Source organism: Pseudomonas sp. 22526, from assembly GCF_052044735.1.
GTDB lineage: Bacteria > Pseudomonadota > Gammaproteobacteria > Pseudomonadales > Pseudomonadaceae > Aquipseudomonas > Aquipseudomonas piscium.
This window is the reverse complement of the sequence record NZ_JBQENK010000007.1, coordinates 277036-333464: the sequence shown is the minus strand read 5'-3', so window position 1 is coordinate 333464 and position 56429 is coordinate 277036. Positions and strand designations below refer to the sequence as shown.

The 56429-nt window shown below is 60.1% G+C and carries 49 protein-coding genes and 2 pseudogenes; 31 read left to right on the top strand and 20 right to left on the bottom strand.

The window, feature by feature from the left end; translation table 11 throughout:
• Nucleotides 1-352: 352 nt before the first annotated feature.
• From ACTJKT_RS13635 to ACTJKT_RS13625, 3 genes are read right to left on the bottom strand one after another with little or no spacing between them, the layout of a single operon-like run.
• Nucleotides 353-1771: an efflux transporter outer membrane subunit gene (locus tag ACTJKT_RS13635; protein ID WP_440787470.1), complete on the bottom strand. Its 1419-nt coding sequence runs from the start codon at nt 1769-1771 to the stop codon at nt 353-355.
• Complete coding sequence (locus tag ACTJKT_RS13630; protein WP_440787469.1) at nt 1755-2921, bottom strand: efflux RND transporter periplasmic adaptor subunit; 1167 nt, start codon at nt 2919-2921, stop codon at nt 1755-1757. The genes ACTJKT_RS13635 and ACTJKT_RS13630 overlap by 17 nt, the downstream gene beginning before the upstream one ends.
• Nucleotides 2911-6132, bottom strand: coding sequence for an efflux RND transporter permease subunit (locus ACTJKT_RS13625; RefSeq protein WP_440787468.1), 3222 nt, complete (start codon nt 6130-6132; stop codon nt 2911-2913). Before ACTJKT_RS13625 ends, ACTJKT_RS13630 begins: the two co-directional genes overlap by 11 nt.
• Nucleotides 6133-6355: 223 nt before the next feature.
• Between ACTJKT_RS13625 and ACTJKT_RS13620 the strand changes: the two genes are divergently transcribed.
• The 17 genes and pseudogenes from ACTJKT_RS13620 to ACTJKT_RS13540 all read left to right on the top strand — a co-directional run bounded on the left by ACTJKT_RS13620 (nt 6356) and on the right by ACTJKT_RS13540 (nt 25886).
• Nucleotides 6356-6766: a PA0061/PA0062 family lipoprotein gene (locus ACTJKT_RS13620; RefSeq protein ID WP_440787467.1), complete on the top strand. Its 411-nt coding sequence runs from the start codon at nt 6356-6358 to the stop codon at nt 6764-6766.
• 363 nt (nt 6767-7129) lie between these two features.
• Entirely contained in the window at nt 7130-9730 is a 2601-nt protein-coding gene (gene leuS / locus ACTJKT_RS13615) for a leucine--tRNA ligase (RefSeq protein ID WP_440787466.1), read from the top strand.
• 541 nt (nt 9731-10271) lie between these two features.
• Nucleotides 10272-10433 carry a hypothetical protein gene (locus ACTJKT_RS13610; RefSeq protein ID WP_007920763.1) on the top strand — a complete coding sequence of 54 codons (162 nt, stop codon included), beginning with the start codon at nt 10272-10274 and terminating at the stop codon, nt 10431-10433.
• 81 nt (nt 10434-10514) lie between these two features.
• Nucleotides 10515-11534 carry a hypothetical protein gene (locus tag ACTJKT_RS13605; protein WP_038579900.1) on the top strand — a complete coding sequence of 340 codons (1020 nt, stop codon included), beginning with the start codon at nt 10515-10517 and terminating at the stop codon, nt 11532-11534.
• Complete coding sequence (locus tag ACTJKT_RS13600) at nt 11524-12564, top strand: SagB/ThcOx family dehydrogenase (RefSeq protein ID WP_440787465.1); 1041 nt, start codon at nt 11524-11526, stop codon at nt 12562-12564. Before ACTJKT_RS13605 ends, ACTJKT_RS13600 begins: the two co-directional genes overlap by 11 nt.
• Nucleotides 12554-13780, top strand: coding sequence for a hypothetical protein (locus tag ACTJKT_RS13595; RefSeq protein WP_440787464.1), 1227 nt, complete (start codon nt 12554-12556; stop codon nt 13778-13780). The genes ACTJKT_RS13600 and ACTJKT_RS13595 overlap by 11 nt, the downstream gene beginning before the upstream one ends.
• 736 nt (nt 13781-14516) lie before the next feature.
• On the top strand, nt 14517-15083 hold the full coding sequence (locus tag ACTJKT_RS13590) for a hypothetical protein (protein WP_440787463.1): 567 nt from the start codon (nt 14517-14519) through the stop codon (nt 15081-15083).
• Nucleotides 15084-15094: 11 nt separating this feature from the next.
• Entirely contained in the window at nt 15095-15664 is a 570-nt protein-coding gene (locus ACTJKT_RS13585; protein ID WP_007920747.1) for a 2OG-Fe(II) oxygenase, read from the top strand.
• A gap of 38 nt (nt 15665-15702) precedes the next feature.
• A pseudogene (locus ACTJKT_RS13580) lies at nt 15703-16026 on the top strand (Fic family protein); the annotation flags it as partial.
• A 23-nt stretch (nt 16027-16049) separates the two neighbouring features.
• Nucleotides 16050-16610, top strand: a pseudogene (locus ACTJKT_RS13575) (PDDEXK nuclease domain-containing protein); the annotation flags it as partial.
• Between the two features lie 100 nt (nt 16611-16710).
• On the top strand, nt 16711-17151 hold the full coding sequence (locus ACTJKT_RS13570) for a carboxymuconolactone decarboxylase family protein (protein WP_103331037.1): 441 nt from the start codon (nt 16711-16713) through the stop codon (nt 17149-17151).
• Nucleotides 17152-17153: 2 nt separating this feature from the next.
• Nucleotides 17154-18041, top strand: coding sequence for an RNA polymerase sigma factor SigJ (sigJ, locus tag ACTJKT_RS13565; RefSeq protein WP_440787462.1), 888 nt, complete (start codon nt 17154-17156; stop codon nt 18039-18041).
• Nucleotides 18042-18456: 415 nt separating this feature from the next.
• Nucleotides 18457-21282 (top strand): Z1 domain-containing protein, encoded by a 2826-nt coding sequence (locus ACTJKT_RS13560; RefSeq protein ID WP_440787461.1) that lies wholly within the window; start codon nt 18457-18459, stop codon nt 21280-21282.
• Nucleotides 21283-21285: 3 nt separating this feature from the next.
• Nucleotides 21286-23331 carry a hypothetical protein gene (locus ACTJKT_RS13555; RefSeq protein ID WP_440787460.1) on the top strand — a complete coding sequence of 682 codons (2046 nt, stop codon included), beginning with the start codon at nt 21286-21288 and terminating at the stop codon, nt 23329-23331.
• The gene (locus ACTJKT_RS13550) at nt 23328-24284 is read left to right on the top strand and encodes a hypothetical protein (protein WP_440787459.1); all 957 of its coding nucleotides are present in this window, start codon (nt 23328-23330) and stop codon (nt 24282-24284) included. Before ACTJKT_RS13555 ends, ACTJKT_RS13550 begins: the two co-directional genes overlap by 4 nt.
• On the top strand, nt 24281-24979 hold the full coding sequence (locus ACTJKT_RS13545; RefSeq protein WP_440787458.1) for a hypothetical protein: 699 nt from the start codon (nt 24281-24283) through the stop codon (nt 24977-24979). Before ACTJKT_RS13550 ends, ACTJKT_RS13545 begins: the two co-directional genes overlap by 4 nt.
• On the top strand, nt 24972-25886 hold the full coding sequence (locus tag ACTJKT_RS13540) for a PD-(D/E)XK motif protein (RefSeq protein ID WP_440787457.1): 915 nt from the start codon (nt 24972-24974) through the stop codon (nt 25884-25886). Before ACTJKT_RS13545 ends, ACTJKT_RS13540 begins: the two co-directional genes overlap by 8 nt.
• Before the next feature lie 433 nt (nt 25887-26319).
• On the opposite strand, the gene ACTJKT_RS13535 is transcribed toward ACTJKT_RS13540, so the two are convergent.
• Nucleotides 26320-26799: a very short patch repair endonuclease gene (locus ACTJKT_RS13535; RefSeq protein ID WP_440787456.1), complete on the bottom strand. Its 480-nt coding sequence runs from the start codon at nt 26797-26799 to the stop codon at nt 26320-26322.
• A 337-nt stretch (nt 26800-27136) separates the two neighbouring features.
• Here ACTJKT_RS13535 and ACTJKT_RS13530 point away from each other — a divergent pair, with 337 nt between their 5' ends.
• Nucleotides 27137-28831 carry a DNA cytosine methyltransferase gene (locus tag ACTJKT_RS13530; RefSeq protein WP_440787455.1) on the top strand — a complete coding sequence of 565 codons (1695 nt, stop codon included), beginning with the start codon at nt 27137-27139 and terminating at the stop codon, nt 28829-28831.
• Between the two features lie 347 nt (nt 28832-29178).
• Here ACTJKT_RS13530 and ACTJKT_RS13525 read toward each other — a convergent pair whose 3' ends face one another.
• The gene (locus ACTJKT_RS13525; protein WP_440787454.1) at nt 29179-29460 is read right to left on the bottom strand and encodes a fructose-bisphosphate aldolase; all 282 of its coding nucleotides are present in this window, start codon (nt 29458-29460) and stop codon (nt 29179-29181) included.
• A gap of 594 nt (nt 29461-30054) precedes the next feature.
• On the opposite strand from ACTJKT_RS13525, the gene ACTJKT_RS13520 reads away from it, so the two are divergent.
• Together ACTJKT_RS13520 and ACTJKT_RS13515 are read left to right on the top strand one after the other, a co-directional pair.
• On the top strand, nt 30055-31032 hold the full coding sequence (locus ACTJKT_RS13520; protein WP_440787453.1) for a hypothetical protein: 978 nt from the start codon (nt 30055-30057) through the stop codon (nt 31030-31032).
• A complete protein-coding gene (locus ACTJKT_RS13515; RefSeq protein ID WP_440787452.1) occupies nt 31032-31718 on the top strand; it encodes a hypothetical protein in 687 nt (228 codons plus the stop codon). The genes ACTJKT_RS13520 and ACTJKT_RS13515 overlap by 1 nt, the downstream gene beginning before the upstream one ends.
• 108 nt (nt 31719-31826) lie before the next feature.
• On the opposite strand, the gene ACTJKT_RS13510 is transcribed toward ACTJKT_RS13515, so the two are convergent.
• From ACTJKT_RS13510 to ACTJKT_RS13470, 9 genes are all read right to left on the bottom strand, one after another.
• Complete coding sequence (locus tag ACTJKT_RS13510) at nt 31827-32288, bottom strand: GNAT family N-acetyltransferase (RefSeq protein WP_440787451.1); 462 nt, start codon at nt 32286-32288, stop codon at nt 31827-31829.
• A gap of 64 nt (nt 32289-32352) precedes the next feature.
• Nucleotides 32353-32772, bottom strand: a complete 420-nt coding sequence (locus ACTJKT_RS13505; RefSeq protein WP_440787477.1) for a DUF6691 family protein — start codon at nt 32770-32772, stop codon at nt 32353-32355.
• Between the two features lie 2 nt (nt 32773-32774).
• Entirely contained in the window at nt 32775-33209 is a 435-nt protein-coding gene (locus ACTJKT_RS13500; RefSeq protein WP_053260709.1) for a YeeE/YedE family protein, read from the bottom strand.
• 211 nt (nt 33210-33420) lie between these two features.
• A complete protein-coding gene (locus ACTJKT_RS13495) occupies nt 33421-34140 on the bottom strand; it encodes a DUF2931 family protein (RefSeq protein WP_440787450.1) in 720 nt (239 codons plus the stop codon).
• An 18-nt stretch (nt 34141-34158) separates the two neighbouring features.
• A complete protein-coding gene (locus ACTJKT_RS13490; RefSeq protein ID WP_440787449.1) occupies nt 34159-34815 on the bottom strand; it encodes a DUF2931 family protein in 657 nt (218 codons plus the stop codon).
• Nucleotides 34815-36389, bottom strand: a complete 1575-nt coding sequence (locus tag ACTJKT_RS13485; protein WP_440787448.1) for a phospholipase effector Tle1 domain-containing protein — start codon at nt 36387-36389, stop codon at nt 34815-34817. The genes ACTJKT_RS13490 and ACTJKT_RS13485 overlap by 1 nt, the downstream gene beginning before the upstream one ends.
• Before the next feature lie 206 nt (nt 36390-36595).
• Nucleotides 36596-37420, bottom strand: a complete 825-nt coding sequence (locus tag ACTJKT_RS13480; protein WP_025809465.1) for a sulfite exporter TauE/SafE family protein — start codon at nt 37418-37420, stop codon at nt 36596-36598.
• Nucleotides 37417-38694 (bottom strand): NAD(P)/FAD-dependent oxidoreductase, encoded by a 1278-nt coding sequence (locus tag ACTJKT_RS13475; protein ID WP_440787447.1) that lies wholly within the window; start codon nt 38692-38694, stop codon nt 37417-37419. The genes ACTJKT_RS13480 and ACTJKT_RS13475 overlap by 4 nt, the downstream gene beginning before the upstream one ends.
• Nucleotides 38695-38728: 34 nt before the next feature.
• Nucleotides 38729-39613, bottom strand: coding sequence for an MBL fold metallo-hydrolase (locus tag ACTJKT_RS13470; protein WP_053278647.1), 885 nt, complete (start codon nt 39611-39613; stop codon nt 38729-38731).
• 240 nt (nt 39614-39853) lie between these two features.
• Here ACTJKT_RS13470 and ACTJKT_RS13465 point away from each other — a divergent pair, with 240 nt between their 5' ends.
• From ACTJKT_RS13465 to ACTJKT_RS13450, 4 genes are all read left to right on the top strand, one after another.
• Entirely contained in the window at nt 39854-41176 is a 1323-nt protein-coding gene (locus ACTJKT_RS13465) for a sigma-54 interaction domain-containing protein (RefSeq protein WP_440787446.1), read from the top strand.
• 683 nt (nt 41177-41859) lie between these two features.
• Nucleotides 41860-43359 carry a PAS domain S-box protein gene (locus ACTJKT_RS13460; protein ID WP_440787445.1) on the top strand — a complete coding sequence of 500 codons (1500 nt, stop codon included), beginning with the start codon at nt 41860-41862 and terminating at the stop codon, nt 43357-43359.
• A 135-nt stretch (nt 43360-43494) separates the two neighbouring features.
• Entirely contained in the window at nt 43495-43746 is a 252-nt protein-coding gene (locus tag ACTJKT_RS13455) for a CsbD family protein (protein WP_440787444.1), read from the top strand.
• Between the two features lie 11 nt (nt 43747-43757).
• Nucleotides 43758-44006 carry a DUF1652 domain-containing protein gene (locus tag ACTJKT_RS13450; protein WP_440787443.1) on the top strand — a complete coding sequence of 83 codons (249 nt, stop codon included), beginning with the start codon at nt 43758-43760 and terminating at the stop codon, nt 44004-44006.
• Nucleotides 44007-44137: 131 nt separating this feature from the next.
• Here the strand turns inward: ACTJKT_RS13450 and ACTJKT_RS13445 are convergent, their stop codons facing one another.
• Nucleotides 44138-45532, bottom strand: a complete 1395-nt coding sequence (locus ACTJKT_RS13445; protein WP_440787442.1) for a sensor histidine kinase — start codon at nt 45530-45532, stop codon at nt 44138-44140.
• Nucleotides 45510-46193, bottom strand: a complete 684-nt coding sequence (locus ACTJKT_RS13440; protein ID WP_007930717.1) for a response regulator transcription factor — start codon at nt 46191-46193, stop codon at nt 45510-45512. Before ACTJKT_RS13440 ends, ACTJKT_RS13445 begins: the two co-directional genes overlap by 23 nt.
• Before the next feature lie 184 nt (nt 46194-46377).
• On the opposite strand from ACTJKT_RS13440, the gene ACTJKT_RS13435 reads away from it, so the two are divergent.
• The 5 genes from ACTJKT_RS13435 (at nt 46378) to hcnC (ending at nt 50523) form a co-directional block, all read left to right on the top strand.
• Entirely contained in the window at nt 46378-46716 is a 339-nt protein-coding gene (locus ACTJKT_RS13435) for a hypothetical protein (RefSeq protein ID WP_440787441.1), read from the top strand.
• A 90-nt stretch (nt 46717-46806) separates the two neighbouring features.
• Nucleotides 46807-47346, top strand: a complete 540-nt coding sequence (locus ACTJKT_RS13430) for a hypothetical protein (protein ID WP_440787440.1) — start codon at nt 46807-46809, stop codon at nt 47344-47346.
• A 204-nt stretch (nt 47347-47550) separates the two neighbouring features.
• A complete protein-coding gene (gene hcnA / locus ACTJKT_RS13425) occupies nt 47551-47868 on the top strand; it encodes a cyanide-forming glycine dehydrogenase subunit HcnA (protein ID WP_009048456.1) in 318 nt (105 codons plus the stop codon).
• The gene (gene hcnB / locus ACTJKT_RS13420) at nt 47865-49274 is read left to right on the top strand and encodes a cyanide-forming glycine dehydrogenase subunit HcnB (protein ID WP_440787439.1); all 1410 of its coding nucleotides are present in this window, start codon (nt 47865-47867) and stop codon (nt 49272-49274) included. Before hcnA ends, hcnB begins: the two co-directional genes overlap by 4 nt.
• Nucleotides 49267-50523 carry a cyanide-forming glycine dehydrogenase subunit HcnC gene (gene hcnC / locus ACTJKT_RS13415; protein WP_440787438.1) on the top strand — a complete coding sequence of 419 codons (1257 nt, stop codon included), beginning with the start codon at nt 49267-49269 and terminating at the stop codon, nt 50521-50523. Before hcnB ends, hcnC begins: the two co-directional genes overlap by 8 nt.
• A gap of 119 nt (nt 50524-50642) precedes the next feature.
• Here hcnC and ACTJKT_RS13410 read toward each other — a convergent pair whose 3' ends face one another.
• Together ACTJKT_RS13410 and ACTJKT_RS13405 are read right to left on the bottom strand one after the other, a co-directional pair.
• Nucleotides 50643-51248, bottom strand: coding sequence for a glutathione S-transferase (locus ACTJKT_RS13410; RefSeq protein ID WP_440787437.1), 606 nt, complete (start codon nt 51246-51248; stop codon nt 50643-50645).
• Nucleotides 51249-51631: 383 nt separating this feature from the next.
• Entirely contained in the window at nt 51632-52099 is a 468-nt protein-coding gene (locus ACTJKT_RS13405) for an NUDIX hydrolase (protein WP_097303020.1), read from the bottom strand.
• Between the two features lie 256 nt (nt 52100-52355).
• Here ACTJKT_RS13405 and ACTJKT_RS13400 point away from each other — a divergent pair, with 256 nt between their 5' ends.
• Nucleotides 52356-53222 (top strand): patatin-like phospholipase family protein, encoded by an 867-nt coding sequence (locus ACTJKT_RS13400; protein ID WP_440787436.1) that lies wholly within the window; start codon nt 52356-52358, stop codon nt 53220-53222.
• Nucleotides 53223-53225: 3 nt separating this feature from the next.
• Here ACTJKT_RS13400 and ACTJKT_RS13395 read toward each other — a convergent pair whose 3' ends face one another.
• On the bottom strand, nt 53226-54146 hold the full coding sequence (locus tag ACTJKT_RS13395; RefSeq protein WP_009048462.1) for a MurR/RpiR family transcriptional regulator: 921 nt from the start codon (nt 54144-54146) through the stop codon (nt 53226-53228).
• A gap of 86 nt (nt 54147-54232) precedes the next feature.
• Entirely contained in the window at nt 54233-54469 is a 237-nt protein-coding gene (locus tag ACTJKT_RS13390) for a hypothetical protein (RefSeq protein ID WP_440787435.1), read from the bottom strand.
• On the opposite strand from ACTJKT_RS13390, the gene ACTJKT_RS13385 reads away from it, so the two are divergent.
• Nucleotides 54468-56405 carry a bifunctional 5-dehydro-2-deoxygluconokinase/5-dehydro-2-deoxyphosphogluconate aldolase gene (locus ACTJKT_RS13385; RefSeq protein ID WP_440787434.1) on the top strand — a complete coding sequence of 646 codons (1938 nt, stop codon included), beginning with the start codon at nt 54468-54470 and terminating at the stop codon, nt 56403-56405. The genes ACTJKT_RS13390 and ACTJKT_RS13385 overlap by 2 nt on opposite strands.
• Nucleotides 56406-56429: the final 24 nt, after the last annotated feature.

The following is a 56429-nucleotide window of genomic DNA, read 5'->3' as shown; positions in this document are numbered from 1 at the left end:
TGCCCCATCGGGAGGCCGAGTGGAGGTTCTGCGCAGTGGGCAACTCGGCAGGGATGCCGAGTTAGCCGCCCCAGGCCATGGATGGCCTGTGGCGGCGGCCCACGGAGCAGGACCGGAGCGAGGGAATCCGAGCTTTAGCGAGGACCGGACGCCAGGGGCAGGGCCCTTTGGTTACTTTGGGGCCTTTCCAAAGTGACCCGCCGTAAGGGCGGAACCCTAAGTGGCCGTAACCGCAGCAACGGATATGTACTCAATATCCCAGTGCTTCGGAGGCCCCGAGATATTAGGTCTCTTCCGGTGGCTGCATAGTCGAGTTTGAGCGACAGTTGAGCGGATTCTGTACCCGCTCAAATCAAGTCCCACTTTTCCACCCCCCACCCAACGCCACCACCAACCCCACACTCGCCAACAACTCCCGCGTCTGCAGCGCCTGCAAACCCCGCTGCGCCTGCAACGCCACCGTCTGCGCCGTCACCACCTCCAGATAACTCACCGCCCCCGCCCGATAACTGTTCATCGCCAAAGTCTGCGCATGCTCGGCGGCATTCACCGCCGCCTGCTGGTCCAGCGCCTCCTGCCGCAAATCCCGCAACTGCCCCAGGTTGTCCTCCACCTCACGCACCGCCCGCAGCACCTGGCTGCGGTAATGGGCGGCGGCTTCCTCGAATTCGGCGTGGGCCTGGCGTTCGTTGGCGCTCAGGCGGCCGCCGTCGAAGATCGGCAGGTTGACCAGGGGCCCCAGCGCCCAGTAGCGATTGCCCGCCGCCAGCAGGTTGCCGCTGCCCTGGGTCTGCCCGCCGAGCAGGCCGCTGAGGCTGAAGTCCGGGTACCAGGCGGCCCGGGCCACGCCTATGCTGGCGTTGGCAGCGAACACCCGGCGTTCGGCGGCGGCGATGTCCGGGCGGCGTTGCAGCAGGGTGCTGGGCAGCTGTTGCGGCACGTCGGGCAGGGTCAGTGTCTGAGTGGCCGCGGGCAGTTGGAACTGGCTGGCCGGTTCGCCCACCAGTTCGCCTATCGCATGTTCGGTGAGGTTGCGTTGCCCGCGCACTTCGTCCAGTTCGGCCTCGGCGCTGGCCAGCTGGCTTTGCGCGCGGGTCAGGTCCAGCTCCGAGGCGATCTGCCCCTGGTAGCGGCTGCGGGTCAGTTGCAGGGCCTGGGCGTAATCGTCCAGGGACTGGCTGAGGATCGCGCGCTGTGCATCCAGGCCATTGAGCTGCACATAAAGCGCCGCCAACTGCTTTTGCAGGCTCAGGCGCGCCACTGCCAGATCGTCGGCCGAGGCTTCGGCCTGGGCATCGCCGGCGGCCACCTGGTTGCGAATCCGCCCCCACAGGTCCGGGTCGAAGCTCAAGGCCAAACCGGCGGTGTTGCTGTTGTACACCGAAGGCTGGCTGTCGCCGCGCAACGGCCGGTGGTCCGACTGGCGTTGGCGCAGCGACTGGCCGCTGGCGCTGATCTGCGGGAACAGCCCGGCATGCAGCTGGCTGGCATAGGCCTGGGCCGCGTCGAAGTGCGCCAGCGCCGCCGCCAGGTCCGGGTTGGCCTTGAGCAGGCGCTGTTGCAGGTCATCCAGGCGCGGGTCCTGGTACAGCAGCCACCACTGGCTGGCCAGCTGATCTGCCGGTTGTGCCGGATGCCAGGGGCCGTCGCTGGTCTGTTCGCGGTAGTGGGCCGGCAGCTCCACTGGCGGCACCTGGTAGCCGGGCGCCAGGGAGCAGCCTTGTAACGTAGCTAGCAGCAGCGCAATCAGCGGCTCAAGCCTTGGGCGCATGCTCACCTCCAGCGTCGGCCAGTTGCACCAGGTCGCCTTCGCGCAGAGCGTCGGGCGGGTTGTCGATCACCCGGTCGGCGGCTTGCAGGCCCTGGTCGATCACCAGCCGCGCGCCGAGGTCGAGGCCGATATGGATGTCCCGCAGGTGCACGTGATTGTGCTCGTCCAGCAGCGCCACCTGGGTGCCCTGGGCGCGGAAAATCAGGGCGCTGGCCGGAATGCTCACACCCCGGGTGTCGGCGGGCAAAGCCAGGGCGGCTTCGGCATAGTCGCCGGGCAGCAGCGCGCCGTCGGGGTTGTCGGCGACGAATTGGGCGAGCAGGGTGCCGGAGCGCTGGTCGATGGCGGTGGAGTCGCCGATCAGCTGCGCGCTGAAGTGCTGGCCGGGGTGTTCCGGCACTGTCAGCTCGGCGCTGAGGCCGGGGCGGATCACGCTGGCGTAGTTCTGTGGCACCGGCACGTAGAGCCGCAGCTTGTGGGTGTCGGCCAGGTCGAACAGCTGCGGGTCGCTGTCGTTGTCGGCCTTGATCAACTGGCCGATATCGGTGTGGCGCGCGGTGATGGTGCCGGCGAAGGGCGCGCGGATGGTCTTGTAGGCCTCCAGGGCCGAGAGCCGCGCATAGTCGGCAGCGGCCGCTTCGGCATTGGCCTTGGCGGCCGCGGCGTTGGAGGTTTTTTCATCGGCCTCTTGGCGCGACACCGAATGGCTGGCCACGAGGTTCTGCCAGCGCACGGCGGTAGTCTGCGCCAGGCGCGCGTTGGCCTGTTCCTGCACCAGCCGGGCATGGGCCTGGGCCAGCTGCTGGTCGAGGTCGGGGCTGTCGATTTCGGCGAGGACTTGCCCGGCCTGGACCTTGGCGCCTATGTCGCTGTTCCAGCTTTTCAGGTAGCCGCTGACCCGGGCGTGGATCGGCGCCTTGCTCCAGGCTTCCAGGTGCGCCGGCAGGCGCAGGGTGTCGCCCTGGCGGTTCTGCTGCGGCTGCAACACCAGCACCTGGGGCACGGCGGCGGTTTCGGTCCAGGCGGCCACCGCGCGTTCATGGCGGGCGCGCGCGGCCAGACCGTTGGCCACCAGCAGGGCGGCCAGGGTCAGGCCGCCGATGCCGAGCCACAGCAGGCGTTTGCGCGAGGGGGTGTGTTCAGGCGACATGGGTACTTTCTCCAGCGACAGCGCGAGTGGGGTGACGCCCGTGGACCAGGCTGAACACCACGGGAACGAAGAGCAGGGTGGCGGTGGTGGCGAGGATCAGGCCGCCGATCACGGCACGGCCCAGGGGCGCGTTCTGCTCCTCCGACAGGGCCAGCGGCAGCATGCCGATGATCATCGCCAGGGCGGTCATGCACACCGGGCGAAAGCGCGTATAGCCGGCCTCCAGCGCGGCCTTCAGGGCATCGCCGTGTTCCGCCAGGCGTTCGCGGCAGAAGCTCACCACCAGGATCGAGTTGGCCGTGGCCACGCCCATGCAGAGGATGGCCCCGGTCAGCGCCGGCACCGACAGCGAGGTGCCACTGAGGAACAGCATCCACACAATCCCGGCCAGGGCCGCCGGTAGCGCGGTGATGATCACGAACGGGTCGAGCCAGGACTGGAAGTTGACCACGATCAGCAGGTAGATCAGCACCACCGCGCCCAGCAGCCCCAGGCTCAGGCCGCTGAAGGCTTCATGCAGGGCGTCGATCTGCCCATGCAGGCTGATGGTCGCGCCCTTGGGCCGCAGCGCCTGGCTGTCGTCGAGGACTTTTTGGATATCCCGGGCCACGCCGCCCAGGTCGCGGCCCTGGACGTTGGCGTAGAGGTCCAGTGTGGGCTGGATGTTGTAGTGGCTGACCACCGCCGGGCTGTCCACCCGCGAGATGCTGGCCAGGCCGCCGAGGATCTGCGACTGGCCGTTGCTGCCGGTCACCGGCAGCGCTTCCAGGGACGGCAGGCTGTCCAGGCGGTATTGCGGGGTGGCCGCGACGATCGAGTAGGACACGCCGTTCTGCGGGTTGAGCCAGAAGGTCGGCGCCACCTGGGAACTGCCGGCCAGCGACGCCACCATGCTGTTGGTCACGTCGCGCTCGGTAATCCCCAAGCCATTGGCCCGCAGGCGGTCGACCTTGACCGCCAGCGAGGGGTAGCCGGTGGACTGCTGGATGCGCAGGTCGGCAATGCCCGGCACATGTTGCAGGCGCCGTTGCAGCGTCAGGGCATAGGCGCGGTTGGCGGCGCCGTCGGGCCCGGAGATTTTCACGTCCAGCGGCGCCGGCGCGCCGAAGTTGAGGATCTGGCTGCTGATGTCCGCCGGCAGAAAGGCGAACTGGCTGCCGGGGAAACTTTCCGGCAGGGCTTCGCGCAATTGCTTCACGTAGTCGGCGGTCGGCGCGTGGCCGGGCTTGAGGGTGACCTGGATGTCGCCGTCCTGCGGGCCGATGGTGCCGCTGCTGCTGTAGGCCATGTCGATGCCGCTCAGGGGGATGCCGATATTGTCGATCACGCTGTCCAGCTGCTCCGGCGGAATCACCTCGCGAATCCGCGCCTCGATGCGGTCGAAGGCCGCCGCGCTTTCCTCGATCCGCGTGCCCAGGGGCAGGCGCACATGCAGGGCCAGGGCGCCAGCGTCGGTGGCCGGGAAGAAGTCCTGGCCGAGGCTCGGCAGCAAGGCGAAGGAGGCCAGCACGCAGGCGAGGAAGCCCAGCAGGAAGCGCTTGCGGTTGGCCAGGGCCAGGGTCAGCAGGCCGTGATAAGTGTCACGGACATTGGAGAAGCGCCGCTCGAACCCCTGCTGGAACCCCAGCAGCCCGCGCACCAGGGCATGCCGTGGCGGGGCGTGCTGCTCGCCCTCGTGGTGGTTGATGAACGCATCTTCCGGGTGATGCCCCGGGCCTGCTTCCGGCACATGGGGCTTGAGCAGGTACATGGCCAGTGTGGGCACCAGGGTTCGTGAGAGGATGAACGAGCTGGCCATGGCGAAGATCACCGCCAGCGCCATGGGCCGGAACAGGTAGCCGGCGATGCCCTGCAACAGGAACATCGGCACGAAGACGATGCAGATGCACAACAGCGAGACGAAGGCCGGGCCGACGATCTGTTTGGCGCCGTCGAGGATCGCGGCCTTCACCGCCTTGCCCTGTTCCAGGTGCCAGTTGATGTTCTCGATGGTCACCGTGGCGTCGTCCACCAAAATCCCCACCGCCAGCGCCAGTCCACCGAGGGTCATGACATTCAGGGTCTGGCCGCTGGCGGCGAGCAGGGCGATGGCCGCGAGCACCGCCAGGGGGATCGAGGCGGCGATGATCAGGGTCGAGCGCCAACTGCCGAGGAACAGCAGGATCATCGCGCTGGTCAGCAGCGCGGCGATGATGCCTTCCCGGGCCACGCTGCCCACCGATTGCTTGACGAACACCGAGGCGTCGCCCAGCAGCGAAGTCTTCAGCGCCGACGGCAGGGTTTCGTCGATGCGCGGCAGCATCTGGCGAATGCCGTCGACGATCGACAGGGTGGAAATATTGCCGTTCTTCAGCGCCGGCATCAGCACCGCGCGGTGGCCGTCGACCCGCACGATATTGCTCTGCGGCGGCGAGCCGTCGCGCACATGGGCCACCTGGCCGATGGTGATCAGCGCGCCGTCGACGGTCTTGATCGGCAGGTCGTTGAGCTCGTCGATGGCGCTCGGGCTGTTGTTCAGCAGCACTGTGTACTCGCTGGCGCCGAGCTTGGCGGTGCCCACCGGGATGATCTGGTTCTGCGCCGCCAGGGCATTGCCCACGTCCTGCGCCGACAGGCCCTTGGCGGCCAGGGCCTGCGGGTCCAGGTCGAGGGTGATCTGCCGCTGCTTGCCGCCCATGGGCGTCGGCATCGCCAGCCCCGGCACGGAGCTCAGGGGCAGGCGGATATTGTTCTGCACCAGGTCGCGGATCCTGGCTTCCGACAGGGTCGGGCTGGAGAAGGCCATCTGCAGGATCGGCACGGTCGAGGCGCTGTAGTTGAGAATCAGCGGCGGGGTGATGCCCGGCGGCATCTGCTTGAGCACGGTTTGCGACACCGCCGTGACCTGGGCGTTGGCGGTGCGGATATCCACCCCCGGCTGGAAGAAAATCTTGACGATGCCCATGCCCGGCAGCGACTGCGACTCGATGTGCTCGATGTCGTTGACCGTGGTGCTCAGGGAGCGCTCATAGGTGTAGATCACCCGCCCGGCCATCGCGTCCGGCGACAGGCCGGTGTACTGCCAGACCACCGCCACCACCGGAATGCCGATATCGGGGAACACATCGGTGGGCGTGCGCAGGGCCGCCAGCGGCCCGATGATGCAGATAAAAATCGCCAGCACGATAAACGTGTAGGGCTTGAGCAGAGCGGTCTTGACCAGCCCGAGCATGCCTGGATCTCCGAGGGTGGGTTGCGAACCCCGGCAGTCTCCAGCGACCCACCTAACACGCGGCTTTCAGCCAGGTGAAGGAAGTTTTAGGTAAGGCCTGAATTTCCTTTCACGGGGATTCATTTGTCCTCTGTTCGGGGCCTCGACAAGCTGCATGGCAATCCGGCGCGACTGTTTTTTGGGGCCGCGCCGCGTGTTGATTGCCACTGCCGAGGTACCTGCCATGAATGCCAAACCCCTGCTGCTGATTCCCGCCCTGAGCCTGGTGCTGCTGTTGTCCGCCTGCGCCGGCCCCATGCCGCAGCCCGACCCCAAGGAAGCCTGGATCAGCCTGGAAGAAGAGGGCCCCAGCGACCTGATGGCCGAACGGGTCGACGGCAAGAACGTCGACGACGGCCGCTACTTCGAAGTCCAACCCGGCGCCCACCGCCTGGACGTGACCTTGTTCGAAGAAGTCGGCGGCGACTCCAACCAGGTCGATTGCCGCGGGCATGTGAGCTACCCGAACTTCCAGGCTGGCGAGCATTACAAGTTGGTGGAGTCGACCTTGGGGACGGAGGTGAGGGCGCGGTTGTTGGATGCTCAGGGGAAGCAGGTGGCGAGGGTGCGGGATTTTGAATGTATGCCGGGGTGATGTTGACGCGGCTGGGGATCTATCGCGGGAGAAGAAAGTGTCAGCACTGCTGACACTTTCTGAAGGCCTATTAATCCAGCCGGCAAAATCAGCGGGTCTGTCTCCGATTCAGGAGGCCCGTGCCAACGGCCTGCGCACATTGAGTTCGCGCTGGTCGATGTGGTCGCGCAAGTCACACTCATTACCGGGAGTCATGCACTGCACTGGTGAGTGTATTGTGGGCTGAAGATGCATAGCGTAGGAGCGCGACTAGAAAGCCTTTGGATTTGTATTGTATGGTAAGGCGTTAACGAAGTACGGGTTGGTTGACTAATGGAAGGTCATGAGATCTTTCTACTTATCGATAAGTAAAGAGAGAAATTTATGCAGGAACACTACAATCCGGCCGACGTCGAGGCAAGCGCTCAGGCTGATTGGGCTGCCAGAAAGACATTTGAAGTTTTCGAGGATCCTTCGCGACCCAAATATTATGCATGCTCCATGTTGCCGTACCCGTCGGGTAAATTGCATATGGGGCATGTTCGTAACTACACCATCAATGATGTACTGGCGCGGCAGAAGCGCATGAAAGGCTTCAACGTTCTGATGCCAATGGGCTGGGACGCCTTTGGATTGCCCGCAGAGAACGCCGCATTGGCTTCTAATCAGTCACCTTCCGCCTGGACACGGCAAAACATACAAGACATGAAGGCGCAGTTGAGTCCCCTTGGGCTGAGTATTGACTGGAGCCGTGAAGTTGCAACATGTGATCCTGATTACTACAAGTGGAACCAATGGTTCTTTCTGAAAATGCTTGAAAAGGGTATTGCTTACAAACATACCCAAATTGTTAATTGGGACCCTCTCGATAAGACCGTGCTGGCGAATGAACAGGTTATTAATGGTCGGGGCTGGAGGTCTGGCGCGCTGGTCGAAAAGAAAGAAGTTCCTGGTTATTACTTTGCTATCACTCAATATGCTGAAGAATTGTTGAGGGATATCGATAGCCTGGATGGGTGGCCGGAAATGGTCAAGACCATGCAGCGCAACTGGATTGGTAAAAGTGAAGGGGTGAGTTTCGGGTTCCCTCACCAGATAAAAGACAAGAATGGAACACTTATCGAGGACGGACGGCTGTCGGTGTTCACCACTCGCGCCGAAACCGTGATGGGTGTGACTTTCTGCGCGATTCCCCCGGAACATCCGATCGCCCTGCGGGCGGTAGAGCTCAATGCTGAATTGTCTCAGGTGATCGAACAATTCAAAGGTGGCGGTACCAGCGAAGCACAATTGTCTGGCATTGATCAGGACGGCGTATTCACCGGCTTCACGGTGGAGCATCCAATCAGCGGCGTTTCTATCCCGGTTTGGGTGGTGAATTACCTGGTTGCGGGGTACGGCACGGGTGCGGTCATGGGGGTGGCGGCGCACGATGAGCGTGACTTTTCGTTGGCCCGCAAAAAAGGCCTGCCGATCCGGCAGGTCATTCATATTGATGGGGTGGAGTACGACGACCGTTCATGGGATGCGTCATACGCTGCGAAGGATAAAGGCGTGCTGATCAATTCTGGCGAATTTGACGGTCTGGGACTCAAAGAGGCGAGCGAAGCTATTAGTGCCCGACTCGCCAGCCACGGTGGTGAGAAAAAAATAAACTGGCGACTCCGAGACTGGGGTATATCCCGCCAGCGTTACTGGGGCACGCCGATCCCGATGATTTATTGCGACAAGTGTGGCGATGTACCCGTGCCGCTCAAGGACCTGCCTGTCATTTTGCCTTTGGACTGCATACCAGACGGTTCCGGCAATCCTTTGCTTCAACAACCGGATTTCCTGCATGTCGATTGTCCGACCTGCGGTAGCCCCGCACGGCGCGAAACCGACACCATGGACACGTTTGTCGATTCCAGCTGGTATTTCATGCGCTACTGCGATCCGGGTAACCAGGACGCGATGGTCGCTGGGCCAGCGAAATACTGGATGCCGATGGATCACTATATCGGTGGCGTCGAACATGCCGTCCTGCATTTGCTTTACGCACGGTTCTGGACCAAGGCGATGCGCGACGAAGGCCTGATCGATCTCGATGAGCCCTTCAAGAATCTGTTCACTCAGGGCATGTTGCTGCGTGAGTGCTTCTACAGAGAAGCGCAGGACGGCGCCAAACGCTGGTTCTACCCGGCGGAAGTAGACGTCAGGCTCGGCGATGGTGGTCAGGCGATGGATGCGGTTGCCAAGGAAGATGGTTTGCCCGTGATCATGGGCGGCATCGAAAAAATGTCCAAGTCTAAAAATAACGTTGTCGAGCCACGGGAAATCATCGAGAGATTCGGTGCCGACACAGCCCGCCTGTTTACTATTTTCGCAGGGCCACCCACTCAAAGCATTGTCTGGAGCGACAGCGGCGTGGAGGGCGCCTATCGCTATCTGCGACGGTTATGGAGTTTCGCCTTCAAGCACCAAGACACCCTCATCACGGCAGCAGCGCAGCGAAGCACTCTGGACGAGCGTTCGGCACAACTTCAGTTCGAGATTCACAGCGTGCTGGAGAGCATCAACAGGGACTATGAAAAGCTGCACTACAACACGATCGTCTCCGGCGCGATGAAAATCCTCAACCTGCTTGAAAACGAGAAGGCCGCCTCAGGCAGTGTCATTCGAGAAGGGGTCGAGATCCTGTTGAAAGTCCTCTACCCGATCACGCCGCACATCGCGCATGTGCTCTGGACCGAGCTGGGGTTTGACAAGGACATTCTCGAATCGCAGTGGCCTGTGGCATCGCCTGAGGTTCTGACTCGCTCAGAGTTGAAGCTGGTGGTGCAGGTCAACGGTAAGTTGCGCGGGGAAATTGTGGTATCTGCGACGGCTGACCGAGCGGAAATAGAGGCCTGTGCACTTGGGGATGAAGCGGTAGCGCGCTTTATAGAGGGCACTCCGAAAAAAATCGTGATTGTGCCGGGTCGTCTGGTCAATATCGTGCTGTAACCATCTGAAGCAGGGGCGGTCGCTCCTTGCTCCATTACACCAGCGTCAGCCTTCAGGGATGGCGCTGGTGGCTAACGTCTTCCAACCCCATCCTTCGGCGGCGCAGCTTGAGCAGCGTCTGTCTCTTGGCCTCTCAGCGTCTGGAAACAGCTTGCGTAGAGGCCTCAGCGCTTCAAACAAATTAGAAATCGTCGTGGATTGCTGATTTTTTAGATACTTAAACGAAATAATATGATGGCTTTTGATTTCCTTTCGGGCTTAAAAGTCAGGCTCGTGTCTGTGCTCCTATTCTTTTAATGCGGATAATTATTAATTAGGTGGCCAGTTTTTTACAGAGTTACACCTAATGTATAGGGTGATTAGATCATCGGATTTTGGTCGGTAGTCGTCGTACGCTGATTCGTCAAATTTAAAAAAACAAGTTGACTCAGTTGGCGTTTTTAGGACGGAGGCTTGTGTGTTGACACTATTTTTTAGTCTGCCTAGATTCAACCCGTTCGTTATCCGCGGACGAAAAATAATCAACAGAGGAATGTGAACAATGTCTATTGAAAAAGCTTGCGTAGCATCTAACGAAACCTCGATCAAAGCGGCTGTAGATAACTCCCAGAAAATCAACGAGCAGTATGATGTTGCCGATTTTGTGGAAATTGAACGTAACGAAGCTTGCCTGCAACATGGCGATGGCGGCGTTAACCACTAAGTTAGCCCTGTTTTCGTCATAAGTTGTCTCGGAGCAGGGCAAGTAAAATTGCCCTGTTTCATTGTTCAGGAGCAAACAGGCATGGTTGCCAGTCTGTCGGTTAACCCCGATCTTAGAATTATTACGTTTGAACACTCTGCGCTGGCTTATCTGGTCGGTTCAAACAAGAAAATTCAAATTTCCTTTTCTGTGGTTGAATACCTTCTTGGATTTTCCGCCCGCCCGGCCGCGTCTCAAACAGACTCGACGGGAGAGGACGGTTTACTCGGGAAACTGATCAGCAGCGGATTTGTAAAGCTAAGCGCTGGCGCCTCACCATGCGACCGAAGGACCGCTGACCTGGAGCGCTACAACTGGAAGAGTGCTTCAGACTATTTGAACGTTACGCACAACTATCCGTTCTTTGAATACGACAAGGATGGTCGTAGCAAAGACAATAACCGGATGCAAGAGTATCTGGCTGTTGAGCAAGAAATTGAGCGTTCCAAAGTTTACGTTGATGCCCCAGTCGCGGCGCAGGGTGTCAACCCGCAGTGCAGTGCGGCACTCATTAGTGATGGCGGCACGCAGGGCGACCTGGAGAATATCCTCAGCGCATTGAGCCTGAGCCTGGGCGTACAAAGGGAAGCGCAACTCAATACGGGCGGTCGGGTATTAAAGAAGACAGTGCCCAGCGGCGGCGGGCGACATCCAGTTGAAGCCTATCTGGTGGACTTCGCCAACCAGACTGTCCATCACTTTAATGCTGTGACGTATAGCCTTGATACCGTCAAACGTGTCGAGTCCCCAGACCTGTATACCACGATATTTGGCGTTCGGGATTCGTATATAGATTTTGCTGTTAATTTTGCGGTGGTCTTTACCTGTATCTGGGAACGCAATATGTTCCGCTATCGCGAGCCGAGAACCTTCAGGTCCGTGCATTTGGATGCCGGGCACGCCTCGATGCAAGTTGAAACGGCACTGCTGAAGATGAAGTATAGAAATCAAGCTCAATATAATCTTCAGGTTATAAACTTCGAACGTCTGTTAGGGCTCGATCCGCTTGTGGAAGGGGTGATGAGTGCCGTCATGATCGGGGAACAGTCGAATGCAGCATGAAACCCTGAAAAACGCTTATATATCCTTCGCGAATAATCGTGACAATACTTTAGAATTCAGCGAGCTCAGCAGTGGTAGAAGTTTCAATATCGCACCGTCTTTTTTTATTCGTCCCGACTATGCTGAGCGGATGGCTGCGATACGCAATGAACGTCCCCCGGCAACCCACACCCTAATTAATCCGGCCAGTACAACGCATTGGGCCGAGAGAGGTTGGGAAGCCTGTATTCCTTTTTACTTGTTGTCCAGGACCATCAAGTACGTTGATGATGACAAGGATCGAGTGAAGATTCTTGATAATAAATACCGTGAATATGAGATGGCTTCAACGTGCCCGGCGCCGAAGGTTCCAGTATTTATCGAAAACGCTCAATCTGCTTTTGCCCTACGAAAAATTGCTTCGGCCAGTAACGACTGGATTCCGGGCTTTCCGAAAAAAGCACTTAAACGCAGGAGCCATCGAGAATTCAAAAGGCTCCCTCTTGAGGTGGCTGAGTTTCAGGAAATACTGTCGCACTCGGCATCCCGATTGCTGGAAACTCTGGACGTGTGCCAACGTCTGGATGGCAGTCGCTTAAGATACACCAAGAATTTCGGTGCGGCATTTTCCTCGTATATCGTGGTGTATGACATCGTTGGCCTGACGCCGGGTGTTTACTTTCTCAATTTGGAAGAACTGAGCTTCGGGCTGATAAAAGAGGGCGATTTCAGAGAGCCGATGTCTCGTATCATCTGGGGTATGGTGGCTCCCAAGACAGCCAACTATACCTTGGTGTTAACCGCCACACCCAGCTGTTATGCCTGGCGCTACCGGCACGATAAAGCTTTGAGAAACCTGTTTATCGAAGCCGGAAGAATCATGCACATGCACGTCAACGCTTGTAGCGAATTCAATGTGCAAGGCGTTACAACGCCAGCGACAAGGGATGATGAACTTCGAGCCCTTCTGCATATCGATTTGGCGAGCGACGAGATTCCCATGTACACGGCAACGATGGGGAAAGTGGGGAACAGAAATCTTGAAGAGTAACGACGCCCTCAGCGATATCTTTTTTGTCATCACCGGCGGCGTGGATGTTATCAAGGGTATCAGCATACTGATGTTGATGAGCGTCGCTTTTCCTCATCAATTCAGTGTGTTGAGCGTGAACATCGACGTGATGTCCGCGTTGATTCCGTTCGCATCGCCCTGGGTGATTGCCTTTCTACAGCTTTCAAAGGTGTCAAGGTACCGCGCCTACAGTAAGTGCGCGGCAGCACTGATCGTCGTTGGGGCAGTGATTTCGATTCTGTACATAGTTGTTTCGCTTAACATGATTGAGGAAAGTCACCATAACGCTGACCTGTTGGTGTTTTTGTTACTTAGAATGGTGTCTGTCTGTGTTCTGGTGTTTGCTTCGCTAAATCAAGCCTATTTGATGTTGTTGGGTTATGGTCGGACGGTGTTCTGGGTACAGATGGCGGTGTGGTTGTGTAATATCACACTTTATTTGGCACTCTGGCTGAGCGGTATAGAGTTTTCCTACGTCTTGGCGGGATTGGGGATGGTAGCGATCGACCTAGCGCTGTTTGTGGTGGTTGTATCGATACTCAAGGCGTCGGGGAGTATTCGCCTCAGATCAATAAGTCCCTCGTTTAAGTTCAGTTTGAAAATCAGCAGAATTGTCTTGCCTGAGTTGTCCACGGTGGTCAGCATTTCATTGTCAGGTTTGCTACTGAGCGTTGCCGCATTCAAGATATCTCCGGAAAGTTTTTCTGATTTTCGCCTTCCCTTTGCGTTTCAAATGGCCTGCTGGATGATTTGTACGCGCGCAGCTGTATTGATCATCCGCCGCTATTCAGCGCAGGATTCTTCACTGTTTTATAGGGCGATTATTTATACATTCAAGGTCACTTGGTTTGTTCCGGTCGGGCTTGCATTGGTTGTCGCTATTCTGGCCAATCAACTGTCGCCAGGGCAATTCATTCATTCGCTCTTGGCGATGGCTTACTATCCCGTCATGGCCATTGTTATTTCGCTGAATGGGGTGTTTCGGCTGACGACGATGAATAGCATTATCTCCAGCGCTAATAAGTGGCTATTGGTTGTGTATTTTGTGCCTTTGAGTGCATTGATCTATTTGGGGTATGTCGGGCCGGCGTCTATTATCCATTTTGTGGGCATCAGTTACATGGTCAGACTGTTGCTGATGTATCACTTGCACAGAAAAAGGATTTTTCTGAATGATAATAGATGCCTTGTATAGATCAAAAAAGTCACTGTACAGGTATAACACCGACACCGGACAGTTACTGTTTTCACAGAGTGAGCGTTTGTGGGACAGACTGTCTGCTGAAGGATTCGATTGCCCGGTACAGGATGCGAAGTGGGTGGCCGGCGCGATTTATGAAAGTGAACGCTCCAGAACCCACTATACAGGTGGTGGAAAAGCAGTCATCAATCAACGAATGCGAACCCAGGCTGTATTGTTCGGCAAGCCCCGCCCCCGATATGCACCATCCCTGATAGAGGCCAGAGGCCAAGCCGTTGAGGGCGGTGTGTTCGAGGCCATTAGGTTTGCTTTCAAAAACACGGCGCTCACGCCTTGGGCAATCAATGGTCTGGGACCAGGTGTTCGGCGTGTTTATCCTTCTAATGGCGCGGTGCATTCGTTGGAGTGTTGTTATACAGACCGTCACGGCAATGGTTTTCTATACGACTCGTATTGTGATCGGTTTTTTGTAATACACGACGACGCGGAGCCCGGTGAACGTCCAGGCACGTTAGTTGTGCAATGCGATTTTGAACGACTGGCGGAGCGCTATCGAGACGTGCGAAGTCTCAGTGCACTTTACATTGAGTCGGGTCATGCGATAGCCGTATTGTTTCATGCGCTGCAGCTCAGAAACATAATCCCGCTATCGCTGAAATTAACCGGTTTTAACCGAGGCGTGAGTGACTACTGCTCATCCATAGCGACTATTACGCTATAAGGTCTCCTTATGTACACGCTGATAAAGCTGGACGAAGCGACGCTTGGATTTGTTAAGTTTGATATGCCGCTGTATTCGATTATTTACAGTTGCTGGCGAAATGAGCACGCGTTGAATGTGCAGGAGTTTGTACAGTTGACTCAACGGATGCGAGGCGTTTCTGACGATGCCTGGTTGCAACGTAAAACCTCGCGTAGTGGGCTGGGACGTGAAGCGGATGGTTGGCATCTGGATGAAGTGAAGCGTCGTTGCATGACACTCATAGAGAATTACTCAAGTCCTGAACTGGACATTGTTCAGGTGTCGTCAGAAGACGAAGTATTTCAGATACTACGGCAATCTCTAGTAGAAGAAGTTGATATTGGTCGGCATTCGTTATTGTTTTTGTTTTTGTCTAAACCGTCAGCCAACGCCGACAGGCGTATCGACTGGTTAAGCGCAGGGTTCGTGGCCCAGCAACTGAGTGTTATTGCCGCTGATGCGGGGCTTGGTAGTTTTTCTAGTCATGGTTACGAGCGCCCATGTACTCAAACGCATGGCACGCTTGATATTGAATATATCGTGTGGATTGGATAGGGGGGGTAAAAATGAGTCTTGGTGCCGAAGATATAAAAATTTACGACGGAGCCATATCGACCGAATTAGGCGCTCAGTTGAGCTCACTGGCCAAAAAGCCGATCTGGCAATACGGTTGGCGTTCTAATGTTCAAAACGATAATTATTTTTTCTGGCACTCACATTTTGCCGGTGGTGATACCAGTAGCGAGACGGACAGTGCCGCTGTTTTATCCGACAGGCAGGGTTTGCAATCGGTCAGTTCACTATGGCTAGAGATCGAGGCGATGATTGGTTCGCCGCAAAAGTTGCTCAGGGCCTACGCCAATGGGCATACCTACGGCACGGAAGGGTATTCGCATACGGACAGTAATCGAGAGGACAATCTGTCTTCAATCTACTTCGCCCACGACGACTGGCAACAAGACTGGGGCGCCGAGCTACTGTTTTACGGTGAGGGCAGGGAAATCATAAAGTCCGTGGCGCCTCTGCCAGGCCGTATCGTCATATTTCCAGGGTGTATTCTCCACCGCGCGAGTTCCCCCAGCAGGATTTGCCCCACGTTGCGGGTCAGTTTTGTTTTCAAGTCAGCACCCAAGTAACTTGGCGACTGTGACGTTGCGTTGGCGCGGTGTTGTCCGATAGGGCACCGCCGCCTAGCCGTGTGCCCACGCTGGTGGACGACCTGCTCAACTGGTTGTCCAGCCCTGATCGGCGCCCACTGCTTGCCAGCTGTGTATTTCACTACGAATTCGAATTCATCCATCCGTTCGCCGACGGCAGCGGGCGGATGGGGCGCTTGTGGCAAATGCTGATACTTAGCTGGTGGCGTCCCGTTCTGGCCTGGCTGCCGGTGGAGACGGTGATTCGCGAGCAACAGGATGCTTATTACGCTGCACTGAGTGCTGCGGATCAAAAAACCGAGGCAGCGCCTTTTGTCGAGTTCATGCTGCAAGCGTTGTAGCAGGCTCTGCTTGATAGCAGCCAAAGCGATCAAGTACCCGACCGGCAAAAGTCTCGACAGCGTTGAGACAAATGCATCCCGAGGCGTTGAGGGTGTTCAAGGATGCCTATGTGGTGGAGTTTCTCGACCTGGCCCAGGGTCATAGCGTAGCCGACCTGCACAGTGGGTTAGTGCAGCAACTGAAAGACTTTCTGATCGAAATGGGGCGGGACTTTTGTTTTGTCGCTTCGCGCTACCCATTGCAGGTCGGCGGGCGCGATTTTGTGCTGGATCTACTGCTGTTCCATCGAGGTTTGAATTGCCTGGTGGCCATTGAACTCAAGGTCGGGCGCTTCGAGCCGGAACACCTGGGCAAGCTGGATTTCTACCTGGAGGCGCTGGACCGTCAGGTGCGCAAACCCCATGAGAACCCGGCCTTGGGTGTGTTGCTCTGTGCCAGCAAGGACGATGAGGTGGTCGAGTACGCTCTCAACCGCTCACTCTCACCTGCATTGATCGCCGAGTACCAGACACAACTGCCGGACAAGAGGCTGCTGCAGGCCAAGCTGCATGAGTTTTATGCGCTGAATCCTCAGGCGGTTTGAGCCGCCTTATCGAAGTCCGAATTATTTTTCCACCACCCCGTCACAAACTACCAGGCTGGCCCGTCATGTCGGTGTATCCCTCAAATAACGGAGCCACCCCATGTCATCCAGCCACCCGACCCAAGCCGTTAACTTGCTGCAAACCATCCCCGAGATCTTCGAAAGCCTGGGCCAGGTCCATGGCCTGATCGACGCCCACGGCCTGGACCGCAAACTGCACCACCTGGTGGTGTTGCGCGCCTCGCAGATCAACCAGTGCGGCTTCTGCGTGAAGATGCACACCCGCGAGGCCCGTGAAGACGGCGAAAGCAACGAGCGCCTGGACCGCCTGGTGGTCTGGCGCCATGTCAGCGACTTCAACGCCGCCGAACGCGCCGCCCTGGCCTGGACCGAAGCCCTCACCGTGCTGCGCGAAGACACCGACTTCGGCCCCTTGCGCGCCGCCCTGCGCGAACATTTCAGCGAAGCGCAGATCGCCGCCTTGACGGCGGATATCGGCATGATCAACCTGTGGAATCGCTTGCAGGTGTCGAGGCACTGAGGATGGATCGAATCGATGAAACGACGGTGTTCGAAAGCCGTCGCAGCTTCCTGCTGGGCCTGGCCTACCGCCTCCTCGGCTCCCGCGCCGAGGCCGAGGACGTGGTGCAGGACCTGTTCATCAAATGGCTGGAGGCCGACAAGGCCTCCATCGCCACCCCGGCCGCCTGGCTGACCACCGCCTGCACCCGGCACTGCATCGATCTGCTGCGCTCGGCCCAGCGCTCGCGGCTGGACTACGTCGGCACCTGGCTGCCGGAACCGATCCACAGCCTGCATCACGACTCCCCCGAACAGAGCCATGAACTGGCCTCGTCGCTGTCCACCGCCTTCCTGCTGCTACTGGAGCGCCTGACCCCCAAGGAACGCGCCGCTTACCTGCTGTACGACATCTTCGACCTGGACTACCCCCAAGTCGCGCAAACCCTCGGCGTCCAGGAAGCCACCTGCCGCAAACTGGTCTCCCGTGCCAAAGCCAGCCTGGGCAACACCCAGGCGCGCTACCAGCCAGAACCTTCACGGCAGGAACAACTGCTGACCGCCTTTCACAGCGCCATCACCAGCGGCTCGACCCAGGGGCTGGCCGCGATGCTGTCCGAAGACGTCGAGCTGTGCGCCGATGGTGGCGGCAAGGCGAGCGCCATTCGCGAGACCTTGTATGGGCTGGAGGCGGTGCTGGCGTTTGTGGGGGAGTCGTTGAGCCGGTATTGGCGGGAGTATCAGTGGCAGGAGGTGGAGATCAATGGTGGGCGTGGGGTGGTGTTGCGGGGGGAGGGGGAAGTGGTTGCGGTGGTGAGTTTTGGGTATGACGCAGAGGGAAGGGTGAACCGCGTCTTTATCATGCGGAATCCGGATAAGTTGGTGGGGTTGGGGAGTGGGGTGTCGGTGTGATGTTTGTATCACGCCGTTCCGAGTGCTGCGGATTAGCAAACCTAGGTGATTAATGCCAATCAGTTAGGCGACGGCGATCCATTGTAGGAGCAGCCGGTCGACGCTCGATTGCTCGCGATGGTCGTTAACGATAACCGTGCATTGATTGGATAAACGCAGCCTTTCAAGTCCGTCGCGGGCAATCGAGCCTCGGCCGATCTCAGCCAAAGCGACCAAGTAGGCGATCAAGTAGCTCGACACGCGATGACAATTATCACATAGCAACGCCAGGCTTGTTGTCAGACTCGTAATACTCGACCGCCTGGTAACGGGGTTTTGCAAGGTAGCCGGCGCTGTGCCACTATCCCCGCCCCTGACTTGGATGTAGGGCTATGTTCCTCATTCGGGTTGTCTTCCGAACACAGTAGGGATACCAATGGCTGATTACAGTATTGACCCAGCGTACGACAAATGCCGCGCGTTCATTGATGGTTGGCGCCTGAAAGGCAGGAGTTGGGAAAATATTGCCAGGCTCGGCCGGATGGGAGAGTCACTTGAGAAAGTCAATGAGTGGTTCCTGTCACAGGAGGAAATGGACGACTGGCCGTCACTGGGAAACAGCTCGGAAGAGCGCTTTGAGCGCTGGAAGGAGATCGTTCGGCACAAGGAGCAGGCGGAACAGCAATCTGTCGCTGCGGCGAGACCCTTGATCGTTGTAGGGGCGGAAGAGGCTGAGCCGGGCATGGCAGTGCCGCAAGACGCGCGAAGTGCATGGCAGCTCTACAGAAAATACCTGATTGCGCAGGGCTGGAAGGAAGCCTCGGTCGATAATATTCAGAGATCTGCGGTGCGCGTCCTCCAGCACCTTCGGCAGACCACAAAAGATCGCACGGCTGTAAAAGGGCTGGTGGTCGGGCATGTACAGTCCGGCAAGACGGCCAACATGGCGGGCCTGATTTCCATGGCAGCCGACTATCGATGGAACCTGTTCGTCGTGCTCACCGGGACGCTCGAGAACCTACGAGTACAAACCAGCAAGCGTCTGGTCGGTGACCTGTTCCAGCATGATGGTAACGTCAGTTGGAAGGCGATCGAGCATCCGTCGAGGAACAGCCCTTATGGTGCTCGTGCGCAGGACATGCAGTTTGACGCCGGCCGAAGAGACCGCCACCTTGTTGTTTGCCTGAAGAACCCGGCCAGGCTGAGGCATCTTATTGCTTGGATCAAGGCGCACCCGCTGGGGATGTCGCAGATGCGGCTCGTGGTGATTGATGACGAGGCGGATCAGGCGGGTATCAATTCGAATGACGTTTCGAAGGCTGAGCGTACGGTCATCAATAGACTCATTCTGCAGTTGATCAGTTTGCCGCTGCAATGTGTGAATTACGTCGCGTTCACCGCCACACCCGCCGCCAACTTTCTCAATGAAGGACCTGGCGATACCTTGTACCCAACAGATTTCATAGCGGCGCTGCCGCAGGCGGACGAGCATTTCGGGCCCGTGCAGATTTTCGGTTACGCCGAAAATGAGAAGGAGCCGCTTGGAATCGTTCGTGAAGTCTCTGACGAGGATCTGGAACAGGTTGGTAGCCTTCACAAGGGGGAAGATCTGACACTGCCTCACGCACTGGAAGAAGGCCTGATCTGGTACCTGTGCTGCGTGGCAGTGATGCGATTGTCCGGCGCTGCAAAGCCCGTGAGCATGTTGATCCATACCAGTGCAAGGCAGCTTCATCATGATTACATGAGCGAAGCGGTGCAGGCAGCGCTCAAAATGTGGTCGAAGTATGGTGATGATCAGTTGGTCGCCACTTTCAGACCTGTGTGGGATAGGGTTTCATCAGATCTGGATGTTGCGCAGTTTGCCGAGCGCTTCCCTGACTACGGACGGCTTTCCGAGCTTCGTGAACTGCCGGCGTTTGACAGTTTTTTTGTAGAAGTCCGGACGCTTCTCGATACGGTGACGGCTATCCAGCTGGACGCGGACTCCAAACGGACGTACCACCGCGGTATCCACGTGTGTGTCGATAACTGCGCCAATAACGGGGTGACCGATGAGAATGAGGTCCGGCGGCTGTTCTATCCTGACGCGGCGCAAGGCCTGAATTTTTGTACGGCGTTCATCGTTATTGGCGGCGGGACGCTTTCCCGGGGGCTGACGATTGAAAATCTGGTCAGCACCTTTTTCCTGCGCGGCTCGGTGCAAGCAGATTCCCTCATGCAGATGGGGCGCTGGTTTGGTTACCGCAAAGGCTATGAACTGTTGCCTCGCATCTGGATGTCCGATGATACGAGAGAAAAGTACGAGTTCATGACAGTCGCGGAGGAGGAGCTTCGAGACGATCTGCAGCGCTTCATGTACGGCGGAGCCAAGCCTGAGGAGTTCGGGCCTCGCGTCCGTGTACATGCGAGGCTCGCCTGGATTCGCCCGACAGGTGCGAACAGGATGCAGCGCGCGATCAAGGCGACATTCGACTTTTCGGGAATCAATCGGCAAACAACCGTTTTCCATGACGGCGAAGATGCTGCCGCGGTGCTCAATGCCAATTTGTCGTCAACGGAGAGATTTCTGAGTTCGGCAGGTACCAATCTCAAAAAGTCCGAATTGAAAGGGGCCAACAGCCTTGTCTGGCGTAACGTTGAAGTAAATCAGGTAGCCGATTACCTGGCAGGCCTGTCGTTCCATCCAGGGAATCAGTTCTTCTCCGACATGAAAGCGTTTCTGAAATGGCTCGGTGAGCACGCTGAAAACGCAGGCTACAAGAATTGGAACGTCGTGGTAGCGGGCAGTTCACCGAAGCCGGAAAACAGCTGGGAGATTTCTGGCGAGACTATTGGTCGGGTCACCCGTAGCCGCTTCGCTGATAAACGTTCGGATAATGGCGTGTCCATTGGTGCGCTGCGAGATCCGAAGGATCTGCTGGCGGATGCCCGCGGCCTTGAAGAGAGTGATCTTTCGAAGGCGGGTTTCAGTAATTCCCAAGTGGCAGAGCTTCGCGGCAAAGGTGGTGTCGGAACAGTACCTCAACTGCTGATCTATCTCATCGACAAAGACAGCCCCTATGACCGTTCTACAAAGGTAGCCGCTGCGTCGCGCCGAGAGAGGCAACCGCTCAATGCCAAGGCGCACATCGTAGGCATCAGCCTTTATCTGCCTGGTTCGCAAGGCAAGCAGAAAAACTACGTCACTCACGTCACGGTCAATATCCCGGAAACCTTCACAGCATCAGAAGATAACCTTGAAGAAACGGTAGGCGTGTGACCCATGAAGTACTACAGCCTCCCACTGCAGCCCATGCAGGATAACGGTGAATTCCTGCTTCGCGCGCTGCAGAACGAAGAAACGCCTCTTCTGGACCTGCTGGTACGCGAATCCGTTCAGAACGCGCTCGACGCAGGATGCAACGGTAATCAGGCAGTGCCAGTTTCGGTGGATTTCCATATTCGCGAGCATTCGCTGGACGCCATCGCCTCCACGTTCAGTGAAGGGCTGAACCTACAGGTACTCGGGAAACGCTATCCACGTACTCCGAAATTGATTGAGATTCGCGATTCAGGTACCGAGGGGCTGACCGGGCCGATGACCTTCGACAGCGTGGGAGCGAACGGTCAGCATGGCAACTTCCTGAAGCTCGTGTTCGAAATCGGTCGGACTCGCGCGGACGACGGTGCGGGTGGTTCGTGGGGATTGGGCAAGACTTGTTACTTCCGCATGGGGGCAGGCCTGGTCATCTACTACAGCCGGATCAAGACGGCCGAAGGTTATGAAGAGCGGCTGGTGGCTTCGCTAGTCGAGGATGAAAACCGGGTCGACCGCCTGCAGCTCACGACGCAAACCGGCATTGCTTGGTGGGGGGCGACTGACAGCTTGCGAGCAATCACGGCACCCGAGCACATTCACGGAATCCTGAATGCATTGGGTGCCCAGCCGTTCACAGGCAAAACAACCGGAACAGCAATCATCATTCCATTGCTCAAGGAAAATCTGCTGCCCGTGTTCGACAAAGAAGGCGGGCCGGCGCCATGGTGGTATAGCAGTTACGAAGATTATGTGAATGTTGCGATCCAGCGCTGGTTCAGTGCGCGGTTGGATAACCCCTTCTTCGCCAGCGGTAGATACCTGAGTGCATCGGTGAACGGCAAGGAGATAGTCACCGCGGACATGTTGCCGATATTCCGTGTGGGTCAGTGCCTGTATGACCGTGCGGTAGGAGAGGCACCTGAGGAGGAAGATTATCTGACGGCCAGGGGCGTCAAGAGTAATGATGTGCTCTGCAGAGCCATTCAGTTGCGAGGTGAGTTCGTGGGCAGTGGTCAGGCGGGCTGGCTGCTTGCCGTGGCGATAACCCCACGCCAGTTGCAAATGGATGCGCCAGACAACGCGCCCAGCCCGGAAACCTGCATCTTCTCCAAGACAGGCAGCGGAGCGCCCTATCGACCGATAGTGACGTTCATACGCTCGCCTGGAATGAACATCTGTTGGGATGACAGTATCGATTCGCGAGGCTGGGCCGGTGGGTTCACTGGTTTTGCGGACGGCCGATACGTCGTGGCGCTCTTTCTGCCAGATTCGGAACAGGAGCTCCTGCCATCCGAAGCCCGAGGGTTACGCCCGACCATACAGAGTCTCGAAGGGTATCTGAGGAGCTGCGAGCGTGCGGATCATGCCGCGTGGGTAGACGTAAACGGAGGGCGAGTCGTTGAAAAGATTCGTGCCCAGTGTGGACGGGCCTTGAAGGAATTCGGCGTACCGCCCCAGCCCAGCGTGACCGTCAAACCTTCGATGCGGATGTCACGCAAACTTGCCGAACTTGTGTTGCCCAGTCGTGGGTTTGGCGGGGATGGGCGGTTTGGCAAAGCGGCGCCGCGTGCGGCCATCGGACAAGGTTACAGAGGAGGTGCGGTGCCTTCGCCCGAACTGGAGATAATGGAAGTCAGGTATGCAGCATCCGCCATCGTCATGAAATGGTGTTTGAGATGGGGGATGGTGCAGCCAAATATACCGAGGGAAATAACCGTTTCTGTTGATTCCGAAGCCGGGCCGATCACCTTTGATACATGGCTTGAGGGCGGGCTCGGGGCATTTCCGTTTCGAGTGGAGTCACCCCGCATCAGTAGTGCGACCCCTTCTGTAAAAAGCATGGAAATTGCCGATGGAACCGGTGTCAGGCTCACGGTTGGTGCCGCGTCTGTTCAACCAGGGCTTATTCTGGAAGGGGAGCTTCACGTCAGGATGACTGAACCCGGTGGCAAGTTGTTGCGGCCAGTGATCGGTGTCCGGATTTCGGATACAAATGGAGCGGCGGAATGAGTACTCGACTGCCGCTATATCGAATGCTGAATGCGCCACTCGGCGGAAGCGAGTCGGAAGTGAACTATGTCTTCCGGTCGCATGACGGTCTTGATCCAGGTGCGACGGCGGTAAGTGGCGATCAATATGCCTTGGGCAAGGACAGTGACTGGAACCCGGCCGAACATCCCCTGGAGGTTCAATGTTTGATCGAGCGGGCTCCGCTTCTGGAAGCCATCTTCGGTCCTGACGGTGTAGCGAGTACGGGCGCTGAGGTGTTGCTGGCGCTGGAATGGGCATCTGCCGACTCTTGCTGGCGAACGCTTGGGCCCGTTCATGGCCTGCGGCACGAAGAAGAAGGCAGGGTCGTCGTTCTCGACATCGAACTGGAGCCCGGGACGGTCAGAGGTAGCGGTTTTCTGTCGGTTCAAGCGTTTTTAGGCCAATACAAGGCAGAGTGCGTTCCCGGATTTGCGCATCAGCCAGGTGCACGACTGGGTCCCCTGGCACAAACCATCGAAATCGTCATTGACGGCGACGGCTCCCTTTTCCCTGTGCTGGAAGAGTCTCTGGGCGCAGAGGGGCCACTGTGGGAATTGAAAGCCTGCTGGAGCGATCCGCAGGATGAACCATTCTCGAGCGACTACGTCGCCCTTGTACTGAACAACGCTCACCCGCATTTCGAACAATTGCGCGACCGCCGGGCACTGAATTTCGAGCAATCGCCGTTGATGCGTCAGGTGTTCGCAGCCTGGCTTGCGCTGGTCATTTCTCAGGTCAAGGAAGACATGGGCGCGCAGTTCGACACGTATCTGGGCACGTCCGATGCCGATGAAGGTATCGCAAGTATTGCGGACGCGGTGTGCTCATTCATTCGATTGGGTGATCTGAATACAGCCTCACTTCCAGAGTTGTTCGTATCCACCCAATGCTGGCTTGATCGCCGGGTCCGGGAGCTGGAGAACGCGGCATGAGTTTCCCGACACTGAACCTCAAACTGTCGCAGCGCCACTTTGACGAGATGGTCAAAAGCGATGCGTTTCTACCCGACATGTCCAATCTGGAAATGGAAGAGGTACGCCGCCAACTACTTGCCATCGTGTCGCTGTATGACCCCACTGCAAGGAGCAACGCTTCAGGCCCTGGCGCCTATGACATGAAAGTTGGCCTTGCCCTGTACCGGGTATTGGCAGAGACCGGTATGGACATTCGCACCGCTGCAGATGATGGCTGGTGGCGTTTTCTCTCCCTGCGCGTACTGCCGGATCTGGTGAAAAGTCGTTGGGACAGCACGCCGCCCGTGCGGTTTTGGAAGGGCCGAAGCCGCATCTGGTTGCGGGCGATGTGGTGGACCGTTCACCTTACATGGCAGGGCACCGAGGAAAACACCCGAAAGGTACTGGAGAGCGTGACCACGGATACTGTCGTACAACTGGTCGAGCGCCCTGGTAAGGGCGGTTTCAGGATTGATCTGACACGGCTGATTTTCAGGATGCGACGGCTGCGCAAACCCTCCCAGGATCAGTTCAGGGCAATCATGAAGCTCAATACGGCGCAGATTGTGCTGAAGGAACCCGTGTTCTGCAAAGGCGGTTTATTCGGCTACGTCGACGCACTGTTTACCGACGTGGGATGCGCGCCCATCGATTTGAATAGTGACCATGACTGATTTGTTGAAAGAGATTCAGGAAGGCTTTGCCAACCTTGACCAGAGTGGCCGGATGTTGCCCATCAAGGCGATGCCAGCGGCGTGTCCGGCGTGGGTCTTTCGTGAAGGCGACAGGTTCGGCGTTGCCGTTGAGTGCTCCGAACCCCTGGAGATTTCAGAAGGGTTCGCCGGCGCCAGGCTCCGGACAGTGGAACGGGTGGTCGCGGGGCAGCATCGGCGCTTCCTACGGCTGGAGTCGTCCATTGAATGGCTTCGCAACGAGTTCGGGCTGATTTGCGAGCATATGGTCAGCGTCGAGTCCGGCATCGTTGTACGCCAGGCACTGCTGGCTGATCCGTTGGCTTGGTGGCAACGGTGGCGGCATCTACTGGGTAATGCGCTGGTCGACAAGCATGGCTATGACGTGCTCGCTGAACTGCTGGCCCTGGAAACGCTGGTCATCAAAGGAACCACCTTTGAGTGGAGCGGCCCTCTCGGCGGCGTGGTTGACATCAAGACTCCAGCAACCGATTACGAGGTCAAGTCGACGATCAGCCGTTACGGGACCTTGATCAACATCTCCGGGCAGTTCCAGCTGGCCGCCTCATCCGGTAAGCCGTTACAACTGGTTCACTTCAGGTTCGAGCCGGCCGATGATGGTCTGTCGATTGATCTCGTTTGCGATCGTCTCGTTGCGCTCGGCGTCGATGCGGCCATGCTGGAAGGTGCATTGCAGCGGCTCGGCATGGAGGCGGGGTGTTCCGCGCGGAAAGAGGCTTACAACCTGCTTGAGGCACGGTCCTATGCGGTTGATGACAGTTTTCCCCGGGTAACACCTGCAAGTTTTATAGGTGGAGTTCTGCCAGCTGGCGTTGTTCAGTTTGAGTATAGGGTTGATCTTTCTGGTCTGAAGTCTCAGCAGTTATAGTTATTGAGATTATTTAGTTGCGTGCCGGCTAGGGATTCGACACTCCAGCCCAATTGTATTCCAACACAGAGTCGGGCATGCATATGCTCGTGCAGGGAGCATCGAACATTGGATAAACCAAGCAAACAAAACAGGGACATACCGTTTGCCGATTGCGTGCGGTGACTCAAAGGGGGGCGGCATGTTCCATCCCCGGCGCTTTCTCCGAGAGTCGCTACTCATGCTGGGTCAATAGCCAAACGGTCGTTTTTACTTGGCTGACTAGGACAAGGGGGAGCGTGATTCTACTCCAGTGATACGTTAATGCTCGGGAGCCAGGCCGTTTCCCACCATGGTGCGGGCTAGGCGAGCTGCGAGACGCTGCATTTCGGTAAAAAAGTGCTGGGGGTTGCCGTTGATGGAGCCGCCTCCATGGAGGTGCAAAATAGTTGGCTTAGTAACCAGGGCGTCGCAGTCGGCTGGAGGGCTCGGAAGGAAAATCGGGCCAAGAGATATATTGTTGATTACAATCCGGCACGGCCTCCAGAAGCCATTTCATTTCTGCTTCCGGCTTGCGAATTCCGCACTCCCAAAGCTCGAAGACGCGCCAACCCTGTTGTAGCAGCTCGTTCCTGTTTCTCATATCTCGCTTCACGTTCTGCTCGAATTTCAAGCGCCAGAAATCTTCGCGAGAACTGGGGTTGGTCGCGTACCGGCACTCGGGGTGCCTGTGCCAGAAGCAGCCATGAATGAATATGCAGACGCGATAGCGAGGTAACACCACGTCGGGGCGACCTGGAATCTCTCGTGGATGCAATCGGTACCTGAAACCATGCTTATGCAGCAGCTTTCGGACCTTCATCTCCGGGATTGTATTGCTGCTGCGGATGCTGGCCATCATGCGAGACCGGACTTCTTTACTGACTATGTCCATGAATTACCCTCAAGGTGCGCCTGTTCTTGCTTAAGGATATGACCTTTGAAGCTGCGCTAGCGCTCCCGAAACCAATAAAAATCGTTGAATTTTTCGCTGGCCGCGGAGAGATGTGTAATGGTTTTGCTGCGTCAGGTAACAGGCCATGGTTTGAACTTGTGCTTTCCGCCGCAAAGGAGGCTGTAGCTGGGATTGTTGATCACTCCAAAGCAAGCGCCGAGGGGATGTGACCGTCGCGAGTGAGGCTGCTGCTGCGCTGCTGTCTCAATCCTAGTAAAGTATCGCGGCTCGGCTGCCTATGTTGTTGCCATTCCTGATTTTTTGACCAATGAAGCCCATGATTCAATACCAGAACATCCTTTTCCCGCCGAAGACGATCGCCGAGCCAACTGTTGCAGTTGAGGAGGCTATTCAGATCGTCGACCTTTTCGCTGGCCCTGGCGGATTGGGTGAGGGTTTTTCATCCTCCGGTGATGGTAAACACTTCGATATCATCGTTTCTGCCGAAATGGATCCTGTCGCTAGGAGGACGCTCAGGCTGCGGGCTTTCTATCGTTTGCTCAAGCGCGAGTACCCTAAAGGGCTGCAGGATTACTACCGGTACTGCAATGGAGAGGCAGCAGAACCTAGCACTCCTGAAACAGCAGAGTTCTGGAGCCGGGCCGAGCAGGAGGCACGGCAGATAACCTTGGGATCGGAGGAGGGCGACAAGGAGTTAAATAGACTCATAAACGCAAGATTGAATAAAGAAGGGCGTCCGTGGGTCCTCATTGGTGGTCCTCCATGCCAAGCGTATTCGATTGTTGGTCGAGCCAGAAACCAAGCCAAACAGGGTTACGTCCCAGAGAATGATCATCGGCATTTTCTGTACAAAGACTATCTGCGCATCATCAAGGATTATCGCCCTACTGTTTTTGTTATGGAAAATGTTAAAGGGATCTTGTCTTCCAAGGTTGGGGGTAAAAGGATCTTTTCGCAGATTTTGATAGATTTGGTGGATCCTGCCAAAGCATTGGATAATGTAGAGGGCGGGCAAAAATACAAGATTTGCTCTCTGGTTTCCGAGGAGTCATTCAGCTCTTCAGATTGCATAGATAGAGTAAATCCCAAGTCTTTTATCATCGAAGCAGAAAAATACGGAATTCCACAAGCTCGCCATCGTGTAATCCTTCTGGGAATAGCGCTTGATGAACACGGTAATATTCCGTTTCATGAGCTCTTGAAAACAGCCGACCCGGTATCGGTGAGACAAGCCATTGGTAGCCTACCCAAGCTCAGAAGCAAGCTGTCAAGGGGAGCGGACTCCCAAGAAGCTTGGTATCAAGCAATTGCTGACGAAGTAGATGATTTGCTGAATCATGCGGAACTTGAAAATGGCAAACTGATTGCGCCTTTGCGAGCTACTCGTCAAGCACTTTTCGATGCTCCGCGGAGTTCAGGTGGTGAGCGAGTGAAAAAGGAGCAAGGTCAAGGTCATACAGGTATACCATCCTTGGATGCTTGGTATCAGGATCCCGATATCAAATATTGGATGAGTCACGACGCCCGCAGCCATATGCGGTCAGATCTGCGGCGATATGCGTTTGCAAGTACCTTCGCTGAGCACAACAAATACTCGCCCAAAGGCCATCAGCAATTTTCACTTCCTGGTCTCGCCCCAGCTCACAAAAATTGGGAAAGCGGTAAGTTTAGTGATCGCTTCAGAGTGCAGCTTGCAGGGCTTCCGGCAACTACTATCACCAGCCATATCTCGAAGGATGGGCACTACTTTATTCACTACGACCCTGCGCAATGTCGTAGCCTGACCGTTCGAGAGGCTGCACGACTTCAGACATTCCCAGACAACTACTATTTTGAAGGGAATCGAACCCAGCAATACCACCAAGTGGGCAATGCTGTACCGCCTCTGCTAGCAAACAAGATCGCGGAAATTGTCTATGACGTTGTGTGTCGGCGGGTTGTCGAGCGCCAAGATATTATGGGTAAACGACCTGTACAAACTGCAACCACCTCGTCACTAATCGAGAACTGACCCGAGGGGCATACCGTAGGGGGGATAAGCAGCGACTGTCAGGCTTCCATGTTGAGTTTGAAGGCAGACGGACTAGTGCATTTAGGTGCAATCGATCGTCGTCTTCATAGGTGCTGCTGGGTGGTTGGATTTTCGACAGTTTTGCCTGTTAGTTTCCTGATGATTTTCGCTCTCCAATCCCTCATCTGATCTCCCACTTTATCGTGGAAACCGTTTGATTAAAAAAGAAGTCACAGGAATAAAATAGACTTACGCCCCCCTGATCTAGCAGGGCTTTTTAAAGGATTAGAATAGCTTTTAGTAGAATATTAAAAAGCCGGCTTGTGGCCGGCGTTTTTAGTTGCAGATCACACGCTAAAAGCCCGCGTTTCAATCACCGCCAATACATCCCGAACATCCTGCAGCAACAGTCGAGCGGTATTGGTCACTGTGCTGATGTCTTTGTCGCTTGAATCTCTCAACGTACTGCAGGCCATCAGATTCAGGTAATCAAGAGTGGTGACCAAACGCTCACTAGCACACGCATGCAAATCTACCAGCGGCGCATGGCTGTCGATAAAAAGCACCGGCCCATCGCTGGCAATTGGGGTTAGAGGGATAAAACGCTCGGATGAGTCTTGAGTTTTCATGGTGTCGTCCTTTTCAAGAATGAAAAAGTTGCCACCTGATTGCTGCGAATCAATTGGGTGGCAGCTGTACGTGGGTTCGCAGACCGAAGAAAAGAACAAACCCGGCAGACCCGGAGGTCTCCCACGCACAGCCGCCATGAGATGAAACGCAGGCGGAGTGTGCCTGAGTTGTCATTGGCGGTGTAGTTCGACTTTTCTGTTGGGCTGCGAAACCCTGTCGCTGACCGGGGTCAGCAGACAGAGGAACTATAGGTGTTGGGGTAATGGCGGCGCAGTAGGATCTATCTAGTTTGGCTGTAAGGGCCGTCTGTGTTTGCCTCTCAACTCATTCAGCAGATTGCCCGGCGGCCTGTTGGAGAGTTTCAGCGTCTGGCCAGGTCGCGCTCTCTGGCAAAGAGCACTATCAACGAGCGGTTAACGAGTCGCTGCATAGGTATGTCTGAACAATCGTGGTGTGCCGATTTAGGGCCGCTGCGCGCCCCATCGCAGCCTCGCGGGCTCGGCAGCGGCTACAGGGCCGCAGCAACACCCTCTGATCCCCCCAACCAACTTTGCTATCCTGCGCGCCTTTTACCCATTGCAAGGAGCGCAGGCATGACCCAGTCCGTTGGTGGCGGGAGGCGAGTAGGGGCAGGGACGCGGGGTTGTGTGTGCCGCCTGGGGCATTTTCTATTCCGGTTGGCTCCGGCGCTGTTTGTGGGTTTGGCGCTGAGTGTGCCTACTGCCAACGCCAACCCCATCACGACCTACCGCGGCACGCTCGGCGATACGCCGGTGGAGCTGGCGCTCACCTATGACTCGCAATATGGCGGCGGGATGTCCGGCTATTGGTTTAGCGGGGCCGAGCGGTTGCCGATGCCTTTGGAGCTCACGCCGTTTCGTCAGGGCGGGGGGCTGTTGATCAATATCATGGATAACCCGACGTTGCCGGCGGCGGCTGTGTCGTTGCAGCCTTTTGCCGAGGGGGCCGAGGCGTTGCAGGGGGCTTTTGTCGATTTGCGCACGGGTGTGCAGCAGCCGTTGCAGTTGCAGCGGGTGATGCGGTTTGGCGGGAATCAGCGGGAGGCTTTTGACGGTGAGTTGTTGCAGCCGGCGGCCGACAAGCAGTTCTATTTCAGTGTGCATGCCGTGCGCAACGCCGGGGAGGACACGGGGCGGGTGGACAACATCCGGGTGATGAGCCGAGCCACCGGCGAGGTGGTGCAGGAGGTGGGCGGGCAGTGGTGCCTAGCTCCGACCGGGACTCGTACCTTGACCTTCGAGCATTTCGATGCCGATTCAACCCTTGATTTCCAGGTGCAGAGCTACAGCTTGAACGGTCCGTACGGCAGTGTGCTGTGCGCGCCGACCCAGTATTACCTGTACCACCCACAGACCCAGGCGTATCTGCGCCATCCGCAGCTGGAGCAGTTCGCCGCGGAGGGCACGGTGCGCTTTGCCGCGGGCGGGCAGATGGAGTTCAGCAAGCAGGACTTTATCAACTTCAGTGCGGGCACCCGGCGTTGGGATTATTACCGCGTGATCAGCCCTGACCGGCTGGAATTTATTCAGTCTGGCGAGGAGCGTTTCTGATGCGGGTGGTTGATCTTTTTCGCGGGCTGGCGGCGTTGTTGCTGGTGTCGTGGCTAGTGCCGGCGCAAGCGGCCCATGGGGTGTACCAGGGCACCTTGGGCAAGCAGGCCATTGTGCTGACACTGGGCAGCCAGAACGCGCTGTACCAGGGGACCTATGCCTACCAGCGCTATCGCACGCCGATCCGCCTCAAGCCGACCTTCAGCTTCAGCAACAAGGTGCTGGCCATGGACGAGCTGGACGAGCAGGGCCTGCCGGTGGCGCGTTTGCAGTTCAACGACCTGATGGTCAGCCGCCAGAGCGAGCAGGTGCGCGGCAGCTGGACCAGCTATCGCACCGGCAAGACCTTGCCCATCGCCCTGAAGCTGGTAGCCCTGGTGAACTCGGACTACTCGTGGCCGCAGCCGAACACCACGCTGTTGCAGAGTGCGTCCACCAAGCGCTGGTATTTCCAGGTGCCGATGCAGGGCAATGACCAGCGGATAACGGCGATCGAGGTGGTGGACAAGGCCAGCGGCAAACCGCTGCAGACCCTGACGCTGGCGGCGCCGGGTTGTCTGTATCAAGGGGTGGATATGTTGCAGGTGCGGGCGGAGGGGGAGAGCCTGAGGATCAGTTTGAGTGAGTGCAGGTTGCCTGGGTTTCAGTGGGATGAGGGGAGTGGGCGGTTTGAGGCTTTGCCTTGAGCCGGGCTCGGTTTTGTCGGTTGATCTTGGTGTTTAGTCAGACAGGCTGTGCTTGCAGGTTTGGCGACTGCTGCGCAGTCGGGCGCAGCCTCGCGGGCTCGGCAGCGGCTACAGGGGTGGTGTCAGTTGGCGCTGCATGATCAGGGTGCGTTCCTCGCCGTGGTATTGCTCGCGCAGGGTATGGAAGCCCAGGTTGGTGTAGAAGCCTTTGGCGGTGATCGAGGAGGGCACGGTCAGCTGGGTGATGCCGGCGCTCAGGGCCTGGCGTTCGAGTTCGGCCATCAGTTGGCGGCCGACGCTCTGGCCTTGTCTTTCCGGGGCGACGAAGACCGAGCGCACTACATGGCCGTCGAGGCTGGCGGTGCCGACGATTTCGCCGGCCGCCTGGGCCACCCAGACCTGGCGTTTGCTCAATAACTGGCGCACGGCGTGCGGGCTGAAGTTTTGCCGCACCTGGGCGATCACGGCGGCAGGGTAGTCCTGGGCGTTGCTGGTCTGCAGGGCGGCGATGATCAGGCGGCTGATGGCGCCGGCGTCCTGCTCGTTGGCGGGGCGGATTTCACAGTCCATGTGGGGGAATCCTTTGAGAGGTAGACCCGGACACTAACCTTGGCGAATCTGGTTCGCCAAGGGCTCAGTGCATGCGGCGCGCTTCCAGCCACTGAAACAGCAGCATGCCCGCCAGCATGGCCAGGACAAATACCCAGGCCTGCCAATGGAGCGTGAACAGCAGGGTCAGCCCCGGCCCCGGGCAGATGCCGGCGATGCCCCAGCCGATGCCGAACAGCAGGCTGCCGCCGATCAGGCGGCGGTCGATGTCGCGGCGGGTGGGTAATTGCATGGCCGCGCCGAGCAGGGCATTGGGCTGTTTGATGGCCCAGTGGAACGGCCACCAGGCAGCGCCGATGGCGCCGAACATCACCAGGGCCAGGGATGGGTCCCACTGGCCCGCCAAGTCCAGAAAGCCCAGAACCTTGGTCGGGTTGGTCATGCCCGACAGCAGCAGGCCTAGGCCAAACAACAGACCGGCGATAAAAGCTGTGACCTTGCGCATTTTCATAGCCCCATCCCGTGGCGCAGCAGCCAGACAGTAATAAAACCGGTCAGCATAAAACTCAGGGTGGCGACCAATGAGCGCGGCGACCATCGGGAGATGCCACAGACCCCATGACCACTGGTGCAGCCCGCGCTGTAGCGCGTACCCAGGCCCACCAACAGCCCGGCGCCGATCAGGCCGGCTATGCCGCTTTGGAATTCGATCGCCGGCAACACCTGGAACAGCCCCCAGAACAACGGCGCCAGCAGCAGGCCCGACAGGAACAGCGCCTTTTCGCTCCAGCCTTCACTGCCCGGTTGCAGCAGGCTGCCCAGCAGGCCACTGATCCCGGCGATGCGCCCGTTGGCCATGACAAACAGACCGGCGGCCAGACCAATCAGCGCGCCACCGGCAAGGGCGCTCCAGGGCGTGAAGTGCAGCCAGTCGATATTCATGGGGAGGGGGCCTTGTGCTGGGGAAGGGTGAGTGGAGTTTAGTCTTTGGGGTGGTGGTGCGATATGTCCGAGGTGGCTGGAGGGGGAGTGGTGCTGTCAGTTGGAGAGTTGTCTGCGAGAGCAGCGGTATGCGGTAGAGCATTAGCGCGTAAGTTGGGCGATGAGTGCTCTCATTACTAAGGTGTCCAGTCAGGTGTGTGAGGGGAGTTGTTTACCAGCTGCCATAGGGGATGCCGTATTTCTCTATGTACCGCTTGGAGTTCTCGGGTAGCGGGTAGTAGTGCCCGTTTGATTTACCCAGGTGCGGCCCCAGCGGTTCAATCTCAGCTTGCGCACGGGCGACTTTGACCGTGTTGCGGCATTCATCTCTGACCCAGACTTGTACGATGCCACCGGGGGCCAGGCCTAAATAGACCGATGCCATATAGCGAGCAGTCTGATGCGGAGTTTCCGGGCAGCGTCGGTTAGTCGAGGTGGTCATGATTTTCCGGGCCTCTTCTGGAATATCCACCCATGCCCGATAGGCCTGTGGCTCTACGACCGATTGCCAGCGTACGAAAATGCGTTTGGGCAGGTCAGCGCCAACCACTGACTTACCGCTACCTCCAACTCCCTTCCCGCCCCATCCTCTGGCCCACTCTTTGTCGTAACCCATATCACCACCTGCAGCGGAGCCACCGCCTGTACGACGGAATAACTTGCCGTTGATATCTTCAACAGCGCTGTCTTCGACCCAAACTTTCATATAGAACGGCTCGCTGAAGCCAAGCTGCCACCAAGGTGCCTTGAGGTCGTTTTTTCCAGATAGCGGATCGCTGGCTAAGCAGCCAGTCAACAGCAATGTACCCAGCAGGGCGATGAATACTCTCGTTACCAAAGCGTCCAGCCAGATGCATGAGGGAACAGGGTTTATTAGCAAAGCGCTCTTCATATACAGAGGGGAGGTTACTTACCAGCTGCCATAGGGAATGCCGTATTTCTCTATATAGCGTTTGGATTTTTCGCTGACCTTATAGGCGTAACGCCCATTATTTTTGCCTTGGTCCGGTCCTAGCAGCTCAACTTCGGCTTGGGTCCGGACTACTTTGATCGGATGACGGCATTCATCCCTTACCCACACTTGAACAACGCCGCCCGGCGCCAGCCCCAGATTGACCGAGGCCATATAGCTGGCGGTTTGTTTTGGCGTTTCTGGGCAGCGACGGTCGGTCGCCCTGCGCATGATCTGTCGAGCCTCTTCCGGGATGTTGATCCATACCCGATAGGTTTGCGGTTCAACCACCGATTGCCAGCGCACGAAAATGCGTTTGGGCAGGTCGGCGCCGACCACGGATTTGCCTCCGACACCGACTCCTGTCCATCCCCTCGCAGACTCCCGGTTGTCCTCAGGTTGTCCGCCTGCTGCAGTTCCGCCGCCGGTGCGGCGAAACAGTTTTCCATTGATATCTTCTACTGCGCTGTCTTCAACCCAAACTTTCATGTAATTGGGCTCGGTGAAACCGAGATCCCACCAAGGACTTTTAGGGTCGTTTTTTCCGGATAGCGGATCGGTGGTCAGGCAGCCACTTAATAGCAGTGTGCCCAGCAGGGCGATGAATGCTCTCATTACCAAAGCGTCCAGTCAGGTACGTGAGGGTGTTGTACTCGCACGGCATCTGCCGTGGGGGCGTTGATGTAGACGACTTTAAGGCTGCCGCCATCCTGTTTGCCAAGTGGGTGGTTCCAGTGGGCCGAGAGATGGATATAACGCAGCTTGAGCATGGTCTCCTCGGCTGGAGTCGTACTGTAGTCACCAGCGACAAATCTGTCACAAAGTGCTTGAAGCTCTGATGGAATTGCGTACTCGGTTGTTTCTGGAATCTCCTGGAATTGCACGCCGTTTTCCTTGGCTAGTTCATACATAACTCGTAGATACACCTTCGCCAGCTTATTGCTCATTGGCCTCTTGAGCTGTAAGCCGACATACATCCGCTTTTGTCGTAAACCGAGACGGTCCTGTGGATCTTGCGGCAGAACCATCGGCTCCGGCGTGACGATCTCCAGCCATTGTGCGGGCCAGCCCTTGGCCAACCAGCGTTTTCTTATCAGGGTAGCGTCCCGGTAAATCGAGGTCTGGGTCACGTCAGTATTGAGTGGCACCTCCAGCGCTTGCATCGGACTGACGAGTACACACTCTTGCATCCCATCCAGATAACCACCGCCGATATCCGAATGCGCGCCGGGTAGAGGGATTTCAACGTGGTCAGGTTTGACCCGGCTCAGGGCAAAGTTGGCCCGGTATTCGTCGCGTGCGACCAGTTGGACGACTGAGCGAAAGTAGCGACGGTCGAGGTGCAGCTTGATACCTGGGGCAATGGCGCTGCGCACGTTGCCCAGGTTGCTCAGCCCGGCAACCGACGGCACCGTATCGAACAGGCCGATAAAGCCCATGTCTAGGTCGTTGCCGTACTGTCGGTTGAAGCGGGGACTGAAGGCCTTGGAGTGGTCGTGCAGAATTAGCTCGAGTGGCCCGAGCCAGCGCACGACTTCATTGGCAAAGTGCCGGGCTGCTGCGGCGCCTCGGCTAAAGCCGAAAGCATCGAAGATCAACGAGGATATTTCACTGTCGGGATATTGCTCGAAGAAAAATGCAATACGTTCCTTGATCTCACGGAACGCCTTCTGCACACATCCTGCGACTCCTGTGTCGCCACGCCCTGTACCCGAGGTTATCAGGCTGTCTTTTTTGCCCGTCTGCGTACCGATACCCTCGAGATAAATTGCAAAGGAGGCTTGCTTTTGCAGACCCATGCCTTCGGGTTCTTGTGCGGAATAGTACAAATCACTCAACCGCTTAACATTGCTCACATCATTCCCGTAACTGCTCTCCGGATCCCTCATATACGGCTTGCAACTGCCATCGATATCCCTGGCTTCAATAGGATGCTGAGCCCCGCAAATCTGACCCATAGCCGAGTTGCTGGCGTTGTTGCCGGTGCCATCAAAGAACACACCGATACGCAGCGCCACCTGAACCTTGTCGGGCGGTGGCGCAGGCTCCTTGGCGTACTTTTCGTACTGGGCCCAGAGCTGTTCACCGTAGCTGGGCTGGTCGGTTTCTGCTGCGCGTTCGGCGGGCCGCTGGTTGGGGTTGGCGGGCCGAAGAAGGTTGGGCATCGGCCCGGGTCCGTTGCTGGCCATGGGTGGTCCTGGTTCAGGCGAAAGGGGCGCTGAGAACCGTACCGGGAATGGCGGGCGATGGATTTAGGAGGAATCTGCAAGAGGTTGGGCAGGTGCTGATTCGGTTGTAGGAGCGATTGATTGCCGGGATGTTTTTGTTGCCTGGGTGGGCGCTATCGCGAGCAAGCTTCGCTCCTACAGAAGAGCGTTTGCTCGCGATTGCGGGTTCAGTGCCAGGCGCCGAGTGCGCCGAGGCTGAGCATCACCGCCGCCAGCATCCCCACTAGGGCAAACAACTGCTGCAACCGCGGCCCTGCCAGGTAGCGGGCGACTTGCCGGCCGGCGATCAGGCCCAGCACCGCGCCGCCGGCGAAGGGCGCGCCCACCGCCCAGTGCATCACGCCGCTGAGGCTGGCGGTGATGACGCTGCCGGTGGACACCAGGGCGATCACCGCCAGGGAGGTGGCGACGATGCTTTTGCTGTCGAGGTTGGTGTAGCGGGTCAGCGCCGGGATGATCACGAAGCCGCCGCCGACGCCGAGCAGGCCGGAGAGCAGCCCGGAGAGCATGCCGGTGAAGGTCAGGGCGCGGGCGCAGGGCAGGGTCCAGCGCAGCCGGCCCTGCAAGGGGTTGAGCACGCAGGGCTGGAAGGCCGCCCTGGGCGCCGGCTGGCCGTGGCGCAGTTCGCGGGTGGCCTTGAGCAGGATGCGTCCGCAGGCGTACAGCAGCACCGCGGAAAACAGCAGGGCCAGCGGCAGGTTCGGCAGGCGGTGGGCCAGCCACAGGCCGACCGGCGCCATGAGGATGCCGATGGCGGCGACGAAGCCGGCGGCGCGGTAACGCACTATGCCTTCGCGCAGCCCCAGCACCGCGCCCACCGCGGCCGCCAGGCCCACCGCGAGCAGGCCGATGGGCGCGGCCTCGACCATGCTCAGGCCGAGGCCGAACACCAGCAGCGGCACCGCGAGAATCCCGCCGCCGGCCCCGGTCAATGCCAGGATCGCCCCGATCAGCGCGCCGAGCCCGGCGCCCAACAAGCTGTACTCACTCATGATTCCGGCAGGTCCGTCACCAGGCTGGGCCGCGCCAGCCACTCATGGCCCTTGAGCATTCCGCGCCAGTACAGCGGCGGCAGGATGCGCTCCTTCAACCACCAGGCGCGGCGGGTCGGCTGGCGACCGTCCAGCAGCCAGGCCGGGAAGCTCGGCGCGACCTTGCCGCCGTAGGTGAATTCGGCGAGGACGATCTTGCCGCGCTCCACGGTCAGCGGGCAGGAGCCGTAGCCGTCGTACTGCGCCCTGGTCGGCAGGCGCTTGAGGTTCACCAGCACGTTGGTGGCCACCACCGGCGCCTGCTTGCGCGCCGCCGCGGCGGTTTTCGCGTTGCTGGTATTGGTCCCGTCGCCGAGGCCATGGATGTTGCTGTAGCGCTTGTGCTGCAGGCTGTGCGGGTCGACATCGATCCAGCCGGCGGCATCCGCCAGTGGGCTGTTACGGATAAAGTCCGGGGCGGTCTGCGGCGGCACCACGTGCAGCATGTCGAAGGGCAGCTCGATGCGTTCCTGCTGGCCCTCGGCGTTGTTGCGGATGAAGGTCGCCCGTTTGTCGGGGCCGTCCACCGCCACCAGGTTGTGGCCGAAATCCAGGGCGATGGCGTATTTCTTCACGTACTCCATCAGTGCCGGCACGTAGTCCGGCACGCCGAACAGCACGCCGCCGGCATTCAGGAAGCGGGTGTTGATCTGCCCCAACCGACCGTTGCGCAGCCAGTGATCGCAGGACAGATACATGGCCTTCTGTGGCGCGCCGGCGCATTTGATCGGCATCGGCGGCTGGCTGAACAGCGCCTGGCCCTGCTTGAGGTTCTGCGCCAGTTGCCAGGTGTAGGGCGCCAGGTCGTAGCGGTAATTGGAGGTCACGCCGTTTTTGCCCAGGGTTTCGCTCAGGCCCTCGATGGCGTTCCAGTCGAGCTTGAGGCCTGGGCAGACCACCAATTGGTCATACCCCAGTACACGACCGTCGTTGAGTACCAGGGCGTTGTGCTCCGGCTCGAAGCTGCTCACCGCGGCCTGGATCCATTTCACCCCCTTGGGGATCAGCGAGGCCATGCCGCGAGCGGTGTCTTCGGCGCGGAACACCCCGGCGCCGACCAGGGTCCAGCCGGGCTGGTAATAGTGGGTGTCGGCCGGGTCGATGATGGCGACGTCCAGATGGGGCTCGCGGCTGATCAGGCTGGACGCGGTGGCAATGCCGGCCGCGCCGCCGCCGACGATCAGCACCTGGTGGCTGCCGTTGACGGCTCGTTGAATGGGGGAAATCGGGCGCATGGCAGCGTCTCCTGGTGGAGTGGCGTTATAGGTTTTAAAGGGCGTTCAGCGGGATCTTCAGGTAGCTCACGCCGTTGTCGTCGGGCTCGGGGAACTGGCCGCTGCGCATGTTGACCTGCACCGAGGGCAGGATCAGCACCGGCATTTCCAGGGTGGCGTCGCGGGCTTCGCGCATGCGCACAAAGCTGTCCTCATCGATCCCTTGGTGGATATGAATGTTGTTGGCGCGCTGTTCGGCGACCGTGGTCATGTATTGCAGTTCGCGGCCGTTGGGCAGGTAGTCGTGGCACATGAACAGCCGGGTCTGCGGCGGCAGGGCGAGGATCTTGCCGATGGAGCGGTACAGGGTGCGCGCGTCGGCGCCGGGGAAGTCGCAGCGGGCGGTTCCGTAGTCGGGCATGAACAGGGTGTCGCCGACAAAAGCCACGGTTTCTTCGCCGACCTGTACCAGATAGGTCATGCACGCCGGGGTATGGCCGGGCGTGTGCAGGGCGCGGGCCTGGAGGTTGCCGATGGCGAAGCGGCTGTCGTCTTCGAGCAGCACGTCGAACTGGCTGCCGTCGCGGGCAAAACCCTGGCCCTCGTTGAACAGCTGGCCGAACACCTGCTGCACCACGGTGATCTGGTTGCCGATCGCCACCCGGGCGCCGAGCTGCGCCTTGAGGTAGGCCGCGGCGGACAGGTGATCGGCGTGCACGTGGGTCTCGAGGATCCAGTCGACCTGGGCGTCCAGTTCCCGCACCCGGGCAATCAGCTTGTCGGCGGACTCGGTGCGGGTGCGGCCGGACTTGGGGTCGTAGTCCAGCACGCTATCGATCAGCGCGCAGCGCCGGGTGTCGAGGTCCATCACCAGGTAGCTGATGGTCCATGTCTGGTGGTCGAAAAAGGCTTCTACGCACAGCGATGCGCCGATGATCATTGGGCTCTCCGAACAATAGGGTGACGCCGGCCGGGGCGGGCAGTCGTCACTTGAACTGTCAATAAACGTGCCAACCGGCGTGCGCTGTTTTTACCGCCCATTCATTGAATTCAAAGGCTTGGGGCGGACGTTCCGGCTGTCACTGTCAATTGTAGGTGGCAGTCGATTGGCAGTTTCTGGCAGAAAATGGCAGAAGCCGGGCCCTTGGTTTAAGCTGCCGCGCAACGCCCAGGAGTTGCCATGCCCCAGCCCACCAATGCCCTCGCCACTGCTGAAATGTTAGCCCTGATGTCCTATCTGGAACATGACGCCCAGCCGACAATCCTGTTAGACACCGACTACAACATCCTCGCGGCCAACACCGCCTACCAGCGCCAGTTCGGTGTCGAGGGCAAACCCCATGTCGGCGCCAAGTGCTATCGGGTGTCCCACCAGTTCGCGGTGCCTTGCGACCAGGCCGGCGAACATTGCCCGATGCGCAAGGCCTTCGAGACCCGCCTGCCGGAGCGCCTGCTGCATATCCATCACACCCCGCGCGGGCCGGAGCATGTGGACGTCGAGCTGCGGCCGATCCTCGGCGACACGGGGCAGGTGGTGGCCTATGTCGAGCGCCTGAGTTCGGTGGCGGTGGCTTCGGTGCAACCACAGCAGAAGGGCCTGGTGGGCCGTTCGCCAGCCTTCAATGCGGCCTTGAGCGCCCTGCAGCGGGCGGCGCCGTCGCAGATCCCGGTGCTGTTGCAGGGCGAGTCCGGTACCGGCAAGGAGCTGTTCGCCCGCGCCCTGCACGACGGCAGCCCGCGTGCCAGTGGGCCGCTGGTGGTAGTCGATTGCACCGGCCTGACCGAGTCGCTGCTGGAGAGCGAACTGTTCGGCTATGAGAAGGGCGCCTTTACCGGCGCCCTGCAACGCAAGATCGGCCTGGCCGAAGCGGCCCATGGCGGCACCCTGTTTCTCGACGAGATCGGCGAAGTGCCGCTGGCGATGCAGGTCAAGCTGCTGCGCCTGATCGAGTCCGGCAGCTTTCGTCCGGTGGGCAGCCTGCGCACCGTGCATTCGGACTTCCGCCTGGTCTCGGCGACCCACAAGCCGCTCAAGGAAATGGTCGTCGCCGGCACCTTCCGCCAGGACCTCTACTACCGCATCAGCGCTTTCCCGATCCGCCTGCCGGCCCTGCGCGAGCGCAGCGACGACCTGCCGCTGCTGATCGACAGCCTGCTGCAACGCCTGGCGCCGGGCGCCGTGCCGCGGGTCGCGCCGGAAGCCCTGGAGCGCCTGGGCCTGTATGCCTACCCGGGCAATATCCGCGAGCTGCGCAATATCCTCGAACGGGCACGGTTGTTCAGCGACGACGGGGTGATCCGGGTCGAGGACTTGCCCGAGGAATTGCGCGCCGGCAGTGCCGCCGCCACAACGCAGCCGAGCCGGCGCCGCGCGGGCAAGGACCTGGAGCAACTGGCCCACGCTCTGGAAGTGTTCGAAGGCTCACGCAGCGAACTGGCCAAGGCCCTGGGCCTGAGCGAACGCACCCTGTATCGGCGGTTGAAGGCCCTGGGCATTTCCTGAACCTGCTCGCCCCCTCAATATTCCGCTCCCGCTCAATGCTTGTGTAGCCGCTGCCGCAGGCTGCGATCGAGCGGCACGCTCGCAGGGATCTTGCCGGCGCCGGAGACCCTTCGGGTCTATCGCAGGCTTCGCCAGCGGCTACAGGGATGCTGCGCCCCCTCGATATTCCGCTCCCGCTCAATGCTTGTGTAGCCGCTGCCGCAGGCTGCGATCGGGCGGCACGCCCGTAGCGGTCTTGCCGGCGCTGGAGACCCTGCGGGTCTATCGCAGGCTTCGCCAGCGGCTACAGGGATACTGCGCCCCCTCGATATTCCGCTCCCGCTCAATGCTTGTGTAGCCGCTGCCGCAGGCTGCGATCGAGCGGCACGCTCGTGGCGATCTTGCCGGCGCCGGAGCCCCTTCGGGTCTATCGCAGGCTGCGCCAGCGGCTACAGGGATGCTGCGACCCCTCTCGATATTCCGGCCCCGCTCAATGCTTGTGTAGCCGCTGGCGCAGGCTGCGATCGAGCGGCACGCTCGCGGCGATCTTGCCGGCGCCGGAGACCCTTCGGGTCTATCGCAGGCTGCGCCAGCGGCTACAGGGGGGCTTCAGCTTGAGGGCACGATGGCGGTGTGGCGCGGTCGTAGCTTCTGCCCCCTTTATCCGCCGCCTTGCCAAGAGTGCGGGCACTTCAGGAGCTGCCATGAGCCAGGACCTACTCGCCACCGAAACCAATCGCCGCCAGTTGCAGCAGATCATTTCCGGGCTGTCCGACGGGGTCATCCTGCTCGAGGCGGACCGGCGCATCGTTTGGGCCAACGAGGCGGCGCTGGCCATGCACGGGGTCGAAGCCATCGGTGAGCTGGGTGCCGATGACCGCCAGTACGCCGAGCGTTTCGCCCTGCGTTATCGCAACAATCACCCCCTGGCCCTGGACAGCTACCCGATCAATAGGGTCGCCGCCGGGGAGACCTTCAGCGATGTGGTGGTGGAGGTGCGCAGCGGCGAGGGTGAGGAGGAACGCACCTGGGTGCATCGGGTACGCAGCATGATCCTCACCGACCGCGCCGGCGAGGTGGAGTCCCTGGTGCTGATCCTCAGCGACGCCACCGAGTGGGCCAGCGCCGAACAGCGTTTCGAGAAGACCTTCAATTCCAACCCGGCGCCGGCGGTGATCTGCCGCCTCGGCGACCTGCGCTACATCAAGGTCAACCAGGGCTTCCTGGAAATGACCGGTTATGCCCGCGACCAGGTGATCGGCCGCTCGGTGTACGAGGTGGATGTGCTGGAGGGCGCCGAGCGCAAGGACCTGGCCATCGAGCGCCTGGGCCAGGGCGCGACCATCCCGCAAATGCAGGCCGAGCTGCGCCTGCCCGAAGGCGGCAGCAAGCTGGTGATAGTCGCCGGTCAGCCGCTGGATATCAACGAAGAAGACTGCATGCTGTTTTCCTTCATGGACCTGGAACCGCGGCGCAAGGCGGAGACGGCCCTGCGCCAGAGCGAGGAGCGTTTTGCCAAGGCCTTCCGCCTGACGCCGGTGCCGACCCTGGTGTGCGGCGCCGACAGCCAGCAGATAGTCGACGTCAACGAAGCCTTTCTCGACAGCACCGGTTATGCCGCCGAAGAGCTGCTGGGCAAGACCGTGGAAGAGGTCGGCTTTATCGCCAGCCCGCAGGCCTGTGCCAGCCTGTTCGGCGCCCTGGAGAAAAGCGCCGATGTCCGCAACCTCGACCTCAGGGTGCTGAAGAAGGGCGGTGAACTGCTCGATTGCGTGGTCTCGGCCGACACGGTGAATATCCAGGACAAGCCCAGCTACCTGCTGGTGCTGATGGACATTACCGAGCGCAAGCGCTCCGAGCTGGAGCTGGTGTCGGCGATCGAGGAGGTGATGCGCGATGCCTCGTGGTTCAGCCAGACCCTGATCGAAAAGCTGGCCAATGTGCGCAGCGCCAACCAGGCCGAGCAGCCCAGTGCGTCCTTTACCGACCTGACCGCCCGCGAGCGCGATGTGCTGGGGCTGATCTGCGAGGGCCTGGCCGACAAGGAGATTGCCGCGCGCCTGCAGCTGGCCCTCAGCACGGTGCGCAATCACCTGGCCACGGTGTATTCCAAGCTGGCGGTGCACAGCCGCGCCGAGGCCATTGTCTGGGCTCGCGAACGCGGGCTGTTCAGCGGCGAGCGTCGCGGCAAGGCGCAGCGCTGACCGGTGCAAATGCACCAGTGTCACCAGTACAAATGACGCTTCTGCAGCGTCACGGGGTTTCTTAGGCTGGGTGATGTGCGGTGCCGTGGCGGACACGGGCCGTTCACCGAACATCATCAGCTGAAGGAATGCACGATGCGTAGCGAACAGATCAAAGGTGCGGTGGGCACGGCGGCCGGCAAGGCCCAGGGCGCAGTAGGCGAGCTGCTGGACGACCAGCAGATGCGCCTGGAAGGCGCCGCCCGCCAGGCCGCGGGGCAGTTGCAGGAAACCTATGGCGATGCCCTGGACTGTGTCTCCCGTTTCGTCCGTGATAAACCCTTGGCCAGCGTCGCCATCCTTGCCGGGGTCGGCCTGCTGGCCGGCCTGTTGTGGCGCCGCCGCTGAGGGAGGCCTGGGTGATTTCCCAGGCGCTGTTGCGCCGCTACATCGAACAGGGCTTCGCGCCCCTGGCCTGTGCCTTCAGCACCGGCTCCGATGCCACACTGACCCTGCGGGTCTTCGAGGCTGAAAGCGGCCGGGTCGACCTGGTGGTCACCGGCATCGACCCGCGCACGCTCGCGACAGAAGCGGACGTGCTGGCGATGATCGAGGAGCTGCTGTACGAGTTACGCAGCAACTCCATCGACGTGGTGCATTTGTCCTGACCAGGGAGCCGCCTCTGTAGGAGCGAGGCTTGCCCGCGATGGTGGTGAACGATAACGCGGNCGTTGCCATGAGGATTTTTCGCGGGCAAGCCTCGCTCCTACAGAAGAACGCATTCCTCTGTAGCAGCAGTTCAATCCTTGGCAATCAAACTCGGCCGGCAATCGAGGCTCAGGCGCGCGCCGCCGCTGTCGCTGCTGCCGACGTCGAGCTTGAAGCCATGCAGGCTGACGATGGCCGCGACTATGGACAGGCCGAGGCCGAAGCCGCCGTGGGAGTTGCTGTCGTCGACCCGGTAGAAGCGCTGGAACACTGCCTTGCGCTCGGCCTCGGGAATGCCGGGGCCGGAGTCGAGGACTTCCAGGCGCGTGCAGCCGCCATCCTCCACCCCGCGCAGAATCACCTCGCCGCCCGGCGGGGTGAACTTGATCGAGTTGCTCAACAGGTTGGCCAGGGCCTCGAACAGCAGGGCGCGGTCGCCGGTCAGGCTCGGCAGCGTGCCCGGCACATCCAGGGTCAGGGTCAACTGGCCTTCCTCGGCCAGCGGCAGGTAAAAGTCATACAGCTCGCGCAGCAACGGCAGCGGGTCGAGCTCGACAAACCCCGAGCGGCGCTGGTGATCTTCGATTTCGGAAATCCGCAGCAGGCCGCGAAAGCGCGCCATCAGCCGGTCGGCCTCGGCCAGCACCTGGTCCAGCTGCAAGGCTTCGGGCGTGCCCTCGACCGCCTGTTGCTGCATGCGATACAGCTGCGCGCGCAGGCGGGTCAGCGGGGTGCGCAGGTCGTGGGCGATGTTGTCGCACACACCCTTGACCTCGTTCATCAGCCGTTCGATGCGGTCGAGCATGGCGTTGACGATGGCCGCCAGCATGTCCAGCTCGTCGCGGCGGTTGGACAGCGGCAAGCGGTGGGTCATGTCGCCGGCGACTATCGCCTCGGCGCTGGCCTGGATGCCGCGAATCCGCCGCAGCGGCCGGCGCCTGAGCAGGTGCCAGCCGGCGGCGCCGGGGATGATGGTCAGCGACACGCCCCACAGCAGCGCGTGGAGAATGATCCGCGTCACCGCGAACAGCGAGCCGTTGTCGCGCACCAGGATCAGCCAGCGGCCGTCGCGGGTGTAGGTGGCCACCGCATCGCAGCTGTCGCGGGGCAGGTTGGGGTCGTCGGAGTCGATGCAGCCCTTGAGCTCGTGGATCTGCCCGTCCAGCGGCAGGTCGTCGGGGATCTCGCGGATCGGCCCGCTGAGGTAGTGACGCCGCTCGTCGAACAGGCCATAGGCGTCGATGGCGCGCATGTCGAAGGTCATGCTGGTGGTCAGGGCTTCTTCCAGCTGCTCGCCCTGGAAGCGCGCGAACAGGTGCTGGCGCTGCATCAGCGAGTGCTTGGCGAGGCTTTCCAGGTAGCCGGACACCTCGTAGTACATGACGCCCATGAGGATGCAGCTCCAGGCCACGAATAGCGAACTGTAGAGCGCCAGCAGGCGGCTGCTGGAGGAGCGCCAGCCCTTAGAGGGGTTCAGCAATGACATAACCCGAGCCTCGCACGGTGCGGATCAGCGGGGTCATGCCGGGCGGATCGATCTTCTTGCGCAGGCGGCCGATGTGCACGTCGATCAGGTTGGTGCCCGGGTCGAAGTGATAGCCCCAGACCTCCTCGAAAATCATCATCCGCGAGAGGATCTGGCCGGTGTTGCGCATCAGGAATTCCAGCAGCTTGTATTCGGTGGGCAACAGGCTCAGCAACTGGTCGGCGCGGGTCGCTTCGCGGCTGATCAGGTTCAGCTCCAGGTCGGCGACCCGCAGGCTGGTTTCGAATTCCTGCACCGTGCTCTTGCGCCGCAGCAGCACCTCGACCCGAGCGGCCATTTCGTCGGAGGCGAAGGGTTTGGTCAGGTAGTCGTCGCCACCGGCGCGCAGGCCGCGCACGCGCTCGTCGACGTCGGACAGGGCGCTGATCATCAGGATCGGCGTCGACACACCAATGGTGCGCAGGGTGGTGACGATCGCCAGGCCGTCCAGCTCGGGTAGCATGCGGTCGAGGGTGATCAGGTCGTAGTCGCCGCTGACGGCGCGCACCAGGCCTTCGCGACCGTTGTCGACCCAATCCACGTCCAGCCCGTGGCTGCTCAGTTCCGCCACGATTTCGCGGGCGGTTACGGCATCGTCTTCGATGGTCAGAATGCGGGTCATAAGGGCTTACCTGATTGGGGATTTCATGACGCAGGCCTGCATTTTGCCAAGAAATCGCCGCGGGCTTTCTAAAAAATCTTTCATCTTCATACCAGTGCCCTGGCGAACGCAGGGTAGCAGGCGGGCCGGGTGGGGCAATCGTTGATATCATCCAGCTATTACTGGCTGGCATGGACGCTGCGCAATGCACCTACCTCATTACCTCGACTTCAAAGCCCTAGGCGCCTGCCTGTTGTTGCTGGCGGTGGCCCCGGCGTTCGCCGCCAATCAGCCGTGCTCGGGCAAGAAAGGCGGGATCGCCGGCTGCGACGGCGAGCTGTTCCTGTGCAACGACGGCTCCATCAGCGGCTCCAAGCAAAACTGCGCCGCGCGCTACGGCAACTCGGGCCAGGCCGCGCGCCCACAAAGCCTGTTGCGCAGCAGCGACGGCTGCTCCTGTGGCAGTGGCAGTTTCTGCACCGGGCCACGGGGCGGGGTCTATTGCCTGACCCCGAGCGGCAGCAAAAGCTACAAGCGTAAATAACGCCCGCAGACGCCGATTGGACAGGCCCGGGCGCCTCTACTAGCGTTGCCGGCACGGCGCCGCCGGGGGCCGCTATCGGGGACAAGACGAATGGACAAAAAGCAAGCCAGGCGCCAAGTCATTGCCAGCCTCGAGGCCGGGCGCTCCAGGGGCGAAACCTTTGCCGCGTTTGCCGGCAGCGGAATCAAGGAGCGGCTGCTGGCGTTCTGGATCGCCGCTTATTCCGACCCAGTGCTCTATGCCCGGCACCGGCGCAAGATCCAGATCCTGTTGGCAGTGATGCTGCTGCAGGCGGTCGTCGGCGCGGTGGCCGGGTTCTTCCTCGGCTCGGTCATAGGTCCGAAGGCTGCATGGGTATTCGCGCTCTTGGGCGGCCTGGTGCCGCTGCTGTTCGCCTGGGGCTTCCATAAACCTTCGGCGAACGCCTACAGCCTCTATGCTCTTCTGACCCTGTCACAATTCCCCCGATTGTTCGAAGGTTATGCCGAAGACCCGTTGGGTACTCTGATCGGCGCGGCCATGACCTTGGGGGTGGTGTTTTTCGCGATGTACGTGCGCAGTCTGATCTTTCCGGATTTCGCTTTCATCGGGCCGCGCAAGGTCAAGGGTCGCTACGTGTTTTCCAGTTAGGGCAGGGCGGCGGGGGCGCATTCCAGGGCCTTCCGCTTTGCTTGGCCCAGATCAATGTTCTTGTTCGACAAACCTACTAGATTGGCCTGGTGTTCAGCTCCGAGGAGCTGGCGTCGCGCAACCCTGAACCGGGTCGAAGCCCAGGTTCAGGGTGATGCACAGCAGGACGCTGGCATTCCTCTTCACTCAAGGACGAATTTCCTGATGCGCCATACCGAACGAACCTTCGATATCCAGCCGCTGCAACAGGCGGATATGACCATCAGCCTCAATGGCCAGCCGGTGACGGCGGCGATTGGTGAAACCGTACTCAGCGTCATCCAGTCCCTCGGGCTGCGTCAGGTGGCGCGCAACGACCACGGCCAGCTGGCCGGCGCCTATTGCGGCATGGGCGTGTGCCATTGCTGCCTGGTGCAGATCGACGGCCGACACAAGCGCCGGGCCTGCCAGACTCAGGTGCGGCCGGGCATGCAGGTGCAGACCGAAGTCAACCGCATCGTTGCCGCGGAGGAGGTGCTATGAGCCTCAATCCCCTGATCGTCGGCGGCGGCCCCGCCGGCATGGCGGCCGCCATCGAGCTGGCCGAGCACGGTGTGCGCAGCACCCTGATCGACGAGGCCTCGCGCCTGGGTGGCGTGGTCTACCGCGGGCCGCTGCGCGACGGCGTGCAGCTGGACTACCTAGGGCCGCGTTATTGCGAAGCCCTGGCGAAACTGCACGGGGCCTTTTCCGACTGCGAACAGATGATCGACGTGCGCCTCAACCACCGGGTGGTGGGGGCCGAAGGCAAGGGCAGCCTGGTCCTGCTGGATGCCGACGAGCAGTTGCAGGAGGTGGCCTATCCGCAGTTGTTGCTGGCCGCCGGTTGCCATGAGCGCAGCGTGCCGTTTCCCGGCTGGACCTTGCCCGGGGTGATGCTGCTGGGCGGCTTGCAGCTGCAGATCAAGAGCGGCGTGGTCAAGCCGCGCGGGCCGGTGGTGATCGCCGGCACCGGGCCGCTGCTGCCGCTGGTGGCCTGCCAGCTGCACGCCAGTGGCGCGAACGTGGCGGCGGTCTACGAGGCCTGCACCTTTGGCCGGATCGCCAAGGAAAGCCTGGCGCTGCTGAACAAGCCGCAGCTGTTCCTCGACGGCCTGAGCATGCTGGCCTACCTCAAGCTGCACCGCATTCCTGTGCATTACGGCTGGGGCGTGGTCGAGGCCCAGGGCACGGACGGCCTGGAAAGCGTCAGCGTGGCACCGTACTCGGCGCGCTGGGAGCCGGACCTGAGCCGCCAGCAACAAGTCGCCGCCCAGACCCTGGCGGTGGGCTACGGCTTTATCCCGCGCACCCAGCTCAGCCAGCAGATGGGCCTCAACCACGGCTTCAGCCATGACGGCTACCTGCGGGCCACGGCCAACGTCTGGCAGCAAAGCAGCGAGCCGCACATTCACCTGGCCGGCGACATGGGCGGGATTCGCGGCGGCGAGGCGGCGATGCTCACCGGGCGCATCGCCGCGCTGTCGATCCTGATGCAGCGCGATGTGCTGAGTAACGAGGCGGCCTTGGAGCGGCGCCAGAAGTACCAGAGCAAACTGGCTTCCATCACCCGTTTCCGCGCCGCGGTGGACCGCTACACCGAACGCGGCACCGGGCAGATCGAACTGCCGGCCGCCGACACCCTGATCTGCCGCTGCGAACACGCGACCCGTGGCGATATCGACCGCGCCCTGGAGCAGGGCGTGCAGGACATGGCCAGCCTGAAGATGCGCACCCGGGTGAGCATGGGCGACTGCCAGGGCCGCATGTGCGTGGGCTATTGCAGCGACCGTCTGCGCCAGGCCACCGGGCGCCAGGATGTGGGCTGGCTGCGCCCGCGTTTCCCCCTGGACCCGATTCCCTTTTCCGCTTTCCCTCAACCGAGCAAGGATGCTTTGAATCATGAGTAAGTTCTACGACGTGGTCATCGCTGGCGGTGGTGTGATCGGCGCTTCCTGCGCGTACCAGTTGTCCAAGCGCAAGAACCTGCGGGTGGCGTTGATCGACGCCAAGCGTCCGGGCAACGCCACCCGTGCCTCGGCCGGCGGCCTGTGGGCCATCGGCGAGTCGGTGGGGCTGGGCTGCGGGGTGATCTTCTTTCGCATGATGTCGGCGCGCAACAAGCGCCAGGCCCAGGGTTCGGCGGTGCTGGTGGACTCCAGCACGCCGCATATCCTGCCGCAGTCGTTCTTCGACTTCGCCCTGCAATCCAACGGCTTGTACCCGCAGTTGCACGAGGAACTGCGCGAGCGCCATGGCATGGACTTCAAGTTCGAGCGCACCGGGCTGAAGTTCGTGATCTACGACGACGAGGACCGGCTCTATGCCGAGCACATCGTGGCTTGCATCCCGCACTTGTCCCATCAGGTGCGCTGGCTCGACCAGGCGGCGCTGCGCGAGGCGGAGCCGAATGTCAGCCATCACGCCCAGGGTGCCCTGGAATTCCTTTGCGACCACCAGGTCAACCCGTTCCGCCTGGCCGACGCCTACACCGAAGGCGCGCGGCAGAACGGCGTGGACATGTACTTCAACACCAACGTCACCGGCGTGCTGCACCAGGGCAGCCGGATCAGCGGGGTGCAGACGGCGGAGGCGGGGCTTTTCCATTGCGACACCCTGATCAACGCCGCCGGCGCCTGGGCCGCCGAGCTGAGCCTGCAAGCCACCGGCGCGAGCATTCCGGTGAAGCCGGTCAAGGGCCAGATCCTGCTCACCGAGCGCATGCCGCAACTGCTCAACGGTTGCCTGACCACCAGCGATTGCTACATGGCGCAGAAGGACAATGGCGAGATCCTGATCGGCAGCACCACCGAGGACAAGGGCTTCGACATCAGCACCACCTACCGGGAGATCCAGGGCCTGGTGCAGGGCGCGGTGCGTTGCGTGCCGCAACTCGAACAGGTCAACCTCAAGCGCTGCTGGGCCGGTTTGCGTCCGGGCTCGCCGGATGAGCTGCCGATCCTCGGGCCGATGTGCGGGGTGGAGGGTTACCTCAATGCCTGCGGACACTTCCGCACCGGCATCCTGACCTCGGCGATCACTGGGGTGCTGTTGGATCGGTTGGTGAATGAGGAGGCGTTGCCGCTGGATATCACGCCGTTCCTCGCCGAGCGTTTCGGCTTGCAGGCGGTGGCGCCGTTGCAGGTGGCGCTGGGCTGAGCCTGGCGCGGTGCTTCAGAAGCACCGCGTCGCCCTTGAGCCTTTTNGGAGCGAGGCTTGCCCGCGATTAACGTGAACGATAACGCGATGTCACTGAAACACCGCGCCGCCTGGTGGCCTCAAACCATCGGCGTACTGACAAACAGCTCCAACCCTTCCGCATACTCCGCAAACGCCTTGACCCTTGGAAACCGCGTGGCATCCAGATGCTCGGCCACCACCAGCTGGGTAAAGCTCCAGGCCACGGCCAGGCTGATACCGGCCTGATCGATGCCGCCATCGGTGGCCAGCGGACGTTTCTCCAATTCTTTTTCCAACTCGCCATAGGCCGCCGCCAGCTGCCCGCGAACCCGCTCCAGCCAGGGTTCGTGCTGCTTCTGTGCGGGGCGCAGCTGGTACTCGTAGTAGATCTGCACCGACTTCTCGCATGCCGCCAGCGCCAGGCCGATCAGCCGCAGGTCGTGGGCCCGCGCCTGGGGCGCCGCCGGCAACAGGCTGCGGCCGGCCAGGGTTTCCAGGTAGTCGATGATCAGGCACGAATCCATCAGCACCGTGCCGTCGTCGCAGATCAGGGTCGGCGCCTTGACCACCGGATTGATGCGCTGGAACTGCTCGAAGGTGCGAAACACCGACAACGCCTCATGCTCGAACGGGATATCCAGGCGCTTGAGGGTGAGGGCGACACGGCGAACATAGGGTGAATCGAGCATACCGATGAGTTTCATTGAGCATTTCCTTGTGCGGCACAACGAGACAGGGGAGGGCAGCGGCTAATTTAGCGACAAATGTCCGGGGTTGGCTATCGGGGGCTTGGTTATTGCTGTCAATCGTCGATGACCTGTATTCCAGGTGTAATGAAGCGAGGATGAAAGTTCTCGGGCAGCCTGTTGGTGCAATGTTCGAGGGAGCTGAAAGCATGAGGCTGGTTATATGAGCGCGAAGTTGTAAAAGGCCCGCCAGGCACCTTTATCGGTATGCTTGATAAGGGGTTGGAAACCCGCAGCCTGATATTGCGCTGCGGGTTTAAGCGTCCGAAGCAGTATTAAACAAGTTCTACTGTTTCGGTTTGACAGGCTCAATAAAGCGCTGTGCCTCTCAAACCGCTGCTTTATTGTTCACTCCACGCGATTGCCTTATTGAAAGCCTCATAGGTTTCGGACTCGATAAACTCGACAGTCGGAACGATTTTGAGTGATTTCAGCAGGTCCTCGACATCGTCTTCCTGCCCGATTTGCACAAAGAACTGCTGGATACTGCTCATCTCGCTGTTGGTCAGGCTGCCGAGGAAATTCGTCCCTACGTAGTTTTGAGCCACATAAAAACTGTAGTTATTGTTGCCAACCTTGGACTTGTATATCAGCGTCAGTCCGCCGGCCCCCAAGGTGACTTTGCCATCGCTTTCCTCTTTCATCTCCCTGGCGATAGTGTCGTGATCAGTTTCTCCCGCATTCTTGGTTCCACCGAAAAACTGCGGCATGCCGCCATAAACCAGATTGGCGCGTTTGATGGGGAAGTAAAGGTAGCCATTATCCTCGTCTTCGGAATACAGAAGAATTGCGTATGCTTTATCGGTCATGATGCGCTCCTTGCGTGAGTTTGAACTTGAACCTCAAACTTCCCTGGCACTGCGAGGGATTGATCCTGATGCCCATGACCAGCACTTGATTGAACAGAGCAGCACCCTTGTGCTGTGGAGCATCCGTTACCCAGCGTAGGTGAGCGACGTAGCCGGTGCCGGTCTTTCAGATGAAAAGCATGAGACGGCCTCGTAGCCGGGTGGGGCAGGGCTATCGTGTAGGAAGCATTGGCTGAACATCGGCAGGAGAAGCGCTATGCATCCCACCCGAACCGCCCTTGTCCTTGCCGGTGGCGGCAGCCTCGGAGCTGTCCAGGTGGGGATGCTGCGGGCGCTGCTCGAAAAGCACGTGGGGTTCGACCTGGTGGTCGGCGCGTCGGTCGGCGCCCTCAACGGTGCCTACTTTGCCGCCAGGCCCAATGCCCGCGGGGTCGCCGAACTGGCCGATTTCTGGCGGGGCTTGCACAAGGCTGATGTGTTTCCGTTTTCCTTCATTGACGCGCTGTCTTCCTTGCTCAAGCGGCGCGGCTGCCTGCTGCCCTCGTCGGCGCTGGCGAGCCTGGTGCGCCGGGTGCTGCCGGTCACCCGCATCGAAGACACCGAACTGCCCCTGCATATCGTCACCACCAACCTGCTCACCGGGGCCGAGGAGCTGCTGTCCAGCGGCAGCGTCGAGCAGGCCCTGCTGGCCAGCGCCGCGATTCCCCTGGTGTTTCCCTGGGTGCAGATCGGCGACAAGCTGCTGGTCGACGGTGGCGTCGCCAGCAACACCCCGATCGCCGCGGCGGTGTCCCTGGGCGCGACCCGGGTCATAGTGGTACCGACCGGATTCGGTTGCGCCTGCCCACGACCGCCGAGCGGCTTGATCGCCCTGGCCTTGCACACCCTGAACCTGATGAGCATGCGCCAGCTGGTGCGGGACATTGAGCTCTATTCGCCACAGGCGGCGATCCATGTGGTCGCGCCGCTGTGTCCGCTGGGCATTTCGGTGTTCGACTTCAGCCAGACCGAGCAACTGCTGCAACGGGCCCACCAGCAAACCCTGACCTGGGTCGAAGAGGGCGGCCTGATCCGCACCGGCGTGCCGGGGGCGTTGCAGGCGCATACGCACTCGGCGGGGTGAGGCTCAGTCCTCGAACCCCGCCTGCTCGTGAATCTCGTCGACCTTCAGTTCCAGGCGGTAGGCCACGGCGATGAACAGCGCCTGGCACAGGCACAGGGTCGCGCTCAGGGAGCGGAAGGCGAAGGAGCTGCCTTCGTTGACCAGCAGCACGCTGTTGGCGCGCTTGGCCAGGGGCGACAGGTTGCTGTCGGTGATGATCAGCGTCTTGGCCTGGTGGTGCTGGGCGATGCGCAGGCAGTGCTGGGTTTCCTTGGCATAGGGGGTGAAGCTGATGGCGATCACCAGGTCGTTGGGGCGGATGCTGCGCATCTGCTCGCGGTAGCTGCCGCCCAGGCCCGACACCAGGTGGATGCGCTTGTTGGTGTGCTGCAGGTTGTACACCAGGTAATCGGCCACGGCGAAGGAGCGGCGCACCCCGACCACGTAGATGTTGTCGGCGTTGACCACCAGGTCCACGGCCTTGTCGAAGGCCGCGTCATCCAGTTCCAGGCCCAGGCGCTCGATGCCCGACAGGGTGGCGTTGATGCACTCGCGCGCCAGGTCGCCGCCGCTGGCCTTCTGCGACTTGTTGGCGATCATGCTGCGGATGCGCTGCTGGTAGTTCTGTACCGGGGTGGTCTTGTGGGTATAGGCCTCGCGAAACAGCGCCTGCATTTCGCTGAAACCGCTGAAACCGAAGCGCTGGGAGAAGCGCACGATGGCCGAAGGGTGCACCTCGCATTCGCGGGCGATGTCGCTGATGCGGTCGACCATGATCCGGTCGCTCTGCTGGCTCATGTAGCTGGCGATGCGCTTGAGCTGGCGCGGCAGGCTTTCGTATTCCTGGGTGATCAGCTGCAGCAGGCGTTCGGCATTGATCGGGGGGCTGGCGAGGTCGCTGTCTTGCGGGCTCTCGGTCGTGGCCGGCTGATCGGTGCGGGACATAGGCAATCCTTCTGTGCTTACTGGCTTGTACTTGATGGGAACGGGCCTGTTCTCCATTCCCTGACAATAGGTGGGCTGTGCGCAGTCTACAGGGTCGGCGCGGGGAAAATCTTGAGGCGCGCAGCCATAGGCAGCCTGCTGAAACGATGCACGCTGCCTGGACCGGCCTTGAAAAAGTTTATTGGAAAAAATATTCCACGTAAAAAATTTATAGAAAAAATATTGATTGGTGTCGGTGAACGTTTTAGTCTGCATCCACCAAGAGCGTTCGGCGCCTTCCTCGGTGCCACGCGCAGGCTGATAAAAATAACAGGAGCCAGCATGGGCCAGACTCGTTTTGCCAGTGGGCGTCAATTGGATCTGATTTGCCTCGGACGCCTGGGCGTCGACCTTTACGCACAGCAGGTCGGGGCCCGGCTGGAAGATGTCGCAAGCTTCGCCAAATACCTCGGCGGCTCGTCCGCCAACATCGCCTTCGGCACCGCGCGCCTGGGCTTGCGCTCGGCGATGCTGGGCCGGGTCGGCGACGATCACATGGGGCGCTTCCTGGTGGAGTCCCTGGCCCGCGAAGGCTGCGACGTCAGTGCGATCAAGGTCGATCCGGAGCGCCTGACCGCCCTGGTCCTGCTCGGTCTCAAGGACCGCGAGACCTTCCCCCTGGTGTTCTACCGCGAGAACTGCGCCGACATGGCCCTGCGCGCCGAAGACATCAGCGAAGCCTTTATCGCCTCCAGCAAAGCCTTGCTGATCACCGGCACCCATTTCTCCACCGACGGTGTGTACCAGGCCAGTCTCCAGGCCCTGGAGTACGCCGAACAGCACAACGTCAAACGCGTGCTCGACATCGACTACCGCCCGGTGCTCTGGGGCCTGGCGGGCAAGGCCGATGGCGAGACCCGGTTTGTCGCCGACCAGAATGTCAGCGCCCATGTGCAGAAGATCCTGCCGCGCTTCGACCTGATCGTCGGCACCGAAGAAGAATTCCTGATCGCCGGCGGCAGCGACGACCTGCTCAGCGCCTTGCGCACGGTGCGCTCGCTGACCGCCGCGACCCTGGTGGTCAAGCTCGGTCCCCAGGGCTGCACGGTGATCCACGGGGCGATCCCGGCGCGCCTGGAAGACGGCGCCATTTATCCCGGGGTGCGGGTCGAAGTGCTCAACGTGCTGGGGGCGGGCGATGCCTTTATGTCCGGCTTCCTCAGCGGCTGGCTGGAGGACGCCAGTGACGAGCGCTGCTGCCAGCTGGCCAATGCCTGCGGTGGTCTGGTGGTGTCGCGCCATGCCTGCGCGCCGGCGATGCCGACCCGCGCCGAGCTGGATTACCTGTTCAACAGCCCGGTGCCCATCACCCGGCCGGACCAGGACACCGCCCTGCAGCGCCTGCATCAGGTCAGCGTGCCGCGCAAGGCCTGGAAGCAGCTGTTCATCTTCGCCTTCGACCATCGCGGGCAGTTGGTGGAACTGGCGCAGAAGGGCGGGCGCGAGCTCAAGGCCATTGGCCAACTCAAGCAGCTGTTTATCCAGGCCGTGGAGCGGGTCGAGGCCGACTTGCGTGAGCAGGGCGTCGAAGCCGATGTCGGCCTGCTGGCCGACCAGCGTTTCGGCCAGGATTCGCTGAACGCCGCCACCGGCCGTGGCTGGTGGGTGGCGCGGCCGGTGGAAGTCCAGGGCTCGCGGCCGCTGGCCTTTGAGCACGGGCGTTCGATTGGCAGCAACCTGATTGCCTGGCCCCAGGAACAGATCATCAAGTGCCTGGTGCAGTACCACCCGGACGACGAGCCGCTGCTGCGCCTGGAACAGGAAGCGCAGATCAAGGGCCTGTACCAGGCGTCCCAGGTCAGCGGCCATGAGCTGCTGCTGGAAATCATTCCGCCCAAGGACCATCCCTCGACTCACCCGGACGTGCTCTACCGCGCCCTCAAGCGCCTGTACAACCTGGGCATCTTCCCGGCCTGGTGGAAGATCGAGGCGCAGAGCGCCGAAGACTGGACCCGGCTCGACGAGCTGATCGAGGAGCGCGACCCCTATTGCCGTGGCGTGGTGCTGCTGGGCCTCAACGCCCCGGCGACAGCCCTGGCCGAGGGGTTCCGCCAGGCCGGCAACAGCCGCACCTGCCGCGGGTTCGCCGTGGGCCGCACGATTTTCCACGAACCGAGCCGGGCCTGGCTGGCGAACGAGATCGACGATGAAACCCTGATCCGCCGGGTGCAGGCGACCTTCGTCGAACTGATCGACGCCTGGCGCGCTGCCCGCAGCTGATCCACGTCTTCTGTAGGAGCGAGG

What these genes read in the sequence shown, in the direction of transcription:
- ACTJKT_RS13635 (WP_440787470.1), bottom strand. Translation starts at nt 1,771, where the DNA reads ATGCGCCCAAGGCTTGAGCCGCTGATTGCGCTGCTGCTAGCTACGTTA.
- ACTJKT_RS13630 (WP_440787469.1), bottom strand. Translation starts at nt 2,921, where the DNA reads ATGTCGCCTGAACACACCCCCTCGCGCAAACGCCTGCTGTGGCTCGGC.
- ACTJKT_RS13625 (WP_440787468.1), bottom strand. Translation starts at nt 6,132, where the DNA reads ATGCTCGGGCTGGTCAAGACCGCTCTGCTCAAGCCCTACACGTTTATC.
- ACTJKT_RS13620 (WP_440787467.1), top strand. Translation starts at nt 6,356, where the DNA reads ATGAATGCCAAACCCCTGCTGCTGATTCCCGCCCTGAGCCTGGTGCTG.
- leuS (WP_440787466.1), top strand. Translation starts at nt 7,130, where the DNA reads ATGCAGGAACACTACAATCCGGCCGACGTCGAGGCAAGCGCTCAGGCT.
- ACTJKT_RS13610 (WP_007920763.1), top strand. Translation starts at nt 10,272, where the DNA reads ATGTCTATTGAAAAAGCTTGCGTAGCATCTAACGAAACCTCGATCAAA.
- ACTJKT_RS13605 (WP_038579900.1), top strand. Translation starts at nt 10,515, where the DNA reads ATGGTTGCCAGTCTGTCGGTTAACCCCGATCTTAGAATTATTACGTTT.
- ACTJKT_RS13600 (WP_440787465.1), top strand. Translation starts at nt 11,524, where the DNA reads ATGCAGCATGAAACCCTGAAAAACGCTTATATATCCTTCGCGAATAAT.
- ACTJKT_RS13590 (WP_440787463.1), top strand. Translation starts at nt 14,517, where the DNA reads ATGTACACGCTGATAAAGCTGGACGAAGCGACGCTTGGATTTGTTAAG.
- ACTJKT_RS13585 (WP_007920747.1), top strand. Translation starts at nt 15,095, where the DNA reads ATGAGTCTTGGTGCCGAAGATATAAAAATTTACGACGGAGCCATATCG.
- ACTJKT_RS13570 (WP_103331037.1), top strand. Translation starts at nt 16,711, where the DNA reads ATGTCATCCAGCCACCCGACCCAAGCCGTTAACTTGCTGCAAACCATC.
- sigJ (WP_440787462.1), top strand. Translation starts at nt 17,154, where the DNA reads ATGGATCGAATCGATGAAACGACGGTGTTCGAAAGCCGTCGCAGCTTC.
- ACTJKT_RS13560 (WP_440787461.1), top strand. Translation starts at nt 18,457, where the DNA reads ATGGCTGATTACAGTATTGACCCAGCGTACGACAAATGCCGCGCGTTC.
- ACTJKT_RS13555 (WP_440787460.1), top strand. Translation starts at nt 21,286, where the DNA reads ATGAAGTACTACAGCCTCCCACTGCAGCCCATGCAGGATAACGGTGAA.
- ACTJKT_RS13550 (WP_440787459.1), top strand. Translation starts at nt 23,328, where the DNA reads ATGAGTACTCGACTGCCGCTATATCGAATGCTGAATGCGCCACTCGGC.
- ACTJKT_RS13545 (WP_440787458.1), top strand. Translation starts at nt 24,281, where the DNA reads ATGAGTTTCCCGACACTGAACCTCAAACTGTCGCAGCGCCACTTTGAC.
- ACTJKT_RS13540 (WP_440787457.1), top strand. Translation starts at nt 24,972, where the DNA reads ATGACTGATTTGTTGAAAGAGATTCAGGAAGGCTTTGCCAACCTTGAC.
- ACTJKT_RS13535 (WP_440787456.1), bottom strand. Translation starts at nt 26,799, where the DNA reads ATGGACATAGTCAGTAAAGAAGTCCGGTCTCGCATGATGGCCAGCATC.
- ACTJKT_RS13530 (WP_440787455.1), top strand. Translation starts at nt 27,137, where the DNA reads ATGATTCAATACCAGAACATCCTTTTCCCGCCGAAGACGATCGCCGAG.
- ACTJKT_RS13525 (WP_440787454.1), bottom strand. Translation starts at nt 29,460, where the DNA reads ATGAAAACTCAAGACTCATCCGAGCGTTTTATCCCTCTAACCCCAATT.
- ACTJKT_RS13520 (WP_440787453.1), top strand. Translation starts at nt 30,055, where the DNA reads ATGACCCAGTCCGTTGGTGGCGGGAGGCGAGTAGGGGCAGGGACGCGG.
- ACTJKT_RS13515 (WP_440787452.1), top strand. Translation starts at nt 31,032, where the DNA reads ATGCGGGTGGTTGATCTTTTTCGCGGGCTGGCGGCGTTGTTGCTGGTG.
- ACTJKT_RS13510 (WP_440787451.1), bottom strand. Translation starts at nt 32,288, where the DNA reads ATGGACTGTGAAATCCGCCCCGCCAACGAGCAGGACGCCGGCGCCATC.
- ACTJKT_RS13505 (WP_440787477.1), bottom strand. Translation starts at nt 32,772, where the DNA reads ATGCGCAAGGTCACAGCTTTTATCGCCGGTCTGTTGTTTGGCCTAGGC.
- ACTJKT_RS13500 (WP_053260709.1), bottom strand. Translation starts at nt 33,209, where the DNA reads ATGAATATCGACTGGCTGCACTTCACGCCCTGGAGCGCCCTTGCCGGT.
- ACTJKT_RS13495 (WP_440787450.1), bottom strand. Translation starts at nt 34,140, where the DNA reads ATGAAGAGCGCTTTGCTAATAAACCCTGTTCCCTCATGCATCTGGCTG.
- ACTJKT_RS13490 (WP_440787449.1), bottom strand. Translation starts at nt 34,815, where the DNA reads ATGAGAGCATTCATCGCCCTGCTGGGCACACTGCTATTAAGTGGCTGC.
- ACTJKT_RS13485 (WP_440787448.1), bottom strand. Translation starts at nt 36,389, where the DNA reads ATGGCCAGCAACGGACCCGGGCCGATGCCCAACCTTCTTCGGCCCGCC.
- ACTJKT_RS13480 (WP_025809465.1), bottom strand. Translation starts at nt 37,420, where the DNA reads ATGAGTGAGTACAGCTTGTTGGGCGCCGGGCTCGGCGCGCTGATCGGG.
- ACTJKT_RS13475 (WP_440787447.1), bottom strand. Translation starts at nt 38,694, where the DNA reads ATGCGCCCGATTTCCCCCATTCAACGAGCCGTCAACGGCAGCCACCAG.
- ACTJKT_RS13470 (WP_053278647.1), bottom strand. Translation starts at nt 39,613, where the DNA reads ATGATCATCGGCGCATCGCTGTGCGTAGAAGCCTTTTTCGACCACCAG.
- ACTJKT_RS13465 (WP_440787446.1), top strand. Translation starts at nt 39,854, where the DNA reads ATGCCCCAGCCCACCAATGCCCTCGCCACTGCTGAAATGTTAGCCCTG.
- ACTJKT_RS13460 (WP_440787445.1), top strand. Translation starts at nt 41,860, where the DNA reads ATGAGCCAGGACCTACTCGCCACCGAAACCAATCGCCGCCAGTTGCAG.
- ACTJKT_RS13455 (WP_440787444.1), top strand. Translation starts at nt 43,495, where the DNA reads ATGCGTAGCGAACAGATCAAAGGTGCGGTGGGCACGGCGGCCGGCAAG.
- ACTJKT_RS13445 (WP_440787442.1), bottom strand. Translation starts at nt 45,532, where the DNA reads ATGTCATTGCTGAACCCCTCTAAGGGCTGGCGCTCCTCCAGCAGCCGC.
- ACTJKT_RS13440 (WP_007930717.1), bottom strand. Translation starts at nt 46,193, where the DNA reads ATGACCCGCATTCTGACCATCGAAGACGATGCCGTAACCGCCCGCGAA.
- ACTJKT_RS13435 (WP_440787441.1), top strand. Translation starts at nt 46,378, where the DNA reads ATGCACCTACCTCATTACCTCGACTTCAAAGCCCTAGGCGCCTGCCTG.
- ACTJKT_RS13430 (WP_440787440.1), top strand. Translation starts at nt 46,807, where the DNA reads ATGGACAAAAAGCAAGCCAGGCGCCAAGTCATTGCCAGCCTCGAGGCC.
- hcnA (WP_009048456.1), top strand. Translation starts at nt 47,551, where the DNA reads ATGCGCCATACCGAACGAACCTTCGATATCCAGCCGCTGCAACAGGCG.
- hcnB (WP_440787439.1), top strand. Translation starts at nt 47,865, where the DNA reads ATGAGCCTCAATCCCCTGATCGTCGGCGGCGGCCCCGCCGGCATGGCG.
- hcnC (WP_440787438.1), top strand. Translation starts at nt 49,267, where the DNA reads ATGAGTAAGTTCTACGACGTGGTCATCGCTGGCGGTGGTGTGATCGGC.
- ACTJKT_RS13410 (WP_440787437.1), bottom strand. Translation starts at nt 51,248, where the DNA reads ATGAAACTCATCGGTATGCTCGATTCACCCTATGTTCGCCGTGTCGCC.
- ACTJKT_RS13405 (WP_097303020.1), bottom strand. Translation starts at nt 52,099, where the DNA reads ATGACCGATAAAGCATACGCAATTCTTCTGTATTCCGAAGACGAGGAT.
- ACTJKT_RS13400 (WP_440787436.1), top strand. Translation starts at nt 52,356, where the DNA reads ATGCATCCCACCCGAACCGCCCTTGTCCTTGCCGGTGGCGGCAGCCTC.
- ACTJKT_RS13395 (WP_009048462.1), bottom strand. Translation starts at nt 54,146, where the DNA reads ATGTCCCGCACCGATCAGCCGGCCACGACCGAGAGCCCGCAAGACAGC.
- ACTJKT_RS13385 (WP_440787434.1), top strand. Translation starts at nt 54,468, where the DNA reads ATGGGCCAGACTCGTTTTGCCAGTGGGCGTCAATTGGATCTGATTTGC.
- ACTJKT_RS13390 (WP_440787435.1), bottom strand. Translation starts at nt 54,469, where the DNA reads ATGCTGGCTCCTGTTATTTTTATCAGCCTGCGCGTGGCACCGAGGAAG.